Raw genomic sequence first — 56122 nt, forward strand, 5'->3', positions numbered from 1 at the left:
TCATTGTCAAAGAAAACCATCAACACCGAAGTGTCGACGGGGTATACAAAATTAATTCATCGACTATCAATGACACACTGTTGAGTTCTCAAGAATCACACGCACACCGTGCCAACCCTCCCGGGCCGACTGCGGGGCAACCTGCAATACGTTACCGTTCGCGCTGTTCCCGGTCAACTTGATGCTGACTTCGTCTCCGGCGATTCGGTGTGTCGCCTTGACTTGCCCGGCTTCCCGGGCCGCTCTCGGCGACAGGTGAAACAGTACATGGACGCCCCAACCCCCACAAATCGGGGACACTCCCCCGCTCCTGGAACGCTGAACGGGCCGATCCCCCGCAGGAGATCGGCCCGTTCAGGCGTGTGGATCGGAGCCTCAGCGCGCAGCGGCGACAGCGGCCCGCAGCTCGGTGAGCTGCTCAGCCACCCGCTCGGGAGCGGTGCCGCCCCGACCGTTGCGGGAGGCCACCGACCCTTCGGCGGTCAGCACCAGTCGCACCTCCGGGGTGAGCGCCGGAGAGATCGCGGCGAACTCCTCGTCGCTCAGACCGTCGAGCTCGGTGCCCTTGGCCTCGGCGGCGCGGACACAGGAGCCGGCCACCTCGTGCGCGATCCGGAACGGCGTACCTTCACGCACGAGCCACTCGGCGATGTCGGTCGCCAGCGAGAAGCCCTGCGGTGCGAGCTCGGCCATCCGCTCGGTGTTGTACACCAGCGTCGCCACCTGGCCGGTGAACGCGGGCAGCAGCACCTCCAAGGTGTCCACGGAGTCGAAGACCGGCTCCTTGTCCTCCTGCAGGTCGCGGTTGTAGGCCAGCGGCAGCGCCTTGAGGGTGGTCAGCAGGCCGGCCAGGTTACCGACCAGGCGACCCGCCTTGCCCCGTGCCAGCTCGGAGATGTCCGGGTTCTTCTTCTGCGGCATGATCGACGAGCCGGTGGACCAGGAGTCGTGCAGGGTGACGAAGTCGAACTCCTTCGTCGCCCACAGGATGATCTCCTCGGCCAGACGCGACACGTCGATACCGACCTGAGCCGTCACGTAGGCAAACTCGGCGACGAAGTCACGCGAGGCGGTGCCGTCGATCGAGTTGGCCGTCGAGCCGGTGAAGCCGAGCTCGGAGGCCACCAGCACCGGGTCCAGGCCGAGGCTCTGGCCGGCCAGCGCGCCGGAGCCGTAGGGCGAGTCCGAGACCACCCGGGCACGCCAGTCGTCGAGACGACCGACGTCGCGCAGCAGCGGCCAGGCGTGGGCCAGCAGGTGGTGCGAGAGCAGCACCGGCTGGGCGTGCTGGAGGTGCGTGCGCCCCGGCATGATCGCGCCGAGGTGCGTCTCGGCCTGGCCGGCCAGCGCCTCGATGAGGTCGAGCACGAGGCCCTTGATCACCGCAGCGTGGTCGAGCAGGTAGGACCGGAACAGGGTCGCGATCTGGTCGTTGCGCGAACGCCCCGCACGCAGCTTGCCGCCGACCTCGGGACCGACCTCCTCGATCAGGAGACGCTCCAGGGCACCGTGCACGTCCTCGTCGGAGGCAGCAGGCTGCAGCTCCCCCGTCGTCCACTTCTGCGCCAGGACGTCGAGCCCACGGTGCAGCTCGTTCTCCTCCTCGGCGCTCAGCAGACCCGCCGCACCCAGCGCCTTGGCGTGGGCGTGCGACCCGGCGAGGTCGTAGAGCCCCAGCCGCCAGTCGAAGTGCGTCGAGCGCGACAGACGCTCCAGCTCGGGCGAGGGGCCGCCTGCGAACCGGCCGCCCCACAGCTTGCCCTCGTTGGTGCCGTGCGCCTCGACAGCGCCGCCGGCGGTGGTCGGGTCAGTCAACGCCGAACTCCATCGCGGCCTCGTCGAGCGCCTTCTCCACGTCGGAGTTGCTCTCGGCTGCCGGGTTGAGGGCGATCTGGTCCGCGCCGCCCTCGGTCAGGCTGGTGAGCTCGGTGGCGTCGAAGAGGGTCGAACGGCCCAGCATGACGTCGCTGTGAGCGGCGTACAGCTCCAGCTTGGTCCGCGAGTCGGCAATGTCCAGGTTGCGCATGGTGAGCTGTCCGATGCGGTCGGTCGGACCGAACGCGGCGTTCTCGGTGCGCTCCATCGAGAGCTTCTCCGGGTGGTAGGAGAAGGCCTCACCGACGGTGTTGAGGATCGTGTAGTCGTCGCCACGACGCAGGCGGATGGTGACCTCGCCGGTGACCAGGGAGGCGACCCAGCGCTGGATGGACTCACGCAGCATGAACGCCTGCGGGTCGAACCAGCGGCCCTCGTAGAGCAGACGGCCGAGCTTGCGGCCCTCGTTGTAGTAGTTCGCCAGCGTGTCCTCGTTGTGGATCGCGGCGAGCAGACGCTCGTACGCCGTCCACAGCAGCGCCATGCCGGGCGCCTCGTAGATGCCCCGGGACTTGGCCTCGATGATCCGGTTCTCGATCTGGTCGGACATGCCCAGGCCGTGACGCCCACCGATGGCGTTGGCCTCCAGGACCAGAGCGACGGCGTCGTCGAAGCGGGTGCCGTTGATCGCGACCGGACGACCGGCCTCGAAGGAGACGGTGACGTCCTCGGTCTCGATCTCGACGCTCGGGTCCCAGAACTTCACACCCATGATCGGCTCGACGACCTCGAGGGAGACGTTGAGGTGCTCCAGGGTCTTGGCCTCGTGGGTGGCGCCCCAGATGTTGGCGTCGGTGGAGTACGCCTTCTCCTTGGAGTCGCGGTAGGGCAGGTTGTGTTCGGTGAGCCACTGGCTCATCTCGGCACGACCACCCAGCTCGGTGACGAAGTCGGCGTCCAGCCACGGCTTGTAGATCCGCAGGGCCGGGTTGGCCATCAGGCCGTAGCGGTAGAACCGCTCGATGTCGTTGCCCTTGTAGGTCGAGCCGTCGCCCCAGATGTTGACGCCGTCCTCGGCCATCGCGCGGACCAGCATGGTGCCGGTGACGGCACGGCCCAGCGGCGTGGTGTTGAAGTAGGCACGACCGGCCGAGCGGATGTGGAAGGCGCCGCAGGCCAGCGCCGCGAGACCCTCCTCGACCAACTCGCGACGGCAGTCGACGGCGCGGGCGATCTCGGCGCCGTACTCCACGGCACGGGCCGGGACGCCGGAGATGTCGGGCTCGTCGTACTGGCCGATGTCAGCGGTGTAGGTGCACGGCACCGCACCCTTGTCGCGCATCCACGCGACGGCGACGGAGGTGTCGAGACCGCCGGAGAACGCGATACCGACGCGCTCGCCCTGCGGGAGGGAGGTGAGGACCTTGCTCACAGTTGCTTCTTCTCCTGTGCTTTCACGGGTGGGTGGTGCTGTGGTGGTCGGCGAGGGCGAGGAACCGGCGGACCAGGTCCTCTCCCCCGACGGGGTCTCGGCCGATGACGAGCACGGTGTCGTCTCCGGCGATAGTGCCAAGGATCGCTGACAACTCTGCCTTGTCAACGGCGCTGGCGAGGAACTGGGCCGCACCGGGCGGGGTGCGCAGCACGACGAGGTTGGCGCTGGCCTCGGCCGACATCAGCAGCTCGCCGCACAGCCGGGCCAGCCGGGTCTGGGCCGCAGCCGACTCCCGGGGCGCCACCGCACGGCGGTCGCCGCCCTCGGCGGGCACGGCGTAGACCTGTGCTCCCGAGGCCGTCCTGACCTTGACCGCGTCCAGCTCGACGAGGTCGCGCGAGAGCGTCGCCTGGGTGACCTGCACGCCTTGGGCGGCGAGCAGGTCGGCCAGCTCGGTCTGCGAACGCACCTCATGGGCCGTCACCAGCTGGAGGATCAGCTGGTGACGGGCGCCTTTGGTCGCCGGCCGCAGTGCCGCTTCGCTCATCGCCCGTCTCCCGGCTCAGGCCTGCTGGGCCGCGACGAGGAAGGCGATCACTGCCTTCTGGGCGTGACGCCGGTTCTCGGCCTCGTCCCAGATCACGCTCTGCGGGCCGTCGAGGACCTCGGCGGCGATCTCCTTGCCGCGGTACGCCGGGAGGCAGTGCATCACGATGGCGTCGTCGTTGGCGCCAGCCACGAGCTCGGCGGTGACGGCGTACGGGCTGAAGGTGGCGATCCGCTCGGCGGCCTCGTCCTCCTTGCCCATCGACACCCAGGTGTCGGTGATCACGATGTCGGCACCGGACACGGCGACGCTCGAGTCACGCTCCCAGCGTGCGGAGCCGCCGGTCGCCTCCCCGATCGCGTTGGCGCGGGCGAACATCTCCTCGCTCGGGGCGAAGCCCTCGGGAGCGGCGATGGTGACGTGCATCCCGGCGGTGACGCCGGCGATGATCCACGAGTTGCCCATGTTGCAGGCACCGTCGCCGATGAAGGTGGCGCGCAGCCCGGCCAGGTCGCCCTTGTGCTCACGAATGGTGAGCAGATCGGCGAGCAGCTGGCAGGGGTGGAATTCGTCGGTCAGGGCGTTGACCACGGGGACGCCGGAGAACTCCGCCATCTCCTCCAGCGCGGTCTGGGCGTAGGTCCGCCACACGATCAGGCTGGCCTGGCGGCCGAGCACCCGGGCGACGTCGGCGACCGACTCACGCTTGCCGATCCCGGCCAGACCACCGTCGACCAGCATCGGGTGACCGCCGAGCTCGGCGATTCCGGCGGCGAAGGAGGCCTGCGTGCGCAGGGTCGGCTTGTCGTAGATCGTCGCGACGGTCCGCGGACCGGCCAGCGGCTTGGCGTCGTACGGCGCGGCCTTGAGCGCGGCGGCCAGGTCGAGGACCTGGGCCTGCTCGGCCGGGGTCAGGTCGTCGTCGGCCAGGAACGAACGGACGGTGGTGGCGCTCATGCGTCCTCCCCGAAGGCGACGTCGAGGATCCCCGGCCAGGCGGCCAGCAGTGCCTCGGCCTCGTCGGTGCTGAGGTTGAGCGGCGGAGCCAGGCGGATCCGCAGCGGGGTGGCGTTGTTGACGATGAAGCCCGCCTCCAGGGCGGCCGCGGCCACCTCGGCAGACTTCTCCGCGACCAGGCCGACGCCGATCAGCAGGCCCTCGCCGCTGACCGAGGCGACCCGCGGGTCGGCGCCCAGGCCGTCGCGGAGCTTCTGGCCCAGGATCGTGGCGTGGTCGAGCAGGTCCTCGGTCTCGATCGTCCGGATCACCGCCAGCGCTGCCGCGCAGGCCACCGGGTTGCCACCGAAGGTGGTGCCGTGGTTGCCCGGCTCCAGCAGCGACGCCGCGACGCCGAGGCCGAGGCAGGCACCGATCGGGAAGCCACCGCCCAGCCCCTTGGCCAGGGTGATGATGTCGGGCAGCACCCCGCTCCGGGTGGAGCCGAGCCAGTCGCCGGTGCGGCCGATGCCGGTCTGGACCTCGTCGAACCAGAGCAGCGCACCGTGCCGGTCGGCGATCGCGCGGGCCGCGGGCAGGAAGTCCTCGGGCGGCACGATCACGCCGGCCTCGCCCTGCATCGGCTCGATCACGATCGCGGCGGTCTCGTCGGTCACCGCGGCGGCGAGCGCCTCGGCGTCGCCGTACGGGACGAAGGTGACGTCGCCGGGCAGGGGCGCGAACGGTGCCCGGTAGGCCTCCTTGGACGTCAGCGCGAGCGCACCCATGCTGCGACCGTGGAACGAGCCCGCCATCGCGACGATGTGGGTCCGACCGGTGCGCCGGGTGATCTTGAACGCCGCCTCGTTGGCCTCGGTGCCGGAGTTGGCGAAGAAGACCCGGCCGTCGACGTTGTCGGGGACCATCAGCGCGATCAGCTTCTCGGCGAGCCGGATCTGGGGCGCCGAGGCGAAGAAGTTCGAGATGTGGCCCAGGGTGTTGAGCTGGCCCGTGACCGCCTCGACCAGCGCCGGGTGGGCGTGGCCGAGGGCGTTGACCGCGATGCCGCCGAGGAAGTCGACGTACTCACGACCGTCCTCGTCCCAGACGTGGCTGCCCTTGCCGTGCGTCAGCACGAGCTTGGGGACGCCGAACGTGTTCATCAGAGCGCCCTGGTAGCGCTCGGTGTACTCACTCACTGTGTGCCTTCCGAATCTTCGTCTCCACCCCGGGGAGGACCTGCGTCCCGATGCCCTCGTCGGTGAAGATCTCCAGCAGTACGGCGTGGGGCTCGCGCCCATCGACGACGGTCGCCCGGGGCACGCCGCCCTGGACGGCCTGGAGGCAGGCACCCATCTTGGGCACCATGCCACTGGCCAGCGTCGGCATCAGCTTCTCCAGCCCCTCGGGCGAGATCTCCTGGATGACGTCGTCGGAGTTGCCGTAGTCGCGGTAGAGGCCCTCGACGTCGGTGAGGACGAGGAGCTTCTCCGCCTTGAGCGCGATCGCCAGGGCGGCGGCCGCGGTGTCGGCATTGACGTTGTGCACCTGACCCGACAGGTCGGGTGCGACCGAGGAGATCACCGGGATCCGGCCCGCCTCGATCACGTCGAGCACCGCCTCGGGACGGACCTGGGTGACCTCGCCGACGAGGCCGAGGTCCACCTCCTCGCCGTCGATGATGGTGTTGGTCCGGCTGGCGGTGAAGAGCGCGGCGTCCTCACCGGAGAGGCCGACGGCCAGCGGACCGTGCTGGTTGAGCAGCCCGACCAGCTCGCGCTGGACCTGCCCGACCAGGACCATCCGGACGACGTCCATCGCCTCGGGCGTGGTGACCCGCAGGCCGCCGCGGAACTCCGACTTGATGTTGAGCCGGTCCAGCATCTTGGAGATCTGCGGACCGCCGCCGTGCACCACGACCGGCTTGAAGCCGGCCAGGCGCAGGAAGGCGATGTCCTCGGCGAACTTCACCTTGAGGTCGTCGTCGATCATGGCGTTGCCGCCGTACTTGATCACGATGACCTTGCCGTTGTACTTCTTCAGCCACGGCAGGGCATTGGAGAGAACCTCCGCGTTCGCCCTCATGACGAGTACGCGCTGTTCTCGTGGACGTAGGCGTGGGTCAGGTCGTTGGTCCAGACCGTGGCCTGCTCGTCGCCGGACTTGAGGTCGATGGTGACCGTGACCTCGCGCTCGTCGAGGTCGATCTGGGACGGGTCCTCGGCCGGGGTCGAGGCCTTGCAGACCCAGACGCCGTTGAGGGCGACGTCGAGGTCGGCCGGGTCGAAGGTGGCCTGGGTGGTGCCGACACTGGCCAGGATGCGGCCCCAGTTCGGGTCACGCCCGTAGATCGCGGTCTTGAACAGGTTGGACCGGGCGACGCTGCGCGAGACCTCGAGCGCGTCGGCGACCGAGGCCGCGTTGATCGTCTGGATCGCGATCGAGTGGTCGGCGCCCTCAGCGTCGGCGAGCAGCTGGAGCGCGAGGTCGGTGCACAGCTCGGTGAGCTTGGCAGTGAACTCGGCCAGCTCGGGCGCCACCCCCGAGGCACCCGAGGCCATCAGGGTGACGGTGTCGTTGGTCGACTGGCAGCCGTCGGAGTCGAGCCGGTCGAAGCTGGCAGCGGTGGCAGCCCGCAGCGCGGTGTCGAGGTCGGCCGCCGACACGTCGGCGTCGGTGGTGATCACGACCAGCATCGTGGCCAGCGCCGGGGCGAGCATGCCCGCACCCTTGGCCATCCCGCCGATGCTCCACTGCGCGTCGCCGGTGCCACCGGTGACGATCGCCTGCTTGGAGACGGTGTCGGTGGTCATGATCGCCTCGGCCGCGGCGGTGCCGCCCTCGGCGCTGAGCGCGCCGGCGAGCAGGTCGACGCCGCCCAGCAGCGTCTCCTTCATGTTGAGCAGGCCGATCAGGCCGGTCGAGCAGACCACGACGTCGCCGGCACCGATCGAGAGGTGCTCGGCGACCCGCTCCGCGGTGGCGTGGGTGACCTGGAAGCCAGCAGCGCCGGTGTAGCAGTTGGCGCCGCCGGAGTTGAGCACGACCGCCTTGACGATGCCGTCCTTGACGACCTCCTTGGACCACAGCACCGGGTTGGCCTGGCAGCGGTTGGAGGTGAAGACGCTCGCCGAGGCGAACGACGGTCCCTGGTTGACGACGAGGGCCATGTCGGCCTTGCCGGAGGCCTTCAGGCCGGCGGTGACGCCGGCAGCGAGGAACCCCTGCGGGGTGGTGACGCTCATGTCAGGGAGCCAATCCGATCGTGGTGAGGCCCGCGGCTTCGTCGAAGCCGAGGGCGAGGTTCATGCACTGGACCGCCGCACCGGCGGTCCCCTTGGCCAGGTTGTCCATCGCACCGACGGCGACCAGGCGGCCCGCGGTGGTGTCGACGGTGACCTGGAGGTGGACGGCGTTGGAGCCGGTCACCGACTGGGTCTGTGGCCAGATCCCCTCGGGGAGCAGGTGGACGAACTGCTCGTCGGCGTAGGCCTGCTGGTAGGCGGCGCGGACCTGCTCGGCGGTGACGCCGGGCTTGAGCCGGGCGGTGCAGGTGGCCAGGATGCCGCGTGACATCGGCACCAGCAGCGGGGTGAAGCTGACCGTGACGGTCTCGTCCCCGGGCAGCAGCTGGGAGAGGTTCTGGGTGATCTCGGGGGTGTGCCGGTGCACCCCGCCGACGCCGTACGCCGACGTGTTGCCCATGATCTCCGAGCCGAGCAGGTGCGTCTTCGCGCTCTTGCCTGCCCCGCTGGTGCCGCTGGCCGCGACCACGACGACGTCGGGCTCGACCAGGCCGGCGGCGATCGCCGGGGCCAGGCTCAGGGACGAGACGGTCGGGTAGCAGCCGGGGACGGCGACGGTGGTGGCGCCGGTGAGCCTCTCCCGGTTGCCCGGGATCTCGGGCAGGCCGTAGGGCCAGGTGCCGGCGTGCGGGGAGCCGTAGAACTTCTCCCAGTCAGCGGCGTCCCGGAGCCGGAAGTCGGCGCCGCAGTCGATCACCACGACGGCCGGGTTCTGCGCCTGGAGTGCCTTCGCGATCGCACCGGACTGGCCGTGCGGGAGGGCGAGGAAGACGACGTCGTGGCCGCTGAGTGTGTCGAGGTTCGTCTCGACCAGGGTGCGGTCGGCCAGCGGCAGCAGGTGCGGCTGGAGGGCTCCGAGCTTCTGCCCTGCGTTGGAGGCGCCGGTGAGGGCACCGATCTCGACCTCGGGGTGCGCCAGCAGCAGGCGCAGCAGCTCGCCTCCGGCGTACCCGCTCGCGCCGGCGACGGCGACTGTCTTCGTCATGTGCATGACTATACACGACTATGCATGAGAATGTGCCAGGGGGTTTTCGCGGAGGCTGAAAGCGTCGTGAAACCCCGGTGAAGGCGTCCGGGTCCAGGCTAGTCCCATGACCAACGCAGACCTGGCGGTCCACGCTACCGGGCTGGTGAAGCGCTTCGGCGACTTCACCGCCGTCGGCGGCGTCGACCTGGCCATCGCCCCCGGAGAGGTCTTCGGCGTCCTCGGCCCCAACGGCGCGGGAAAGACCACGACGCTCTCCATGCTCGCCACCCTGCTCCCGATCGACGCCGGCTCGGCCTCCATCTTCGGCGTCGACGTCGCCTCCTCGCCGCACCAGATCCGCCAGCTGGTCGGCGTCACCGGGCAGTACGCCTCGGTCGACGAGAACCTCACCGGCGCGGAGAACCTGTGGCTCTTCGCCCGGCTGCACGGTCGCTCCCGGGCCCAGGCGAAGACGCTCGCCTCGGACCTGCTGGAGCGCTTCGGACTCACCGAGTCCGCCGACAAGCAGATCAAGGAGTACTCCGGCGGGATGCGGCGCCGGCTCGACCTGGCCGCCTCACTGATCTCGGCTCCCCCGTTGATCTTCCTCGACGAGCCCACCACCGGCCTCGACCCACGCACCCGCGGCCAGATGTGGGACACCATCCGCGAGCTCGTCGCCGGCGGGTCGACGATCCTGCTCACCACGCAGTACCTCGACGAGGCCGATCAGCTCGCCGACCGGATCGCCGTGATCGACCGCGGCCTCAAGGTCGCCGAGGGCACCCCGTCGGAGCTCAAGTCCAGCGTCGGCGAGTCCACCCTCCAGCTCCGACTGAGCGACAAGGGCCGCCTCGACGCCGCCACCGCCCTGGTCGATCGGGTCAGCGGCGCCCGGTCCGTCGCCTCCCCCGAGGCGGCCGCCCTCAACGTGCCGCTCCCCGACGCCGACAAGGCCGCCGACGTGCTGATCGCGCTGCGCGAGGCCGGCATCTCCATCACCGGCGCGACCGTGCAGCAGCCCACCCTGGACGAGGTCTTCCTCGCCCTCACCGGGCACGGCACCGATCAGTCCAGCCAGTCCGGCCAGTCCAGCCACTCCGAGAACGAGGAGGTCACACGATGAGCACCCTGGCCGCCGACCGCACCATCGCCGCCGCCAAGGCGCGGCTCACCCCGCGCCCGACCCTGGCCGAGACCTGGTCCCAGACCCTGACGATGGCGTGGCGGGCGCTGAAGAAGATGCGGCGCAACCCCGAGCAGTTCTTCGACGTGATCATCCAGCCGCTGCTGTTCACCGCGATGTTCACCTACATCTTCGGCGGCGCCGTCTCCGGCTCGGTCACGCAGTACCTCCCCGTGGTGATCCCCGGGATCCTCGCCCAGACCGCCCTGACGGCCTGCATGGCGACCGGCACGCAGATGCGCGAGGACATGGAGAAGGGCGTCTTCGACCGCTTCCGCTCGCTGCCGATGGCGCGGATCGCTCCGCTGGCGGGGCCGATGCTGGCCGACGTACTGCGCTATGGGATCGCTGCGACCCTGACCCTGCTCACCGGGCTGGCGATGGGCTACCGGCCCGGCGGCGGCGTCCTCGGCGTGATCGCCGGGTGGATCCTGGTGGTCCTGGCCGGCTGGTCGCTGTCGTGGATCTTCGCCTGGCTCGGCACCGTGGCGCGCTCGGCCCAGGCCGTGCAGGGCATCGGGATGATGATCATGTTCCCGCTGACCTTCCTCTCCGACGCGTTCACTCCCAAGGACACGATGCCGAACTGGCTCCAGCACTTCGTCGCGATCAACCCGGTGACCCTGGTGATCCATGCGCTGCGGGACCTGATCAACGAGGGCCAGCTCACCGCCAACGTCGGCTGGGCCGTGCTCGGCTGCGGGGTGATCGTGGCGGTCTTCGGGCCGCTGGCGGTGCGCAGCTACAGCCGCAAGGTCTGAGCGCCGCTCAGGCCAGGGAGTCGAGCAGCGCGATCGCATGGTCGCGCAGCTCGATCGGCCGGGGGCTGCCGATCCTGTCGCGGTACGTCGTCACCAGGACGGGATCGACCAGGGGCTCACCCCACGACGGATCCAGGCTGGGCAGCATCCGGTTGAGGGAGAAGACCTCGCTCACCGCGATCAGCTCGGCGGCCTTCTCGGGGTCACCGTGCGCGCCCTCCCAGGCCGCGAGCCCGACCAGCAGGCAGCCGACCACCGGGAAGTCGAGCCAGACCTGGGTCTCCCCGATCAGGCGGCGGGCCTGGGCCAGCAGCGTGTCCCGGTCGGCCCGGGCCCCGGCCGCCCGGCCCGCACGGACCCGCGCCGCCAGCGCCGCCGCGAGCGGCAGGCTGACCCACGGCTCGTCGCCGTCGAACTCGCCGATCCCGGTCAGGGTGGCGTCGGTCCGGGAGCGCTCCCGGATCTCCTCCAGGCCGGCGGCGTAGCCCGCCAGGCCCTCGTCAACCAGGCCCCGGGCGAGCAGCACCTCGGCACGTCCGCAGACCAGGGCGACCCCGGCCCCGAAGACGGACTGGGTCGGGTCCTCGGCCACCACCTGGTCCAGGATCCGGTCGGCCTCATCCAGGTCGCCCTCGCGCAGCGCGACCAGGGCGTGCACGGCGCGGACCTGCGCGGCGTCCTCGTGGGCGCCGACGGCGACCAGGGTCGGCAGCGCGAGGCCGGCGTGGTGGCGGGCCTCGGCCCACTCCCCTGCCTGGAGACCCAGTCCCGCGAGCTGACTGTGCACCGAGGCCACGCCCCACGGCCCCTCGGACGGATCGGCCAGGGCGAGCGCCCGCTCGGCGGCCTCCCGGGCGCGGGCGACCTCACCGCCGTTCTCCAGGGCATGGCTCGACCAGTAGTGCGCGAGCCGGGCCACGGCAGGATCGGGATCCTCACCGAGGCGGGCCATCAGGTCACTCAGGTCCTCGCCGTCGTGGTCGGCCATCGTCAGCACCACCCGAGCGTGGGCGTTGCCGTCGGTGTGCTCGGCACCGATGCCGAGCCGGCGCAGCGTCGCCAGCGCCCCCTCGTGGAAGCCACCGGCGAAGATCATCCGGTTGGACAGCACCGCCACCAACGCCACCCGGGCGGCGTCGGCGATCTCGTCGGGGATCGTCCGGTCCGCGAGCACGTCCCCGATCTGCTCGGCGAAGCGCAGCACCTTCAGGTGGGAACCCTCGATCGTCCAGAAGGTCGACAGCGTGGCGAACAGCTCGACCACCGTGACGACATCCTCGTCGGCCACCGCGGCCCGGAGCACGTCGACCAGGTTGCCCTCCTCGGCCCGCAGCTCCGTGACCTGGGCGATCTGCTCGAGCGAGGACAGCCGCGCGCGTGCGGTGCGCGCCCGTCCGACCGCCCAGGCGCGCAGGGCCTGCTCGGCCGTGGCGTCGTCGCCGGCCTCGACCAGGTGCATCAGGCCGAACTCACGGACCGTCTCCAGCAGCCGGTAGCGCACTCCCCCGTGGATCGGCTCGGCCTCCTCGACGACGACCAGCGACTGATCGACCAGCTCCGCGATCCGCTCCAGGGCCTCGTCCCCGACGATCGCCTCGGCCCCGTCCAGACCGAACCCCGCCCGGAACACCGCCAGTCGGCGCAACGCCTCGCGCTGCGGCTCGGAGAGCAGGTTCCAGCTCCAGTCGATCACCGCGATCAGGGTCTGATGCCGCTCGGGCGCATCGCGACTGCCGCCGCGCAGCAGGGCGAACCGATGGTCGAGACGGCGGGCCACCTCGGCCACGCTCATCACCCGGACCTTGGCCGCTGCCAGCTCGACCGCCAACGGCAGCCCGTCGAGCCGCTGCACCAGTGGCGTCACCACGTCGTCGTCCACGGCCGCCCCGGGCCGAGCGGCCTGCGCGCGACGACGGAACAGTGCCACCGCGTCGGCCGTGCCCAGCTCGGGCAGCAGGTAGACCTGCTCGGCCGCCAGTCCGAGCGGGGCGCGCGTCGTGGTCAGGACGTTCAGTGCCGGCGTACGACGGACCAGGAGGGCGACCAGGTCCGCGACCGCTGCCACGACCTGCTCGCAGTTGTCCAGGATCAGCAGGCTCGGCACGGTGCCGATCGCCTCGACCAGGCGGTCGACCAGGTCGAGGGTGCGGGCCTCGCCGGTGAGGTTGGAGCGCAGCGAGCCCTGCACGCCCAGGGCATCGGCGATCGCCACCCCGACACCGGCACCGGCCGTGACCGCCGCCAATGGCACGAAGTGGACCAGCGGCTGCTCGGAGGTCAGACCCACCCGGTGGGCCAGCCGGGTCTTGCCCAGGCCGCCGGGGCCGACGATCGAGACGACCCGGTGGCGGCGGAGCAGAGCTGTGACCGCGGTGACGTCGCGGTCGCGCCCGATCAGCTCGTCGGTGTCGTAGGCCAGACCGGAGCGCACCGGACGGTCGCGGTGGAGCAGCTCCTCGTGCAGCCGTTGCAGGGCCGGTCCGGGGTCGACACCGAGGCTCGCCCCGAGATGGGCACGGTGCTCGGCGTACGCCTCCAGCGCGGCAGGGACACCGCGGACGGCGGCGACCGCCCGGAGCCGGGCGAGGACGACCTCCTCATCGTCACCGGCGAGGTCGAGGAACCCGAGGGCGTCGGCGTACCGGCCCTCGGCGGCGAGCGCCAGGCCGTGAGGACGTGCCGCCCACAGGTCGACCTCGTCGGGGTCGATCCCGATCCGGTAGCCGGTGGCGGTGCGCTCGACCACGGTGGCGTCGGTCAGCGCCCGGACCCGCGAGATGACGACCTGCAGGGCCTTGGTGCCGGTGGCGGGCGGGTCCTCGCCCCACACGGCGTCGAGGAGCGCGCCCTCGGACAGCCCCCGTGCCCCGGCCTCGACGAGGGCACGGAGCACGGCACGCGGGCGGTCACCCGGGACGGGGGTGCCGTCCCAGGTGACCTCTCCCGCTACCTGGAGCCTCAGCGCCGCACTGCTCCGGTGAGCTCACCGGCACGGGCCACGGCCGCGTCGCGGGCCGCGCTGGCCTCGCCCTCGGCCAGGGTGCGGTCGGCGGCGCGGAAGCGGAGCGCGAAGGCGAGGGACTTCTTGCCCTCACCGAGCTGCTCGCCGGTGTAGACGTCGAAGAGACGGACCGACTCCAGCAGGTCGCCGGCCCCCTCGCGCAGTGCCGACTCGACGGCGCCCACGGCGACATCGGCGGCGACCACGAGGGCGACGTCCTCCTTGGCGACCGGGAAGGTCGAGAAGGACGGTGCGAGCGACCGGTCCGGCGTGGCAGCGATCAGCGCGTCGAGGTCGAGCTCGACGGCTGCGGCACGCGCGGGCAGGCCCAGGCTGGTGCACACGGCCGGGTGCAGCTCGCCGGCGTGACCGATCACGGTGCCCTCGACGCTGACCTCGGCGCAGCGGCCGGGGTGCCAGGGGGCGAGCTGGGCGTTGGCGAGGGTGACCTCGACGCCGAGCTCGTCGGCGAGGCGATGCACCACGGCCAGCGCGTCGACCCACCCGGCCTGGGTGCCCTCACCCCACCAGCCGGAGCGCTCCCGCTCCCCGGCCAGGACGACGCCGAGGTGGAGCGGCTGGCGCGGGATCGCGGCCAGGAGCGCCTCGAGCTGCTCGTCGCTGGGGCGGGACGCTGCGCTGTAGATCGGCGCCGCGCCGTCGACCGGGAAGGCCACGGTCATGGTCTCGAACAGGGCGACGCCGGGCGCACCGCGCCCGATGTTGCGCACGGCGGACTTGAGCAGGCCCGGGAGGATCGTCGTGGTGTACGCCGGCTCCTCGCTCGACAGCGGGTTGGCCAGCACGACGGTGCGGCGCCGCTCGTCGTCGGCCGCCAGGCCGAGCTGGTCGAAGGTGGCCTCGCCGACGAACGGGAAGCTGATCACCTCGGCCAGGCCGCCCCCGGCGAGGGTGCGCCCGATCCGGCGGCGGAGCTTCTGGGACCGGGTCAGACCGCGGCCGTTGGTGGCCCGCGGCAGCACCGAGGGGACCTGGTCGTAGCCGACGATGCGGACGACCTCCTCGACCAGGTCGTACGGGTCGTTGAGGTCCGGGCGCCAGCTCGGGCCGACGGCGGTCAGGGTGTCGCCGTCGGTGGTGACGGTGGCGCCCACAGCGGTCAGGTAGCCGACGGTGGCCTCCGGGCTGACAGCGATGCCGCTGAGCCGGGCCGGCAGGTCGGCGTCGATGGTGATCGCCGGGCGGGCCGGGGCCTCGCCGATCAGGGTGAAGCCGGGCTCCGCGGTCGCGCCGCCGAGCTCGACGAGCAGCTCGACCAGGCGGTCGGCGGCGGCGGTGGGCAGCAGCGGGTCGACACCGCGCTCGAAGCGCTTGGAGGCCTCCGAGCCGAGCTTGTGCCGCTTCTGGGTGCGGAAGACCGAGGTCGGGTCGAAGTACGCCGCCTCGATCACGATCTCGGTGGTGGTCTCGCTGATCTCGGTGGAGGCACCACCCATCACGCCGGCGATGCCGATCGGGCCGGAGCCGTCGGCGATGACCAGGTCGGCCGGGTCCAGGGTGCGGGTGACGTCGTCGAGGGTGACGACCTTCTCCCCCGCGACCGCGCGGCGGACCACGATCGGGCCGTTGAGCTTGGCCTTGTCGTAGCAGTGCGTAGGCTGACCCAGCTCGAGCATCACGTAGTTGGAGATGTCGACGGCCAGCGAGATGGAGCGCATCCCGCACTGCTCCAGACGTGCCTGCATCCAGGCCGGGGTGGTCGCGGCCGGGTTGAAGCCGCTCACCACGCGCGTGCTGAAGACCGGGCAGCCGGCCGGGTCCTCGACCTGGACCGGGTAGGCGTCGATCGCCGCGAGGGTGATCGGACGGTTCGCCGGATCGACGAAGGGCAGGTCGAAGCCGAGGGCGGCCTCGCGGGCGACACCGCGCAGCGACAGTGCGTAGGCACGGTCGGGGTTGATCTCGAACTCGATCACCTCCTCGCCGAAGCCGAGGAACTCACGGGCGTCGGTGCCCGGCTCAGGCCCGTCGGCGGGGACGACGAGGATGCCGTGTCCGCCGTCGTCGGGCAGGCCGAGCTCGGCACCGGAGCAGATCATGCCCGCGGAGAGGTGGCCGTAGGTCTTGCGCTCGGAGATCGCGAAGCCACCAGGCAGCACGGCACCGGGGAGGCTGACGACGACCTTGTCGCCGACGCCGAAGTTGTGGGCGCCGCAGATGATCCCCTGGGGTGCACCGGTGCCGTTGGCGTCGCCGACGTCGACGGTGCACCAGTTGATCACCTTGCCGTTCTTCTGCGGCTCCTTGTCCTGCGTCAGCACCCGGCCGATGACGAGCGGACCGGTGACGTCGGCACCGGCGGCGTGGATCGCCTCCAGCTTGAGGCCGAGCGCGGTGAGGCGAGCGGTGAGGATCTCGGTGGAGACGCTGTCGGGCAGCGCGGTTCCTGCTGCCAGGATCTCCTTGATCCAGGAGACGGGGGCCTTCATGACAGCTCACTTCCGAATGCAGTGGTGAAGCGCACGTCGCCTTCGAAGAGGGTGCGCAGGTCGGACAGACCGGTGCGGAACATCAGGGTCCGGTCGATGCCCATGCCGAACGCGAAACCGGAGTAGCGCGTCGAGTCGACGCCGCAGGCGGCCAGCACCCGGGGGTTGACCATGCCGCAGCCGCCCCACTCGATCCAGCCCTCGCCACGACAGGTGCGGCACGCTCCGGCCGAGGCGTCCTCGGCGTCCTTGAGACCGCTGCCCCGGCACACGAAGCAGGTCAGGTCCACCTCGGCCGACGGCTCGGTGAACGGGAAGAACGAAGGCCGGAAGCGGGTCTCGATGCCCTCGCCGAACATCTGCCCGGCGAAGTGGTCCAGGGTGCCCTTGAGGTGCGCCATCGAGATGCCCTCGTCGATCGCCAGGCCCTCGACCTGGTGGAACATCGGCGAGTGGGTGGCGTCGTACTCATCGGTGCGGAAGACACGACCGGGGCAGACCACGTAGATGGGCGGCTCCTGGGTCAGCATCGTGCGCGCCTGCACGGCCGAGGTGTGGGTGCGCAGTACGACGTGGTTCTCGGCCGGCTCGGTCCAGAACGTGTCCTGCATCGTGCGGGCAGGGTGGTCAGGACCCAGGTTGAGGGCGTCGAAGTTGAGCCACTCGGCCTCGATCACGGGCCCCTCGGCGACGTTCCAGCCCATCGCGACGAAGATGTCGGCGATCAGGTCGGCTCCGCTGGTGAGCGGGTGCCGGGCGCCGGCCGGGAACCGGTCGACGGGGACCGTGACGTCGACGGTCTCCTCGATCAGGATGCGGGCCTCGTGCTCGGCCTCGAGGACCGCGGTCCGCTCGGCCAGCGCCTTGTTGACCTGGCCGCGGGCCTGGCCGACGCGGGCGCCGGCCTCCTTGCGCGCAGCGGGTGGCAGGGCACCGATCTCGCGGTTGGCCAGCGCCAGCGGCGAGCGGTCGCCGACGTGGTCCAGGCGGACCTGCTTCAGCGCCTCCAGATCGACGGCGGCAGCGATGGCCGCGAGGGCCGCGTCACGCGACGCCTCGACCTCTTCTGCCTTGAGCGGGGTGACCTCGACGGGGTCGTAGTCAGTATTGGGGCCAGACACTCGCCTGAGTCTAGTGCCGCGAATCGACAACCGCCGCCTCACCCGGATCTCGCACGTGGTGAACCCGGATCTCGCACGTGGTGAACCCGGATCTCGCGCGTGGTGAACCCGGATCTCAGTCGTGCCAGGCGGGCCAGGCCACCCGCAGCCGTGCTCCCCCACCCGGACGGTCGTCGATCGCGATGGTGCCGCCGTGAGCGGCGACCAGTCCCCCGACCAGGTAGAGCCCCAGACCGGTGCCCGGGCTGCCCCCGCCCTTCCAGTACTTGGTGAAGACCCGTTCGCGCAGCTCGGGGTGGATGCCGTCGCCCTCGTCGTCGACGGTGAGCAGCAGCTGGTCCTCACCGGCGGCGAGCGTGATCGTCACCGTCCCCTGCCCGTGCCGTACGGCGTTGTCGGCCAGGTTCGTCACGACCTGGGCGAACTTGTCGGGATCGGCGTCGATCGAAGGCAGCGCGTCGGCGGCGACCAGGACGATCTCGCGCGAGGTGGAGATCGCGATGTTGTCCACCACCCGGCGCACGATCGGCTCGGGCTCGGTCGGGCGCCGGTGCATCTGGAGCCGGCCGGTGTCGATCCGGGCGACGTCGAGCATCTCGGTGATCAGCCGCGAGAGCCGGTCGGCATCGACCAGGGCGGTGGTGAGCATGAACTTCTTCTGCTCGTCGGTGAGCTTGTCCCACCGGTTGAGCACCGCCTGGACGAACCCCTTCATCCCGGTGAGCGGACTGCGCAGCTCGTGCGCCAAGGTGGCGACGAGGTCGCTGCGCTCCAGCTCCCACTCGGCCTCGCCGGAACGTTCGGGTGCACCCGGCCCACAAGCCTCGTCGGACATGGCCCACACCCTAGTCTGGGTGACGACTCAGCGCTGGGCGCGAGCGCTGGCGTAGAGGCACAGCGCGGCCGCGGTGGAGAGGTTGAGGCTCTCGGCGGCACCGAAGATCGGGATGGAGACGACATGGTCGGCAGCGGCCGCTAGCTCGGCCGGCAGCCCCCAGGCCTCGTTGCCGAACAGCCAGGCCGTGGGCCGGGACAACAGCTCGTCGGCGTCGAAGAGGTCGGCGTCGCCGTGCATGTCGGCGGCCAGCACGGTGAGACCGGCCTCCTGGGCCGCGGCGACGGCGGCCAGCGGGTCACGCTCGATCGCGACCGGCAGGTGGAAGGCACTGCCGACACTGGCCCTGATCGTCTTGGGGTTGTACAGGTCCACCGAGTCACCGGCCAGGACCACCGCGTCGGCACCGGCGGCGTCGGCGCACCGGATCACGGTGCCCGCGTTGCCCGGGTCGCGTACGTCGGCACAGATCGCCGTCAGACGCTGCGCGCCGAGGGTGCGCTGCGGGACGTCCAGGAAGGCACACAGCGCAACCACGCCGGCCGGGCTGACCGAGTCCGACAGGCCCGCGATCGCGCGGTCGTCGACCAGGGTGACGTCGAGGGAGGCGAGCAGGTCGGCGTACTCGTGGACGGCGTCAGGGGTCGCGAAGACCTCCTGCACGCAGTCAGGGACGCCGAGGGCTCCTTCGACGGCCTTGGGGCCGTCGGCAAGGAAAAGCCGCCGCTCCGATCGAACGGAGCGGCGGCTGAGTTTCCTCAGCTCCTTCAGGCGCGCGTTGCTTGCGGCGAGAGGAGCAGATGACATACGTCAGGCTGCGTCAGCTGGCGGCCGGAGCGTTGACGTCGGCCGGGAGGGCAGCCTTGGCAGCCTCGACCAGCGCGTTGAACGCAGCGACGTCGTTGACGGCCAGGTCGGCCAGGATCTTACGGTCGACCTCGATGCCCGCCAGGCCGAGGCCCTGGATGAAGCGGTTGTAGGTCAGGCCCTGCGCACGCGCGGCGGCGTTGATGCGCTGGATCCACAGGCGACGGAAGTTGCCCTTGTTCTTGCGGCGGTCGTTGTACGCGTAGACCAGGGAGTGGGTGACCTGCTCCTTGGCCTTGCGGTAGAGGCGCGAGCGCTGGCCGCGGTAGCCCTCGGCACGCTCGAGGGTGGTACGACGCTTCTTGGCAGCGTTTACTGCGCGCTTGACGCGAGCCATGGTGTTACTCCTTCAGAATGGGAAAGTCGAAAAGCCGGCCACAGGGGCCAAGCGGAAGTCAGCGACCGAGAAGCTTCTTGGCGCGGGGCACGTCGTTGGCGGATACCTCGACGGTGCCGGTCAGGCGACGGGTGACCTTGGAGGCCTTCTTCTCGAGGTTGTGGCGCTTGCCGGCCTTCTCGCGAAGGATCTTGCCGGAGCCGGTCACCTTGAACCGCTTGCCGGCGCCGGAGTGGCTCTTGTTCTTCGGCATCTCAATCTCTCTCTCGTGCGGGGAAAAAACGTGGGCGTCGGGGAATGACGCTCACTGGTGGATCACAGGTCGATGTCGAGGTCCAGGGCCTCGTTGCGACGCTTGGCCTTCTTCTGCGCGACCGGCTTGTCGCCGGCCTGCGCGGTGCGGAACTCCTGCTCCTCGGCGGCGTCGGCGGCGCGCTCGGCGGCCTTCTCCTCCTTGGCGGCAGCGATCTCGACCTTGGCGTCAGCCTTCTTCTTGGTCGGACCCAGCACCATGATCATGTTGCGGCCGTCCTGCTTGGGCGCCGACTCGACGAAGCCCAGCTCGATGACGTCCTCGGCCAGCTTCTGCAGCAGGCGGAAGCCGAGCTCGGGACGGTGCTGCTCGCGACCACGGAACATGATCGTGATCTTGACCTTGTCCCCGGCCTTCAGGAACCGCTCGACGTGACCCTTCTTGGTGTCGTAGTCGTGCTGGTCGATCTTGGGACGAAGCTTCATCTCCTTGATGATCACGTTCGTCTGGTTGCGGCGCGCGTCACGGGCCTTCTGGGCGTTCTCGTACTTGAACTTCCCGTAGTCCATGAGCTTGCAGACCGGGGGCTTGCCCTGCGGGGCGATCTCGACGAGGTCGAGGTCAGCCTCCTGCGCAAGGCGCAGCGCATCTCCCGTCGGCACGATGCCGACAGTTTCACCGTTGGGACCAACGAGGCGGACCTCGGGAACCCGGATCCGGTCGTTGATACGAAGCTCAGTACTGATGTGTCCTCCAAGTGGACGAAGTGGATGGGGCAAACAAAAAAGGGCTCCTGCACGCAAGCAGAAGCCCTACAGGCATGCACTGGCCTCAACGACCAACGCACTGCCACGCATTCCCTGTGTTGCCCTGGAATGCAGGTCCTGACCCGACGATCTGATGACGCTTCGACCGATGCGGGTGGGAAGACCGACAGATCCTCCACTTGTGTACTCGAAAGACAGTACCGGATCACTCAGCGCCGGGACGAATCCACGCCGACCCCTCGCCCACCCGGACCAGCTCCCAGTCCGAGGCGAGGGCGACCAGGTCGTCGCCCTCGATGGGGAAGAGCACCGGTCCGGTCAGGTCGAGCACGATCGCGGTAGCCCCGTCCTGCAGTGCGGCCCGGGCCGCGTCACGGGCGGTGACGGCCACCGGCCGGGCGTCGGCTTGCCACTGTTGCATCGTGGTCAGGCTGGTGAAGGCGAGCAGCGCCTGACGGCCATCGGCCCCGGTGATCAGCACCGTAGCCATGTCGGCGGTCTTGTCGTGGGCGCGACCGTGCTCGTCGATCTCCATCTCGCCCAGCACCGCGACCACCGGGACCAGCACCCGCGCCGTGCGGAGCGCGGCGAGGACGTCGTACGCGTTGGCGGTGCCGGCTGCCAGGCCCGCCAGCGCTCCGGTCAGCGCCTGGTCGGCGTCGCCGTGGTCGTCGGGGAAGGCCGGGGCCAGGATGTCGCGGTCACGCACGCGGCGATTCTCCCATCCCACATGGAAGACTGCTGATTCGTGGGCACGCTTCCGGCAGACGCGATCGAGCGCAACAGGCTCTGGCACCGACTCTCCGCGGCGGTCAACGCCCAGGCGACTCCCCCGCCGACCCCCGTGATGGTGGTCGATCTGGATGCCTTCGACGCCAACGCCGCCGACCTGGCCCGCCGCGCCGCCGGTACGCCGATCCGGGTGGCGTCGAAGTCGCTGCGGGTCCCGGCCCTGATCTCCCGCGCCCTGGCCACGCCCGGCTTCGCCGGCATCCTCGGCTTCACCCTGGCCGAGGCGCTGTGGCTGGAGGAGCAGGGGCTCAGCGAGGACATCGTGGTCGCCTACCCGAGCGTGGACCGCGGCGCCCTGGCCCGCCTGGTCGCCTCCCCCTCGGCGGCCGCGCACATCACCCTGATGATCGACTCGGTCGACCACCTCGACGTGATCGACTCCGTGCGCGCCTCGCGTGCCGTGCCAATCCGGGTCGCGATCGACCTCGACGCCGGCCTCGACCTGCACCTGACCCGGGTGGGGCCGCGCCGCTCGCCGCTGCGCGAGCCGCAGGACGCGATCGCCCTGGCCCGCACCGTCACCGGCCGGCCGGGGTTCCGCCTGGTCGGGGTGATGACCTACGAGGGACAGGTCGCCGGGGTGCCCGACGACGTCCCGGGCCAGCGGCTCAAGTCGGCGATCGTGCGCCGGCTCAAGGACCGCTCCATCGTCCAGCTGCTCGACCGGCGCCGCGAGGTGGTCGACGCCCTGGGCGGCCTCACCGACCTGGAGTTCTGGAACGCCGGCGGCTCGGGCTCGATCGAGAGCTCGGCCTCCGACCCGGTGGTCACCGAGGTCACCGCCGGCTCGGGCCTGCTGGTGCCCGCGCTCTTCGACCACTTCCGCAGCTTCGCTCCCCGCCCCGCCGCGTTCTTCGGGCTGCCGGTCACCCGTCGACCCGACGCCGCCACGGCGACCGTGCACGGTGGCGGCCTGATCGCCTCGGGCCCGGTCGGCCCCGACCGGGTGCCGGTCCCGTGGGCGCCGTACGGCCTCGAGCTGACCGGCCTGGAGGGCGCGGGCGAGGTGCAGACCCCGCTCACAGGCGAGCCGGCCCGGCACCTGCGGATCGGTGACCTGGTCTGGTTCCGGCACGGCAAGTCCGGCGAGCTCTTCGAGCACACCACCACCGCGCACCTCCTCAGCGGCGACCGGATCGTCGACTCGGTGCCGACCTACCGCGGGCACGGCCTTGCCTTCTGAGTCCTCCGCACCGCCCACCCAGGTGCTCGTCATCGACGGACCCGCCGGTGCCGGCAAGACCACCCTGGCCGCGGCACTCGCGCTGCTCCAGGACTGCGTGATCGTGCCGATGGACCTGCTCTACGACGGCTGGGAGGGTCTGGAGGCCGGGGTCGCGCAGGTCGAACGGCTGCTCGCCGACCTCGACGCCGGCCGTACGCCGACCTACCGGCGCTACGACTGGATCGCGGGCGCCTACACCGAGACCGTCACCGTCCCGGCGACTCCGCTGCTCGTCATCGAGGGGGTGGGCTCGGGCGGCACCGAGCGGCGTGCCGACTGCCTGGTCTGGATCGATGCGCCGGCCGACGTACGCCGGCAGCGGGCCGAGGCTCGCGGGGACTTCGCCGACCAGTGGGAACGCTGGGCCGAGCACGAGCGAGCCCACTTCAAGCGACGTCGCACCCGCGATCGCGCCGACCTGATCCTGGACTCGACCCGGGAGGACCTGGCCGCCGAGCTCAGCCGAACGGGGTGGTTCGTGCGACCTGGAGCGAGCGGCTGAGCGAGAACGGCGAGGCCTGCCGGATCAGCCACGGACGGCCGAACCAGAGGTAGGCATCGACGTTGGCGGCGGCGAACTGGCTCTGGGCCTGGCTCAGCCCCAGCCGGGTGTCGGTGACGTTCGCGGTCGGCGGCAGGCCGAGGGTGTCGCACAGGGTCTCACTCGCACTGGTGCAGGTCGCGGCGTTGTCGAAGTCGGCCTTCGGGTGCTTGGCGCGGTGCTGCAGCCAGGTAAACGCCTTGCCGTTGTCGGCGGTGTCGATCACGGCGTGCTTGTCGGTGATCCCCTGGGACGCCAGCGCCGTGATGATCTGCTGGGCGTAGTCGAGGTTGTCGGCCACCGAGCTGTAGTGGGTGGCGCCCAGGGCGAAGCCGCGGGTGTACTGGATGCCGGCGGCGGTCAGCACCGGGATGATCTTGCTCATCGAGAGCCAGTCGGAGTCCGAGGCGTCGAGGTAGACGCTGGTGCGCGGCAGCGCCGACAGCCTCTGGGCGGCGTAGCGGACCAGCGCCAGCCGGGTCGCCGGGTCCTTGGTGCGCTTCTCCCAGGAGTTGTTCGGGATCGCGGCCAGGCCGAGGTCCGGTTCGAGCACGATCGCGGTCCGGGCGTTGCCGATCGCCGTCGCCGCGGCGTCGATCCAGGCCTTGTAGTCGGACTGCTGGCGCGCGCTCAGCGCCGTGCCGCGGGCGTTCTCGCCTCCGACCCAGATCCGGAACAGGGCCAGCTGGACGAGGGTGTCGGGGCCGTTCTCCTTCTGCTGCGCGGCGATGGTCTGGGCGATCGCCGGGCCGATCTTCGAGGTCGAGAAGTTCCCCGCGAACCACAGCATCCGCGGACGCAGGGCAATCTTGGCCAGCAGCGTCTTCGAGGCCCCCCGGGCGCGCTGATAGGCCGGGTAGATCCCGTTCCACGGCCCGCGGTAGACCCCCCACGGCGCGGCGGCCAGCGGGTTGGTCGCCACCGGGTCACGCTGCACCGGCTTCTTGGTGAAGCGGTGGCCGCGGACCACCACGAACGGCTCGGCCGGGCCGAGCGTCGCCGAGCGGACCGAGGTCTCGGCCGAGCTGAGCGTGGCGCTCTGCCCCGCACTCTGCCCGGCGCTGGGGACGGCCTGCGGATCGGCCGAGGAGCCGACCCTGATGCCGAGCACGACCAGGCCGACCAGGAGGGTCAGGACAACGGCGACGATGCCGACACCGCCCACGGCATGACGCTGGCGGTGAGAAGGCATGGGCGGAATGCTAACCCGAGACGGCCGCAGCCTCAGGCGGTGGCTTCCTCGGCGACCCGCCGCAGCAGCCGTACGGCGTCACGGGAGCGTCGACCGTCGGAGGCCTGGATCCCCATCGCGGAGATCTCCTCCCCGTCGGAGAGGTCCAGCCGGGCCCACGGTGCCCCGGCGGGCAGCCGGATGGCGACGATCTGGGCCCAGTCCAGCTCACGGCGCTTGTAGCCGTTGACCACGATCAGGCACTCGGCGGTGGCCGTCACCTTGGAACGGGTCAGGGCATGGACGCAGGCCAGGATCAGTGCCGCGATGAACGCCAGCGTCCACAGCTCGAAGGTGGTGAACTTGGCCTGCTCCTCGGGGCCGAGCGCAACCCAGGAGACGCCGCAGACGACCGCGAGGCCGACCACCAGGACGAGAGCGACGATCCGCGGACCCATCGGACGCCAGGTCCGGGGCAGCTCGGCCAGGGCCGAGCCGCCCACGCCGGGGCCCTCAGAGGCGGCAGGCATTGATCTCGGTGAGGAGGATGCCGCGCGCACCCAGGGCGTAGAGGTCGTCCATCAGGCGCTGCGAGCCGTGGGTCGGGACCATCGCGCGGACGGCGACCCAGCCCTCCCGGTGCAGCGGGGAGACGGTCGGGCTCTCGATGCCCGGCGTCAGCGCCACCGCAGCGGTGACCTGGGCGGCCGGGATGTCGTAGTCCATCATCAGGTAGCTGCGGGCCACCTGGACGCCCTCGATCCGGCGACGGAAGACCTCGAAGCCCTCCGGCGTCGAGTCCGTGCGGGTGATCATCACTGCCTCGGACTCCAGGATCGTCTCGCCGAAGACCTCCAGGCCGGCCTGGCGCAGCGTCGACCCGGTCTCGACCACGTCGGCGATCGCGTCGGCGACACCGAGCTGGATGGAGGTCTCGACCGCACCGTCGAGGCGGATCACCTCAGCCGAGATGCCCTGACGCTCCAGGAAGGCCAGCACGACACCGGTGTAGGAGGTGGCGATCCGCTTGCCCTCCAGCTCCGAGGTCGAGGTGAAGGCACCGGCCGGGCCGGCGAAGCGGAAGCGGCTGCGACCGAAGCCGAGCTGCATCGCCTCCTCGGCCTTCGCCCCGGAGTCCTGGAGCAGGTCGCGGCCGGTGACACCGACGTCGAGCGTGCCCGAGCCGACGTACAGGGCGATGTCACGGGGTCGGAGGTAGAAGAACTCGACGCCGTTCTCCTCGTCGATGAGGGTGAGCTTCTTGGCGTCGTCGCGCTGGCGGTAGCCCGCCTCGCGCAGCAGCTCGGAGGCGGCCACGGAGAGCGCGCCCTTGTTCGGCACCGCGACCCGGAGAAGGCCGGCGGGCGAGGGGGTGAGAGTCATGATGTGCCCTTAGAGGTGGGAGTAGACGTCGTCGAGGGAAACGCCGGAGGCGATCAGGAGCACCTGGGCGTGGTACAGCAGCTGGCTGACCTCCAGGGCGGTGGCTTCCTTGCCCTCATGCTCGGCGGCCATCCAGGATTCGGCGGCCTCCTCGACCAGCTTCTTTCCGATCGCATGGACGCCGGCGTCGAGCTCAGCGACAGTGCCGGATCCTGCGGGGCGGGTGCGGGCCTTCTCGTTGAGTTCAGCCCACAGCTCGTCGAACGTCTTCACAGGCGCCAACCCTACCGGTCCCCGATCAGCCGAAGAGCCCGCCCTTCAACTTGCGTGTGATCCGGGCGAGGGTCTGGGCGGTCTCCAGCGCCGCGGCGGCCGCCTCGTAGCCCTTGTCCTCCCGGGATCCGTCCAGGCCGGCCCGGTCCAGGGCCTGCTCGACGGTGTCGCAGGTCAGCACTCCGAAGCCGATCGCGGTGTGGTGGTCCAGGGCGATCCGCGACAGACCGTCGGTGGCCGCGGAGCAGACGTACTCGAAGTGCGGCGTGCCGCCGCGTACGACGACACCGAGCGCCACCACCGCGTCGAAGCCCTGCTGGGCGAAGGCCTGGGCGACCACCGGCAGCTCGAAGGTGCCCGGCACCCGCGATATCACCGGCGCGGCGACGTTGTGGTCGACGAAGGCGCGCTGGGCCCCGGCGATCAGGCCGTCCATGATCTGCTCGTGCCACTTGGCGGCGACCACCGCGACCCGCAGCTCGCTGCAGTCGACGGCCTCCACGACCGGGCTCGGGCGTCCAACTCCACTCATGGTGCTACTCCTGTGATCTCCAGATCGGGCAGGTCGTGTCCCATCCGATCGCGCTTGGTCCGAAGGTACGTGAGGTTGTGCTGGTTGGGGGCCGGGCGCACCGGCTCGCGCCCCTCGACCGTGACCCCGAGGTCGGCCAGCTCGGCCACCTTGGCGGGGTTGTTGGTCAGCAGCCGGACCCGGTCCAGGCCGAGACCACGCAGGATCTGCGCGGCGACGGTGTAGTGCCGGGCGTCGGCGGGCAGGCCGAGGTCGAGGTTGGCATCGACGGTGTCGCGACCGGTGTCCTGCAGCGCGTAGGCCTGGAGCTTCGCGCCCAGGCCGATCCCTCGGCCCTCATGACCCCTGACGTAGACGACGACGCCGCGGCCCTCGGCCTGGATCCGGCGCATCGACTCGGCCAGCTGGGGCCCGCAGTCGCAGCGCAGGCTGGCGAAGACGTCGCCGGTCAGGCACTCCGAATGCACCCGCACCAGCGGGGCGCCGAGGCCCGGCGTGGTGACGTCGCCGACCACCAGAGCGACGTGCTCTCCCCCGTCGAGCGTGTCGCGCCAGGCGTGCGCGACGAAGTCGCCGTACGCCGTGGGCAGGGCTGTGACAGCGACCTCGGTGACCCCGAGCTCGTGCCGGCGGCGCCAGCGGGCTAGGTCGTCGATCGAGATCATCCGCAGGCCGTGCTCGTCGGCGAAGGCGCGCAGCTCGGGTCCGCGCTTCATGGTGCCGTCGTCGTTGACGATCTCGACCAGCACGCCGGCCTCGCCGCGTCCGGCCAGCCGGGCCAGGTCGACGGCGGCCTCGGTGTGGCCGCGTCGGGCCAGCACGCCGCCGGGGGTGTAGCGCAGCGGGAAGATGTGGCCGGGTCGGGTCAGGTCGGCCGCGACGGTGCCGGGGTCGGCCAGCAGCCGGGCGGTGCGGGCCCGGTCGGCGGCGGAGATCCCGGTGGTGACGTCGGCGGCGGCGTCGACGCTGATCGCGAAGGCGGTCCGCAGCGGGTCACGGTTCTCCGTCACCATCAGGGGCAGGGCGAGCTCATCGAGCCGCTCGCCGGTCAACGGCACGCAGAGCACGCCGCTGGAGTGCCGGATGGTGAACGCCATCAGCTCCGGGGTGGCGGCGTCGGCGGCGAAGATCAGGTCGCCCTCGTTCTCTCGGTCGGCGTCGTCGACCACCACCACGGCCTGGCCGGCAGCGATCGCGGCGAGGGCGTCCTCGATGCTGTCGAGGTGCACGCTCGGCTGCGTCCCGGGGGCGGGAACACTCGCGGCGCTCATCGGGCCAGCAGCTTCTCGACGTGGCGGGCGATGATGTCGGTCTCGACGTTCACCAGCTCACCGGGCTGCTTGCGTCCCAGGGTCGTCCGGGCCAGGGTCTCGGGGATCAGGCTGACCGTCACCTCGCGGCCGGTGATCGACACCACCGTGAGGCTGACGCCGTCCAGGGCGATCGAGCCCTTGTCGACGATGTAGCGCTCCAGGCCCTCGGGCACCTCGACGGTGACCAGCTCCCAGTGCTCGCTCGGCTGACGGCGTACGACGGTCCCGGTGCCGTCGATGTGGCCCTGGACGAGGTGACCGCCGAGGCGGCCGCCGGCGGACATCGCCCGCTCCAGGTTGACCACGTCGCCCGGGGCGACCCCGGCCAGCGAGGTCTTGGCCAGCGTCTCGGCCATCACGTCGGCGGTCCAGGTGCCGGTCGGCTCCAGGGCCGCGGCGGTCAGGCAGCAGCCGTTGACGGCGATCGAGTCGCCGAGCCTGACGCCGTCGAGGACGTCGGTCGCGGCGATCGTGAGGCGGATCGCGTCGCCCTGGTCGGTGATCTCGGCGACGGTGCCGAGCTCTTCGACGATTCCGGTGAACATCAGGGTGCTACCTCCTGCGGTTCCAGGGTGAACCGCACTGTGGGTGAGTCCTCGCCGGCGCCGGGCAGGATCGTCACGTCGGTGACGGTCGGCCGGAGAGCGTCGGCAAGGGTGGAGACTCCGAGATCGCCGACCATCGCGGGTCCGGCGCCGAGGAGCAGGGGTGCCACGTAGACGACGATCTCGTCGACGAGGCGGGCCCGGAGGAACGCAGCGGCCAGCGTCGGCCCGCCCTCCAGGAAGACATGGCGGCGCTCGGCGTCCCAGAGGGCCGCGAGTGCCGCGTGCGGGTCGCGGGTGGCGAGCACTCGGGTGGCGGCCTGGTCGTCGAGGACCCGGGCGGCGGCCGGGATCGGCCGGGTGCCCATCACGGCCCGCAGCGGCTGCGCGGCCAGCGCCACATCAGCGGCGTCGCGCACGGTCAGCGACGGGTCGTCGGCGAGCACGGTGCCGGTGCCGACCAGGATGGTGTCGGCCCGGGCCCGGAGCCAGTGCACGTCGCGTCGGGCCGCGACCGGGGTGATCCACCGGCTGGTGCCGTCGGCGGCGGCGCTACGACCGTCGAGGGTGGCGGCCGCCTTCCAGATCACCCAGGGACGCCGGCGGGCCACGGCGACCCGCCACTCCCGGTTGAGGGCCGTCGCAGCGGACGTCAGCTCGGCGCCGATCGCGTCGGCCCCCTCGACCACCTCGAGGCCGGCCGCGCGCAGGGCGTCCAGGCCACCGGCGGCGATCGGGTTGGGGTCGCGTTGGGCGATCACGACACGACGTACGCCGGCACGGATCAGCGCCGCGGAGCACGGACCCGTCCGGCCGGTGTGGTGGCAGGGCTCCAGGGTCACGACGGCGGTCGCGCCGCGGGCCCGCTCCCCCGCCGCGGCGATCGCGTCGACCTCGGCATGGGCGGTGCCCGGCCCCCGGTGGGCGCCGACGGCGATCTCGGTGCCGTTCTCGTCGAGCAGCACACAGCCCACCCGCGGGTTGGGCGAGAACGGGCCGGGCGGCACGGCAGCGGCCTGCAGCGCCCGGCTCAGCGCAGCGCGCTCGTCGGGCGTGGCCACGCTCGCCTGCTCGGTCATCCGGCCTCCTCCTGGTCGCGATACGCGAACCAGGGGGCCGAAGCGTCGCCTGCGTCGCCACGGACTCCGGGTGAGGGAGCGTCGGCGACGAGGTGATGCTGCGTGCGCTTTCCATCCGGACTCTGACCGTCGGTCCAGGACTCTCACCTGGTCAACCGCACGCTGGCTGCGCGCGGGTCGCGGACTTCTGAGTGGCCGGATGGCCCTCAGTCACCGCCGGTGCGGAATTTCACCGCCCCCAGTGCACGCGAGTTTTCACTCGTCTGTCTCGACTGTAGCGCGGCTCACAACGCCACCGGCCCCAGATGTCCCATCATGTGGAACGTCCGGGGCCGGAGTGGCTGCGACGGTGGGGCGATCAGAGCGTGGAGGCCGCTGCCGCCTTGGCGCGCAGCTCGGTGACCATCTGGTCCGGGTCGGCGGCGGAGTAGACCGCGGAGCCCGCCACGAAGACGTCGGCGCCGGCCTCGGCGCACCGCTCGATCGTCTCCAGGCTGACCCCGCCGTCGACCTGGAGCCAGCACTCGCCGCCGTGCTTGGCGATGAACTCCCGGGTGCGACGGATCTTGGGCAGGCACAGGTCGAGGAACTTCTGGCCGCCGAAGCCCGGCTCGACGGTCATGATCAGGACCATGTCGAGCTCGCCGATGATCTCCTCGTAGGGCTCGATCGGCGTGGCCGGCTTGAGCGCCATCGACGCCCGTCCCCCGGCCTTGCGGATCTCACGGGCGGTGCGGATCGGGGCCGCGGACGCCTCGGCGTGGAACGTCACCGAGGTCGCGCCCGCCTCGACGTAGCCCGGCGCCCAGCGGTCGGCGTCGGCGATCATGAGGTGCGCGTCGAGCGGGATGTCGGTCGCCTTCGAGAGCGCCTCGACCATCGCCGGGCCGAAGGTCAGGTTCGGGACGAAGTGGTTGTCCATCACATCGACGTGGATCCAGTCACTGCTCCCGATGCGCGCGATCTCCCCCTTCAGGTCGGCGAAGTCGGCGTTCAGGATGGACGGGGTGATCTGCATGTGCGACACGCAGCGAATTCTAGAAGGCCCCGCGGGGTGGGTGCCGCCTCAGGGCACCCGGCGCAGCCAGACCCGGGTCCAGTGCTCCGCGGGCTCCTCGCGTTCGAGGTGCCAGGCCTGGTCGTCGTACGCCGGGTAGCGGACGTCGCCGTCGGGGGCGAGGTGGACGCGGGTGAGCACCTGCTCGGTGGCGTACGGCATCGCGGCGGCGTAGACCTGCGCTCCGCCGGCCACCATGGTGTCGCCGGGCAGGGTGGCAGCCACAGCCAGCGCCTCGGTGATGGTGTGCGCGACGTGCACGCCCTCGGCCTGCCAGGACGGGTCGCGGGTCAGCACGACGGTGGTCCGGCCCGGCAGCGGGCGGCCGATCGACTCGAACGTGGTGCGGCCCATCACCAGGGTGTGGCCCCAGGTCAGCGCCTTGAACTCGGCCTGCTCGCCGGGCAGCCGCCACGGGATGTCGGGGCCGTTGCCGATCACGCCGTTGTCGGCGACGGCAGCGACCAGAACGACCCGGCCCAGATCGGGGGTCGCGGGGGCGTCGGGCTCAGACACTGATCGGGGCCTTGATCACCGGCCACGGGTCGTAGGCCTCGACGGCGATGTCGTCGAGCTCGAACGCGTCGATCTCGGTGATGTCGGGGTTGAGCACCAGGCGCGGCAGCGGCCGCGGGGTCCGGGAGAGCTGCTCACGGGCCTGGTCGAGGTGGTTGAGGTAGAGGTGCGCGTCCCCGAAGGTGTGCACGAAGTCGCCGACCTCCAGGCCGGTCACCTGGGCGACCATGTGGGTCAGCAGCGCGTAGGAGGCGATGTTGAACGGCACGCCGAGGAAGACGTCGGCCGAGCGCTGGTAGAGCTGGCACGACAGCTTGCCGTCAGCGACGTAGAACTGGAACAGGGCGTGGCACGGCGGCAGCGCCATCTCGTCGACCTGCGCCGGGTTCCACGCCGAGACGATGTGGCGCCGCGAGTCGGGGTTGCGCCGGATCTGCTCGATCACGTTCTTGAGCTGGTCGATGTGCTCCCCGTGCGGTGCGGGCCACGAGCGCCACTGGGCGCCGTAGACCGGACCGAGTTCGCCGTTCTCGTCGGCCCACTCGTCCCAGATCGAGATGCCGCGCTCCTGGAGCCAGCGCACGTTGGTGTCGCCGCGCAGGAACCACAGCAGCTCGCCGAAGACCGAGCGCGTGTGCACCTTCTTGGTGGTCAGCAGCGGGAACCCCTCGGCGAGGTCGACCCGGAGCTGGTGACCGAAGATCGACTTCGTCCCGGTGCCGGTGCGGTCGCTCTTCTCGACACCGTCATGGAGAACTCGTTGGAGAAGGTCCAGATACGCCTGCACGCCCCCAGCCTAGGCGGTGCGCCCCGGGTCGGGGTGCAGCCACGTCGGCGGAGGGCGCACAGGTCGTACGTCGCCGGCCTTGCTCAGGCCCGGTTCAGGCTCGGATCAAGCCTCGATCAGGCCGAGACCGTCGGCTTCACCATGTAGATGTCGGCGCGACGGTTCTTCGCCGCCTTCGCGCTGACCGGGTTCTGCATCGCCGCGGCGACCTTGACCGACTTCGCCTTCACGCCCTGAGTGGCGAGGTAGTCGACGACGGCCTGGGCACGGGCAGCGGACAGCTTGCGACTGTGCTTGCTGTTCTTGCCCGGGCCGTAGGTGTTGCCGTAGACGACCACGAGGCTTGCCTCCTTCAGGGTCGGCACCACGGAGCGCAGCGTCTTCTTGGCGCGCTTGGTCAGCCGGGAGGAGTCGAAGGCGAAGTACGCCGTCCCGGCGTGCTCCAGCTGGGCCGCGGGCGTGCTCGCCTTCGGGAAGGAGATGGCGATCGTGCCGGTGCGGACCACGCGCGGGCCACGGCTGACCGTGACCTTGCAGGAGCCGGCTGCCAGCAGCAGGACGGTGCCGCCGTTGACCTGGCAGGTGGCACGCGGCGTGGCGCTCACGGTCAGGTCGCTCTCGCCGGCACCGAGGACCGGGATCACGGCGGTGGCCTTGCCACGGCGCGGGAGCACCGGGGTCGGCCAGACCGGGAACGAGGTCGTCACTGCCGCAGCCCCGGTCTGGGTGGCGCGCAGCCGGCAGGTGCCGGCGGTGAGCAGGCGGGTCAGCGAACCCTGGACGGCGCAGACCGCCGGGGTCAGGCTGGTCACCGCGACGGTGCCGCCGACCGACGAGGTCGCCGTGGCCGCGACGGTGCCGGCCGAGAGAGGGGCGCCCGAGGGGGCGTGGAAGGTCAGCTCCGGGGTGGTGCCGTCGGTGATCGCGAAGGTCCGGGTGACCGGCGTCGCGGCCGCCCACTGGCTCGATGCGGCACGGGTGGCGGTCAGCGAGCAGGTGCCGACCGCGAGCAGGGTCACCGTCGAGGGGTCGTAGGCGACCGTCTTCTGGAAGAGGCGCGCGGCGCGCGGCAGGTTCTCGGTCACCGAGCAGACCTGCGGCGTGTTCGAGGTGACGGTGACGAAGCGCGCCGAGTCGGCCGAGACATCCAGCGTCAGCGGACCGGTGCCGAGGACCTGGGTCGTGATCGGGGCGAAGGTGATCGTCTGCGGGACCTGGAGGTAGAAGTCGAGGTACGCCGACGGGGCGGCGTCGTAGTCGTCGTTCCCGGCCTGGTCGGCCTTGATCTGGCACCACCCGGCACTGACCGGGGTGACGGTGCCGGTCGAGGTCACGGTGCACACCGAGGTCGTGGTGGAGGTGAAGGCGACCGCCAGTCCGGAGGTCGCGGTCGCGGTCAGCCCGAACGGGCCGGCGCTGACCAGGCGGTCGGCCTGGGGCGCGAGGGTGACGGTCTGGTTCGCCGCGGCGGGAAGGAGGGTGACCTCACCCGAGCAGACCGACGGGGTGGACTCGGTGACCGTCCGGTTGTCGGTGTACTGGTCGTAGATCCGGTAGCCGACGCTGGTCGGGGTCGGGCTCAGGTCTCCGAAGGAGGACCACCACGAGTAGTCCTGCGTCTGCGAGTGGCCGTTCAACGAGACAGTGTGACCGGACAGGATCTGTCCGTTCGCGGTGAGGATGGCAGGCAGGTAGCCGTTCTCCGCGGTGGTGGTCGTGGTGATCGTGACGGTGGTCGACTCACCGGGGTGGATCGCCGTGGGGCTGAAGGAGACCGAACACAAGTCCGGCACGACGGCCGAGGCCGGGGAGGCAACGAGGGCGCCACCGGTCAGGACGGCTCCGACAGCGAGGCCGACGCTGAGGATCGCGCCGAGCAGGCGGCGCGCAGGACGCACGGGAGTGCGGGATGGGGTCACGGAAGAGACTCTCTGGGAAGCAGGAGCGCCGACGGACCCGAGACGTGCGGCGCGAGGGGAACGAGAGAGCCATTCGGCACCAGATGCCGGAACTTCAGGGATTCCTCTGGGCCGGTCCCAGCGGTCTAGCGCGGACCGTCCCGGGACAGCTCAGAGGTCGACGCTGCCCAGGATCGTGGTCCGGGTGTCCCCACCGACCCAGATCGTGCCGTCGGCGTCGGTGTCGACGTGCACCCGGCCGGAGCGGCCCAGCACGGTGCCCTGCGCGGCGACGTACGACGGCGGCAGCACGCCCGAGCCGGTGAGCCAGGTCGCCAGCCCAGCGTTGAAGGACCCGGTGATCGGGTCCTCGGTGATGCCGGCGCCCCTGAAGAAGACCCGGACCTCGACCCGCGGCTCCCCCGGCGCCACCGGCTCGGGGTGGAGGCCGACGACACCGATCTCGAGGTCGCCGAAGTGGGCCAGATCGGGCTCGACGGCGAGCACGGCGGCGGCGTCGCGGAGCTGGACCGCGACGAACTCGGGGCCGTTGGCGACCCAGTTGCTGGCGACGATCTCGCTCACGTCGATCCCCAGCGAGCGGGCCGCCAGCGAGAGCTCGGCGTCGCTGAGCGGACCCGAGCGGCGCAGGGCCGGCGCAGCGAACGCCAGCCGGCCGGATCGCTGGACCCGGACCAGACCGACGCCGCACTCCTGCACCAGGGTCTCCCCGCGCGGCACACCACCGGCCTCCAGCCAGGCGTGCGCGGTGCCGAGGGTGGGATGCCCGGCGAACGGCAGCTCGCCCGATCCGGTGAAGATCCGCACCCGGTAGTCGGCCTCCGCCGTGGTCGGCGGCAGCAGGAACGTCGTCTCGGACAGGTTCGTCCAGGTGGCGAACCGAGCCATCTCGACGTCGCTGAGGCCGTCGGCGTCATGCACCACCGCGAGCGGGTTGCCACCCAAGGCGTGGGCGGAGAAGACGTCGACCTGGCGGAACGGGCGGATGCTCACCCCGCCAGTCTGGCAGGCGCCGGTGACACGCCGGTCGGGTCAGGCCGAGAGCGACATCGGGCCGTAGACCTCGCGGTCGGCCTCCAGCAGCACCACGGCCGCGACACCCTGCTCGGAGAGCTCACGCCAGAACTCCCCCACCCAGGTCTCGGCATCGGACTGCGTGGCGAACCGCTGGTCGGCGTACTCGGCGCTGACCTTCACCTCGGTGCCCGCGGCGTCCTCCAGACGCCACCACCACGGCTCCATCACGCCTCCCTGACCGAGGACGGCACGAACGGCGGCTTGGCCAGGTGGAAGACCTCCCGGCGACCACGGATGTCGACGCTCACGTCGGCCTCCGGGTTGACCACGGTCGAGATGAGCGCCATGCCGATCCCCTTCTTCAATGTCGGGCTGAACGTGCCCGAGGTGACCTCGCCGACCGGGACGTGGGCGGAGAGGAAGACCTGCTGGTGCTGGCGCGGGATGCCCCGACCGTCGGCGACGATGCCGCGCAGGATCCGCCGCGGTCCGGCTGCCTTCTCCGCCGTGACCGCGTCACGGCCCCAGAAGGCGTCCTTCTTCCACCCCACCGCCCAGCCCAGGCCGGCCTCGTTGGGGGTGGTGTCCAGGCCGATGTCCTGGCCGTGCAGCGGGTAGCCCATCTCGGTGCGCAGCGTGTCACGCGCCCCGAGCCCGGCCGGGGTGATGCCGAACTCGGCACCCGCAGCCAGCAGGTGGTCCCACAGCGCTCCGGCCTGCTCGTTGCGCACGATCAGCTCATAGCCGCGCTCACCGGTGTAGCCGGTGCGGCACACCACCACCGAGGCGCCGTCGGGCAGCGTGGCCTCGACGAAGTGCATGTAGTCATGACCCGACGGCAGGCCTGCGGCGGCCAGCGTCTCGTCGGACTTCGGCCCCTGCACCGCGATCACGGCGTCGTCGCGGTGGTGGTCGGTCAGCGTGATCCCCGCCGGCGCCTCGGCCCGCAGCCGGGCCACCACCTCGGCGGTGTTGGCGGCGTTGGGCACCAGCAGCAGGTGCTCGTCGTCGTGCAGGTAGACGATCAGGTCGTCGACGATCCCGCCGGTCGCGGCATCCAGGCAGAGCGTGTACTGCGCCTGCCCCGCGCCGATCCGACCCAGGTCGTTGGAGAGCCGCGCATCGACGAACTCCCGCGCCCCGGGCCCGGTCACGGTGGCCTTGCCGAGGTGGCTGACGTCGAAGATCCCGACCGCGTCGCGGACCGCCGCATGCTCCTTGAGCACCCCGGTCGGATAGCTGACCGGCATCGCCCAGCCACCGAACTCGGCGAACGTCGCACCGAGGGCGACATGACGCTCGTGAAGTGGCGAACGCAACATGGACGACGGCACGGACCCGGCATGCTCGGACATGCCACGAACCTAGCGCAGTACGCTGAGATTGTGACCTACGCGCTCCGCCACGCCAGCCCTGCCAAGACTCGAGCTGAAGCAGTGGTGGTGGGAGTCCTCCAGGGGGCCAAGGGCCCCGAGCTGGCTCCCGGCGGCGAGGACGTCGAGGCCGCCTTCGGGCGCCGCCTGCGTCCGCTGATGGCGACGCTGGGCGTCACCGGCAAGCCCGGTGAGGTCACCCGCATCCCGGTCGGCGAGGAGCTGGCCACCTCGCTGCTGGTGCTGATCGGTCTGGGCAAGACCGCCGATGCCGACGCCGTACGCCGAGCAGCGGGCGCAGCCGCCCGCGCCGTGCCCAACGCGACCTCGGTCGCACTCGCCCTGCCCGCCGGCTCCACCGAGCTGGTCCGCGCCGTGGTCGAGGGCTACCAGCTGGGCGGCTACCGCTACACGACGTACAAGGCCGACACCTCCAACACCGACGAGACCCCGCAGGCTCCGGCCACCGTCACCGTGCTGTCGGAGGAGTCCCGCACCCAGAAGGCCAAGGACGCCTTCGAGACCGCTCAGCTGGAGGCCGCCGCGGTCGCCACCATCCGCGACTGGGTCAATACTCCCCCGGCCGACCTGACCCCGCCGGTCTTCGCCGACCTGGTCGCCGCTGCGGCTGACGGCGTCGACCACGTCACCGTCACGATCCACGACGAGGTCGCCCTGGCCGAGCTCGGCTGCGGCGGCATCCTCGGCGTCGGTGCCGGTTCGGCTGCCGCACCGCGCCTGGTCGAGCTGACCTACACGCCGGCCGACCCGGTCGCCCACATCGCCCTGGTCGGCAAGGGCATCACCTTCGACTCCGGCGGCTACACCCTCAAGCCCGGCAGCTCGATGTCGTCGATGAAGTCCGACATGGCCGGTGCCGCCACCGTCGTGCAGGCGACCCTGGTCGCCGCGGCGCTGGGACTCCCGGTCGCGATCAGCACCTTCGCCCCGATGGCGGAGAACATGATCTCCGGCTCGGCGATGCGCCCGGGCGACGTGCTGCGGATCTACGGCGGCACCACCGTCGAGGTCTCCAACACCGACGCCGAGGGACGCCTCGTCCTGGCCGACGCCCTGGTCCGCGCCACCGAGGTCGAGCCCGACACGATCATCGACGTCGCCACGCTCACGGGTGCCATGATCGTGGCCCTGGGTGACAAGATCACCGGTGTGATGGGCTCGGACGCCACCGTCGCCGACGTGCTCGCCGCCGCTGAGCGGGCCGGCGAGCCGATGTGGCCGATGCCGATCCCCGAGCCGATCGTCGAGCGGGTCCACAGCAGCAAGGTCGCCGACCTGGCTCAGCACGACTGGATCCGCTGGGGCGGCGGGCTGTACGCCGCGGCCTTCCTCCAGGAGTTCACCGCCGGGCTTCCCTGGGCCCACCTCGATATCGCTGGACCGTCGTGGCACGGCGGCTCAGCCTCTGGACATCTGACCACCGGCGGCACTGGTGCCGCCCTGACCACCCTCGTCGAATACATCCGCACCCTGAGTGCAAAGATGTGATTCGGACGCTCACCACCCGCGAAGAAGGAAATCCATGGCCACCGAAGTAAAGCTCCCGGCGCTCGGCGAGTCCGTCACCGAAGGCACCGTCACCCGCTGGCTCAAGGCCGTTGGCGACACCGTTGCGGTCGATGAGGCGCTCCTCGAAGTCTCCACTGACAAGGTCGACACCGAGATCCCCTCGCCGGTGGCCGGCGTGGTCCTCGAGATCCGTGCCGCCGAGGACGACACCGTCGAGGTCGGCGCTGTGCTCGCCGTCATCGGTGCTGCCGACGAGGCCGGCGCTGCGCCCGCCGCTGAGGCGCCTGCCGCCCCGGCCGCCGAGACGCCCGCCGCCCCGGCTGCGCCCGCTCCCGTCGCCGAGGCTGCTCCCGCCGCCGAGGCCGCTCCCGCTGCTCCCGCCGCCGAGGCCGCTCCCGCTGCTCCTGCCGGCGAGGTCTCCGGCACCGAGGTGACGCTCCCCGCCCTGGGCGAGTCCGTCACCGAGGGCACCGTCACCCGCTGGCTCAAGGCCGTCGGTGACTCCGTCGCCGTCGACGAGGCGCTGCTCGAGGTCTCGACCGACAAGGTCGACACCGAGATCCCCTCCCCGGTCGCGGGCACTCTGCTGGCCATCCGTGCCGCCGAGGACGAGACCGTCGAGGTCGGCGCTGTGCTGGCCGTCGTCGGTGACGCCTCCGCTGCCGCAGCTGCCCCGGCCCCCGCCGCGCCTGCCGCTCCGGCTGCACCCGCCGCTCCGGCTGCCCCGGCCCCCGCCGCGCCTGCCGCTCCGGCTGCACCCGCCGCTCCGGCTGCTCCGGCTCCGGTCGCCGCTGCTCCTGCCGCCCCGGCCCCGGTCGCCGCTGCTCCCGCCGCCCCGGCTCCGGCTGCTGCCGCTCCGGCCGCGTCGTCCGACAGCGCCGGCTACGTCACCCCGCTCGTGCGCAAGCTCGCCGCCGAGCACGGTGTCGACCTGAGCACCGTCACCGGCTCCGGTGTGGGTGGCCGCATCCGCAAGGAGGACATCCTCGCTGCTGCCGCTCCGGCTCCGGCCGCCCCGGCTGCCGCTCCCGCCGCTGCTGCTCCGGCCGCCGCGACGACGTCGGCTCCGGCGCTCACCCCGTCGCCGCTGCGTGGCACCACCGAGCCGCTGTCGCGTCTGCGCAAGGTGATCGCCGAGCGCATGGTCGGCTCGCTGCAGGCCTCGGCCCAGCTCACCCAGGTGATGGAGGTCGATGTCACCAACATCGCCCGCCTGCGCGACGCCAAGAAGGCTGCCTTCCAGGCCGCCGAGGGCGTCAAGCTCACCTACCTGCCGTTCTTCACCAAGGCTGCGATCGACGCCCTCAAGGCGCACCCGAAGCTGAACGCGAACATCGACACCGAGGCCGGCACGGTCACGTACTTCGACCGCGAGAACATCGCGTTCGCCGTCGACACCGAGCGTGGCCTGCTGACCCCCGTGGTCAAGGACGCCGGCGACCTGTCGATCAGCGGCCTGGCGAAGAAGATCGCCGACGTCGCCGACCGCACCCGCCACAACAAGATCACCCCCGACGAGCTCTCCGGTGGCACCTTCACCATCACGAACCTCGGTTCGTTCGGTGCGCTCTTCGACACCCCGATCATCAACCAGCCCCAGGTCGCCATCCTCGGCCCGGGTGCCGTGGTCAAGCGCGCGGTCGTCATCGACGACCCGGACCTCGGCGAGACGATCGCGATCCGGTACATGGTCAACCTCGCGCTGACCTACGACCACCGCCTGGTGGACGGCGCCGACGCCGGCCGCTTCCTCCAGGACGTCAAGAAGCGTCTGGAGTCGGGCGTCTTCGACGTCTGATCCCTAGGCGTCCTTCACCGACACCATCTGCCAGGTGCCCCTGGTCTCGCGTAGCTCCAAGACGCGGGTCCGGGCGGCACCTGGCGGCTTTTCCGGGTCGATCAGCTCCGTCTCCCGCCCCGGGGCCACCAGATCGGCCGAGGCCACCCGGTCGGTCACCCGCAGCCGCCACCAGCCGTCGGCATGGTCGAGCACCCGCAGGCTGAGCACCTGCATCGCCAGGCCCTGCACCCGCACCCCGCGCGCTACCCATCGGCGCAGCATCCGCACGTCCACCTCGCGGGCCGGTGCGGTGGCGACGTACAGCCGCGCGAGGGCGACGGTGTCACCCTCGGCCCACGCCCGGGCCCGCTGGTCGTCCCACGCACGCAGCACCGTCGCGGCCTGCTGCTCGGGTCGCGCCCTGACCGGCTCGGCCGGGGCCCGTGTCGGGGGCGAGGGCCACAGCAGCACCACCGCCAGCCCCACCAACGCCCCGAAGGCCAGCATCGGCCACAGCCTCATCGCACCCTCGTCCCGGACACGCTCCCGGACCCGTCGACCACTCATGCGCCAGTTGTACGCCGACACGGCCTGCCTCTGCAGAAGTTATCCACAGGCGATCGCGCGCACCCGGCCCCGATCCTGCCCGGAGCCCGCGGCGTGCTCGGGCGTAGGCTGGCGGGGTGAGTGACGCGCACAACGTCCAGTTCCACGAGGTCGGCCTGATCGACTACGTCGAGGCATGGGAGCTGCAGAAGCAGGTCCACGCCCGCGTCGTCGACGGCGCCCAGCCCGACACCGTCCTGCTGCTCGAGCACCCGCCGGTGTACACCGCCGGCAAGCGTACCGACGACCACGAGCGGCCCACCGACACCAACGGCGCCCCGGTGATCGACGTGGACCGCGGCGGCAAGATCACCTTCCACGGCCCCGGCCAGCTGGTGGCGTACCCGATCCTGCACCTGCCCGACCACGTCAAGATCGTCGACTTCGTCCGGCGTCTGGAGGAGGCGATGATCCAGGTCTGCGCCCACTTCGGTGTGACCACCGCCCGGGTGCCCGGCCGTTCCGGGGTCTGGCTGGCCGCCGACGAGAAGGGCCCGGAGCGGAAGATCGGAGCGATCGGTCTGCGGGTCTCCAAGGGCGTCACCATGCACGGGATCGCCCTGAACTGCGACGTCGACCTGGACTGGTACGACCGCTTCGTGCCGTGCGGCATCACCGACGCCGGGGTCACGACGCTGAGCGTCGAGCTCGGCCGGGACGTGACGGTGGCCGAGGTGCAGCCGGTGCTGGTGGAGCGGTTCGCCGAGTACCTGGCCTGGGAGCCCTACGAGGCCACCGCCGACTACGAGGCCAAGCCGGAGCCCGCTCACGGTCCCCGAATCACGCTCCTGACCCCGGCGACCGTAGGCTGATCCCGTGACGATCGCCCCGGAAGGGCGGAAGCTGCTCCGCCTCGAAGTCCGTAACGCCGAGACCCCGATCGAGCGCAAGCCCGAGTGGATCAAGACCCGCGCCAAGATGGGCCCGGAGTACACCGAGCTCCAGCGGCTGGTGAAGTCCGAGGGTCTGCACACGGTCTGCCAGGAAGCCGGCTGCCCCAACATCTTCGAGTGCTGGGAGGACCGCGAGGCGACCTTCCTCATCGGTGGTGACCAGTGCACCCGGCGCTGTGACTTCTGCCAGATCGACACCGGCAAGCCCGAGCCCCTCGACCGCGACGAGCCCCGCCGCGTGGCCGAGTCGGTCCAGACGATGGGCCTCAAGTACGCCACCATCACCGGCGTCGCCCGCGACGACCTCCCCGACGAGGGCGCCTGGCTGTACGCCGAGACGGTGCGCGCCATCCACGAGCTCAACCCGGGCACCGGCGTGGAGAACCTGATCCCCGACTTCCACGCCAACCCCGACCTGCTGGCCGAGGTGTTCGAGGCCCGTCCCGAGGTACTGGCCCACAACCTGGAGACCGTGCCGCGGATCTTCAAGCGGATCCGTCCGGCGTTCCGCTACGAGCGCTCCCTCGACGTGATCACCCAGGCCCGGGCCTTCGGCCTGGTCACCAAGTCGAACCTGATCCTCGGCATGGGCGAGACCCGTGAGGAGATCTCGCAGGCCCTGCAGGACCTGTACGACGCCGGCTGCGAGCTCGTCACCATCACGCAGTACCTGCGCCCGAGCCTGCGCCACCACCCGATCGAGCGCTGGGTGAAGCCCGAGGAGTTCGTCGAGCTCCAGGCCGAGGCCACCGAGATCGGCTTCCCCGGAGTGCTGTCGGGTCCGCTCGTCCGCTCCTCCTACCGTGCCGGCCGGCTGTACCGGCAGGCCATCGAAGCACGCGAAGGCGCTAGCCTGAGCGCTCCCACGTCCGCCAGCTGAACCAGAAGAGTGTGAGCATGTCCCAGCTCGACCCGAGCGCGATGACCCGGCGCCAGCAGATCGCCGAGTCCTACCGCATCACCAAGCAGGCCCAGCCGAACATCCCGTTCGTGCTCGCCGGCACGTTCGTCCTCGGTGCCCTGATCGGCGGTGGCCTGTTCTGGCTGCTGCCCGGCTCGGGCATCCTGGGCTGGGCCTTCACCATCATCGGTGCTCTGCTCGGCGCGTTCCTGTTCACCGTGATCATCTTCGGTCGACAGGCCCAGAAGGCGGCGTACGCCCGGATCGAGGGCCAGCCCGGTGCTGCGATGGGCGCCCTCAACATGCTCAAGCGGGGCTGGAACAGCGAGCCCGCGGTGGCGTTCAACAAGCACCAGGACCTGGTCCACCGCGTCGTCGGTCCTCCCGGCATCGTGCTGATCGGCGAGGGCAACCCGAACCGGGTCAAGACCCTGCTGGCCGACCAGCGCCGCAAGCACGAGCGCGTCGTCGTCGACGTGCCGATCCACGAGATCATCGTCGGCAACGACGAGGGTCAGGTGCCGCTGGCGAAGCTCTCGCGCGCCGTGATGAAGCTCGGCCGCCACGTCCGGGGCGCCGACATCACCGACATCCTCAACCGGCTCAAGGCGCTCGACGCCGTGCAGGGCAAGGTGCCGATGCCGAAGGGCCCGGTGCCGACCTCGATGAAGGGCATGCGGGGCAACCTGCGCGGCCGCTGAGTCGACTGACGCATGCCGAATCCCACCTTCCCGACGGCCTCCTGGCCGCACCGGGTGCTCGCCCTGTTCATCGACTGGATCGCCTCCAGTCTGGTCGTGGCCGCCCTCGTCGGCTGGCACGACTACACCAGCCAGGGCGGCCCGGAACAGTTCTACGTCCTCATCGTCTTCCTCCTGGAGACGTCGATCCTCACGTCGCTGACGGGTGGGAGCTTCGGCAAGCTCGTCACCCGACTGCGTACGGTCCGGCTCAACGGCGACCCGCGACCGATCAACCTGCTGGGCTCCCTGGCACGCCAGATCCTGGTGTGCCTGGTGGTGCCGCCCCTCATCTTCAAGCCGGACGGCCGGGGTCTGCACGACCTCGCCACCGGCACGGCCACGGTGACCCTCGCCACCTGGCGAGGCCTGGCCGGTCGGGCCTAGCAGCAGGGCTGTTACATGTCTGAAACAATTCAGACACGGGTCCGCAACCGCTCGCTCCTAGGTTGCATTCCATCCCATCGGTTCACAGACTGCGGATGCTCGCAGTCAAGGAGGACGCATGTTCAGCACTGGCGATGAGCTCCTCAAGTTCATCAAGGACGAGGGTGTCGAGTTCGTCGACGTCCGCTTCGTCGACCTTCCCGGCATCCAGCAGCACCTCACCGTGCCCGTCTCGTCGTTCAACCTCGACCCGATGGCTTTCGACGGTTCGTCGATCCGTGGCTTCCAGTCGATCCACGAGTCCGACATGACGCTCTACCCGGACGTCACCACGGCGTACGTCGACCCGTTCCGCAAGAACAAGACGCTGGCGATGCTGTACTTCGTCCACGACCCGATCACGGGTGAGGCGTACTCCCGCGACCCGCGCAATATCGCCCGCAAGGCGCTGGCCTACCTGGCCACGACCGGCATCGGCGACACCGCCTTCTTCGCCCCCGAGGCGGAGTTCTTCATCTTCGACTCGGTGAAGTTCGCGACCGGGATGAACAAGTCGTTCTACGAGATCGAGTCCGTCGAGGGCTCGTGGAACTCCGGCGCCGACACCAACCCGGACGGCACCCCCAACCGTGGCTACAAGGTCCGCACCAAGGGTGGCTACTTCCCGGTGACGCCGACCGACGGCACGCAGGACCTGCGTGACGACATGGTCAAGTACCTCGAGCAGGTCGGCCTCCTGGTCGAGCGTGCCCACCACGAGGTCGGCACCGCGGCGCAGGCCGAGATCAACTACAAGTTCGACACCCTGCTCAAGGCTGCCGACGACGTGATGAAGTTCAAGTACATCATCCGCAACGCTGCCTGGGAGGCCGGCAAGACGGTCACCTTCATGCCGAAGCCGATCTTCGGCGACAACGGCTCGGGCATGCACGTCCACCAGTCGATCTGGGAGAACGGCGAGCCGCTCTTCTACGACGAGGCCGGCTACGGCGGCCTGTCGGACATGGCCCGCTGGTACATCGGCGGCATCCTCAAGCACGCCCCGGCGGTGCTGGCCTTCACCAACCCGACGGTCAACTCCTTCCATCGTCTGGTGCCCGGCTTCGAGGCCCCGATCTCCCTGGTCTACTCCTCGCGCAACCGTTCGGCTGCGGTCCGTATCCCGATCACGGGCACGAACCCGAAGGCCAAGCGGATCGAGACCCGCTTCCCCGACCCGTCGGCCAACCCGTACCTGGCCTTCTCGGCCCTGCTGCTGGCCGGCATCGACGGCATCAAGAACAAGATCGAGCCGCCCGCACCGGTCGACAAGGACATCTACGAGCTCCCGCCGGACGAGATGGCCGAGATCGCCCAGGTCCCCACCACCCTGGGTGACGTCCTTCAGGCTCTGAAGGACGACCACGACTTCCTCACCGTCGGTGACGTCTTCACCGAGGACCTGATCGAGATGTGGATCGACTGGAAGACGAACAACGAGATCCTGCCCGTGCAGCTGCGTCCGCACCCGCACGAGTTCGAGCTCTACTACGACATCTGAGTCGCCCCGTACGACGGCCCGCTCTGCTTCGGCAGGGCGGGCCGTGGTCGTTCCCGCAGCCCGACGTTCCTCGGGAGCACCGCCTACTACCGCTTGTCGATACTATCGCATAGCGTTAGGATTGCGTGGTGATCCGGTCCTTCAAGAACTCCGACACCGAGAAGGTCTGGAACCGTGACCACGTCCGAGCCCTCGGCCCCGACCTCCAGCGGGCTGCGCAGAAGAAGCTCCGGCTCCTCAATGCGGCCTCGGAGCTGAACAGCCTGCGGGTGCCGCCGGGCAACCGCCTGGAGAAGCTGATCGGCGACCGTGCCGGACAGCACTCCATCCGGATCAACGACCAGTACCGGATCTGCTTCGTCTGGACCGACTCCGGCCCGACCGATGTCGAGATCACCGACTACCACTGACCCACGAGGAGGGACACGATCATGACCACCACGAAGGCGCACGACCCGATCACCCCGGGCGAGATCCTGCTGACCGAGTTCCTGGAGCCGCTGGGCATCACGCAGTACCGCCTCGCCCAGGCCACCGGTCTCCCCCAGACCCGGATCAGCGAGATCGTGCGCGGCAAGCGCTCCATCACCATCGACACGGCCCTGCGCCTGTCCAGGGCCCTGGGCGTCGACGACCGCTTCTGGATCAACATCCAGACCGACTACGACCTCGAGGTCGAGCGCGACCTCCACGCCGACGCGCTCGCCAAGGTCACCACCCTGGTCGCGAGCTGATCACCGGCGTCGACGGGCGCTAGGCGAGCGTTCCACGGGGCGTGATCGCGGGCGGCGTACGGGGGCCGGAGGCAAAACCGAGACGAGAAAGCCCCAGGTCGGCCGAGTATTTGACAGGCTGTGCCCATGTCAGTGGGGGGGCAGACACTCGGGGACCCGTCGACCAGCCGGTCGGGAGGGGTTCGTGGCGCGCCCGCGCTACGGGCCGCAGGCAGCGTTCGGGATCGCCTTCGCGATCCTCCTGATCGCCTGCTACGTCGGGATCCTGGCGCGGATGAGCAATCACCTGTCGGCGTTCTGGCCGGCCAATGCGGTGCTGGCCGGAATCATGCTGCGCTACCCGGGGCTGAACCGGCTGAGCGGGTGGTGCGGGGCGTTCATCGCCTACATGACCGCCGACCTGAGCACCGGCGGTGCGTTCTGGGTGACGTTCGGGCTCTCGGTGACGAACATGACCGGGGCGTTCGCCGTGGTCGCGACCGCCCGTGGCTGGAACCGGCGCCGCCAGTGCCTGGATGAGCCGCGCGACGTCCTGACCCTGGGCGGCGCCTGCGTCGCCGGGGCCACAGCGGCGATGGTCGCCGGTGTCCCGTGCAGCATGATCGCCTTCGACACCACCGTCGCCGACGCGGCCCGGTCCTGGTTCGCCGGCGAGCTCGCCGAGTACCTCGCGGTGCTGCCGGTCATCCTGACCGCCCCGACCCTGGCCGAGCTGCGGACCGCCCCGGCGCAGAGCCGACGCGCACGGCTCCACCGGCTCGCACCCCTGATCGCGCTCCCGCTGGCGATCGCCCTCGGCGTGTGGATCGGTGGCCCGATGGCGCTGATGATCGTGCTGCCGCTGCTGCTGTGGAGCGCGCTGCGCGGCGACGTCTTCCAGACCGCGGTGCTCTCACTGCTGGCGACGGGATGGAACCTGGTCGCGCTCGGCTCCAACGTGACCGAGGTCGAGTCCTTCGGCACCGCCAGCGAACTCTCGGTCAAGGTCGGCCTCGCCCTGCTGGCGGCCGGTCCCCTGGCCGTCGCCGTCGCCGTCTCCTCGCGTGAGGAGGCACTCGACCAGGTCCGCCACCTGGCCCGGCACGACTCCCTCACCGGGCTGCTGAACCGCCGGGCCTTCCTCGACGCCGCCGAGGAGATCGTGCGCCAGGCCCGCGCCGCCAGCACCACCGCCAGCGTCTTCATGGTCGACCTCGACCACTTCAAGACGGTCAACGACCGGTTCGGCCACCCCACCGGCGACGCGCTGCTGGCTGCCGTCGGGGCTGCCCTGCGCGACGGCGTGCACCCCGACGCCGCGGTCGGGCGCCTGGGCGGTGAGGAGTTCGCCGTCGCGATCAGCGGCCTGACCCCGCACGAGGCCGAGACCCTGGGCCGCCGGATCCGGGCCGTGATCGCCAGCTCGGCGCGCGGCCCCGGCATCGACCTCGGCGACGCCCTGCCCGACGCCCGCGCTCTGCACGAGCTGCTGCCGGTGCTGCGGGACTGGCCGGTCTCGGCCAGCATCGGCGTCGCCACGATGCGTCCCACCTCGACGATCACGGTGACACGGCTGGTCACGCTCGCCGACCATCAGCTCTACGAGGCCAAGCACTCCGGCCGGGACCAGCTGCGCGCCGCGCCCGCCCTCGACCCGTCCTGAACGGCCCTGCGGGCGCTTAGCCGCCGAACTCGTCGCCGTCCAGATCGACCGAGGTCGCCAGGCTGAGGTCGGTCGCGCTGTGGCCGACGGCGACGTCGTAGCGACCGGCCTCGATCCGCCACCGCCCCGAGAACCCGTCAGCGCCGTCGTAACGGGCCAGGACCCGCCGCTCGGCGACCAGGCTCACCTCGGCGGACTCCCCCGGCGCCAGCTCGACGCGCGAGAACGCCAGCAGCCGCTGCCGGACCTGACCGTTCACCGCCGTCAGATACAGCTGCGGTACGTCGGCACCGGACCGCTCCCCGACGTTGCGGACCCGCACCGTGGCGGCCACCGTCGGCCCCGCCTCGACGCGAAGGTCCTCGTAGACGAAGGTCGTGTAGCTCAGGCCGTGGCCGAATCCGAAGAGCGGCTCGGCGCCGGTGGCCGCACACCAGCGGTAGCCGACCTCGGCGCCCTCGTCGTACCGGATCGTGGTCGGCGTACCCCAGGCAGTGTCGAGTCCGGGCAGCACCGGGCGTGGGTGGTCGGCGAGGCTGCGCGGGAACGTCATCGGCAGCCGCCCCGAGGGAACCACGGCACCGGTGAGCACCTCCGCGATCGCACGCCCGCCGCCCTGCCCCGGATACCAGGCCTGGAGCACCGCTCGGACCTTGTCCAGCCACGGCATCTCCACCGGGTTGCCCGTCTCCAGGACGACCACGGTGTTCGGGTTGGCCTCGGCGACCGCCTCGATCACGGCGTCCTGGCCCCAGGGCAGGGTCAGGTCGGCATTGTCGAAGCCCTCGCCCTCGACCCGGACCCCGAACGCGATCACCAGGTCGCAGCGCCGTGCCGTCATCGCAGCCTCGGCAGGGGACATCCCCGGGTCCCACTCGAACTGCGCGTGCGGCATCAGCCGCTGGAGCTCGGCCAACGGGGAGGACGGCAGCAGGTACAGGTTGCGTCCCGCACTCATCTGCGCGTGCGCACCGCCGATCCGCACCACCTCGGCGAAGCCGCCCGGCGGCACCACCGCCGAGGAGCCGCACCCGGTCAGGACCCCGACCTGGGCATGGCCCCCGATCACCGCAATGTGCACGGCCGCGTCGGGATCGAGCGGCAGGACGCCGTCGTTGGCGAGCAGCACGATGCCCTGCCGAGCCGTCTCCAAGGCGATCTCGTGGTGCGCCTCCAGGTCGACGCTCGGCGCCGGACCCCACTGGTCGATCCCGATCTCGAACATCGAGGTCAGGATGCGGCGGACCATCTCCGAGAGCCGCTCGGCGGGGAGGTCGCCGCGAGCGTGTGCCTCGCGCAGCGGCTCGGTGAACGGCTCGTCGTGCCACAGGATCCGGTCGACCTGCGCCCCGGACTCCTGGTCCAGGCCCGCCAGCGCGAGCGTCCAGCTCGGGGTCGCACCCCAGTCGGACATCACCCAGCCGTCGTACCCCCATCGGCCCTTGAGGATCTCCTCCAGCAGGACCCGGCTGCCGCCGGCGTACTCGCCGTTGACCTTGTTGTACCCCGTCATCACCGCACCCGGCCGCGACCACGCGATCGCGAGCTCGAAGGCGAGCAGGTCCGACTCGCGGTGCGCCGCCGGGTCGATCACCGCGTCCAGCCAGTGCCGGTTGGTCTCGTTGCAGTTCAGCGAGAGGTGCTTGATCGTCGAGATGACGCCCTCAGCCTGGATGCCCTCGATCGACGCGGCCGCCAGGACCGCGGTGTGCAGCGGGTCCTCGGAGAGGTACTCGAAGTTCCGGCCGTTGCGCGGGTCCCGCACCAGGTTCGCCCCACCGGCCAGCTGGACGTTGAAGCCCCGCGAGCGTGCCTCACGTCCGAGCAGGTGCCCGGCGGCGCGGGCCAGGTCGGGGTTGAACGACGACGCCAGTGCCAGTCCGGCCGGGAGGGCGGTCGCCGTGTCCCCCTCGCGGTAGCCGGGGTTGGTCACCCCCAGGCTCGCATCCGACATCAGCAGCGCCGGGACGCCCAGACGCTCGACGCCCGGGACGTAGCCCGCGCTCATCGGTACCCCGTCGGGGATGCGCGGGTCCTTGGTCGGCGAGACCGAGTTGGTCCCCATCACACTGACCAGGAGCGAGAACCGCTCCGCGTCGCTCATCTGCGACTCCACGGCCCGCGCCCGGAGCGCAGCCTCGGTCTCCAGGCGGTCAGCCAAGCCCATCGCGAACCTTCCTCGTCGGCGTGATCGGGATCGGCCACGAGTATGCCGCAGCGGGTCGTCCGCCTGACGTCCGCGTGCTGCCCGCGGGCTACCCTGACAGCCGAAGACCGGCGGGGCGTCCTCAGGACGCGCGCCGCCGGTCTCCGCCGGGCTCTGCCGGGATCAGCTGAGGTCAGTGGGTCGACGGCGCCGTGGTCGTCGTCGAGGTGGTGGTGTGCTTCTTCACCTGCACCTTCTCGCCGTCACTGTCGGACTTCTTCTTCCACTGGGCGTCCTCCTTCTTCTCCTGCGCAGCGGTCTCGGTCTTGGTGTGCTTCGTGGCGTGCTTGGTGCGCTTCGTCGCGTGCTTGACCGCATGCTTCACATGGGCCGTGGTGGTCGACGAGGTCGGCGTGCTGGCGTTGGCGGCCGACATCGCGCCGGTGCCGAGGAGACCAAGGACAGCGGCAGCGGCGATGCCCGCGGCGTAACGACGGCTAGGGTTCTTGGAGACGATCTTCATGGTGGTTCCTTCCGGTCGTGCAGATGCTGTTGCGCTGGACAGGGACCACTGTGCGGAGCCGAACCTGTGCGCCCGCTGAGCGTTGCTGAGAGCTTTCACAGGGTTCATGCGGGGCTGTCGGGCATGCTGGAGGAGCAAAGGGGGGTGCCTGGTGAAGGTGCTGGTGGTCGACGACGAACAGACGCTGGCTCGGGCGATCAAGCGAGGACTGGAGGCCGAGGGCTTCCTGACCGAGATCGTGCACGACGGTCTCGCCGGACGGGAGCGGGCGCTGGCAGGTGAGTTCGACGTGATCGTGCTCGACCTGATGGTGCCGGGCCGCAACGGCTACGACGTATGTCGCGACCTGCGCCGCGCCGAGGTCTGGACGCCCGTCCTCATCCTGACGGCGAAGGACGGCGAGTACGACGAGGTGGACGCGTTCGACCTCGGTGCCGACGACTACCTCACCAAGCCGTTCTCGTTCCCCGTCCTGGTCGCCCGGCTGCGGGCGCTGGTCCGACGTGGTGGCCCCGAGCGGCCCCCGGTGCTCACCGCAGGCGACCTCACCCTCGACCCAGCCTCGCGCAGCGTGCACCGCGGCGGCACGGAGATCGCATTGACCGCCCGGGAGTACGGCGTGCTGCACCACCTGATCCGGCACAAGGGGACGGTGGTCTCCAAGCTCGACCTGCTCCAGGACGTCTGGGACCTGCACCACGACGGTGCGGAGAACAGCGAGAACATCGTCGAGGTCTACATCGCCTACCTGCGCCGCAAGATCGACGCCCCGTTCGGGCGGGCCGCGATCGAGACGGTCCGCGGTGCCGGCTACCGGCTCGAGGGTCACGGCGGATGACGCAGCGGATGACGCAGCGCCCGGCCCGGCGCACCTGGTCGGTGCGGGTGCGGACCACGGCGGTCACCCTGGCCTTCCTGCTCCCGATCGTGGTCGTCGGCGGTGGCATCGTGGCCTGGCTCCAACGTGTCGGCCTCACCCACGCCGAGGCGGTCCTGGCCCGCACCCAGGCACGCAACCTCGCCACCGAGGTGGCCCAGGAGGGGATCCCGAAGACCCCCACGCCGCAGGACCTCTCGGTCTCCCTGGCCGCGGAGTCGCCGCTGTTCCAGATCGTCGACGACGGTGTCGTGGTGCGTCACTCCCGGGCGCTGCGGACCAGCACGCCGGCACTCACCCTGCGGGCCACCCGTTCCACGCCGCAGCCCCGTGCCGGGGTCGTCAGTGTCAGCCTCGGCGGTGAGGCCGACCGGTACAGCGCGGCCGCCGTGCCGGTGCCGGGCTCGCCGAGGACGACGTACGTCGTCGTGCTGCGGACCCTGGAGACGGTGAACGCGACCACGGTCTCGGACCTGCGGCTGCTGGGCGCGACCGTCCCGATGCTGCTCGGGATCGTCGGCGTGGCCGCCTGGATGCTGGCCGGGCGGGCGCTGGCGCCGGTGGAGCGGATGCGTCGGGCCGCCGACGCGATCGGCGCGGGTCCGACCGACGCGCGGCTGCCGGTGCACGGCACCGACGAGGTCGGCCGGCTGGCGCAGACGATGAACTCGCTGTTGGACCGGATCGACGCCGGCCAGCGTTCCAAGCGCCGCTTCGTCGCCGACGCCTCGCACGAGCTCCGCAGCCCGGTCGCGACGATCCGCACCCTGATGGAGGTCTCGGCGCTGACCCCGACCGACCCGGCCGAGCTCCGAACCGAGGTGCTCAACGAGGTCGACCGGCTCCAGCGGCTGGTGGACGGACTGCTGCTGGTGGCCCGGCGCGACGCCAGTGCTCCGGCGCAGGTCAGCTACCGGCCGGTGGACCTGGTCGAGGTGGTCGGTCGGGAGCTGGCCCGGCGCCGTCCCCATCCGGTCACCACCGACCTGCCGGAGGGTCCGCTCCTGGTGGCGGGGCCGGTCGAGGCCCTGGAGACGCTCCTGGACAACCTGCTCACCAACGCACAACGCCATGCCCGTAGCGCGGTGCGGGTCACGATCACCACCGCCGGGGCCGCTGAGGCCGGCGACATCCCGGCCGAGCCGATCCGGTCACCGGAGCCGACCGGGCAGGCCGCGGGGTGCGTGCTGCTCCGCGTCGCCGACGACGGCCCCGGCGTCCCCGACGGCGAGCACGACCGGATCTTCGACAGGTTCGTCAGGCTGGACGACGCCCGCTCCCGCGACGCCGGCGGTGCCGGGATCGGGCTCTCGGTGACGCGCGAGCTGGCGGCCGAGCGCGGTGGCTGGGTGCGGTCGGTGCCGGTCGCCGACGGTGCCGTCTTCGAGCTGGTCCTGCCGTTGCTGAGGCCGACCGAGGACGCGGCAGACCAGGGCGTAGAGTGAGAGCGTGACGATGCGCGCCCAGCAGTGGTGGTGGCCGACCTTCTAGGCGGCCGCCGATCGTCCCATCCCCTTCGAGCCGCCCTCGGGCGTCTCGACACGTGCTGGCATCCGCCGCGGCGCCCGTGGGCTTCACCCACAGGAGCACCCATGAGCACCACCCTCGACGCCGCCCAGGTCCGCAGTGACGACCTGGCCGCCGCCATCGACGTCGCGCCGACGGCGTACCGTATGCTGACCGGCGACCGCCCGACCGGCGACCTGCACATCGGCCACTACCTGAGCAGCCTGCGCGCTCGGGTCGCCCTCCAGGACCGGGGCGTCGACTCCCTGGTCCTGATCGCCGACTACCAGGTGATCACCGACCGTGACTCGGTCGGACGGATCCGGGACAACGTGCTCTCCCTGATGGCCGACTACCTGGCGCTCGGGATCGACCCGAGCCGCTCGATCGTCTTCGCGCACTCGGCGGTGCCGGCCCTCAACCAGCTGATGCTGCCGTTCCTCAGCCTGGTCACCAACGCCGAGCTGGAGCGCAACCCCACGGTCAAGGACGAGCTGCTGGCCAGCAACCGGCCGCTGTCGGGGCTGCTGCTCACCTACCCGGTCCACCAGGCCGCCGACCTGCTCTTCTGCAAGGCCACCGTGGTCCCGGTCGGGCGCGACCAGCTCCCCCACCTGGAGCAGGCCCGGGTGATCGCCCGCCGCTTCAACACCCGGTTCGCCGACGGGCGCACGGTCTTCCCCGAGCCGGTCGCCCTGCTCAACGACCAGCAGCTCATCCTCGGCCTCGACGGGGCGAAGATGTCCAAGAGCCGCGGCAACACGATCGCCCTCGGGGCCAGCGCCGAGGAGACTGCCCGGCTGATCCGCGGGGCACGCACCGACGCCGAGGCCCTGATCACCTTCGAGCCCGAGCGGCGCCCCGAGGTGGCGAACCTGCTGACCATCGCGGCCGGCTTCACCGGCACCGACCCGCAGACCCTGGCCGACCAGGTCGGCGACACCGGCGGCCGCGGACTGAAGGCGCTCGTCACCGAGGCGGTCAACGAGGGCCTGCGCGAGCACCGTGCGCGGCGCGCGACCTTCGCCGCCGACCCCGCCCAGCTCCTCGCGGTGCTCCGCGACGGCAACGACCGGGCCTCGGCGATCGCCGAGACGACACTGGCCGAGGTCCGGGAGGCGATGGGGATGGACTACTGAGACCCGAGGCTCAGCGGGTGAAGGTGACGTGGATCGTCCCGGACTCCGCGACCTCGCTGCGCATCCGGTGGGTCGACTCCAGGCCGCGCAGGTCCTCCCAGACCCGGTGGCCCCGGCCCAGCACGATCGGGGCGATGCTGACGTGCAGCTCGTCGACCAGTCCGGCGCGCAGGAAGGCGCGGGCGGTGCTGATCCCGCCGCCGACCCTGACGTCACGCTCGCCGGCGGCGGTGACCGCCTCGGCCAGGACGTCCTCGATCGCGCCGTCGCGGAAGTGGAAGGTGGTGCCGCCCTCCATCGGGATCGGGTCCCGCGGCGCAGTGTGGGTCAGCACGTAGACCGGCGTACCGAAGGGAGGGCGTTCGCCCCACCACCCCTTCCAGTCGGGGTCGTCGGGGAAGGAGTGCAGACCGAACATCGCCGCGCCCATGATCTCGGCGCCGACACCGGTGAAGAACGCCTCGGCGTAGGCATCGTCGAGTCCGGTGGTGCCGGCCCCGGAGGTGTCGCCGAAGACCCGCTCCTGCATCGTGCGGGTGGCGATGTAGGCCTGGGTGAGTGGGCCCCAGTCCTCCCCCATCGGGTCCTCGGCGGTGCCGCCGGCCGAGGTGTAGCCGTCGAGGGAGGAGAACAGGTCGACGCGGACGCGGGTCATCTCAAGCTCCTGAGGTCGGGGGGTGGGCAGGACCGCCACTGAGACCCTGGCCCTCGCGCCGAGCCAGGTCAAGCGCTCGGCGCCGCCAGGCGCCCCTGCACGGCGGTCTCGACCAGGCGGCCGTCGACGATCGTGACCAGCTCGTCGAGGGCCTCGCGGTGCACCAGGTCGTGGGTGACCAGCAGCGTGGCGGTACGCCGCTGGTGCGTCAGGTCGGCGATCAGCGCCATGATCTCCGCGCCGCGCTCCTGGTCCAGGGCACTGGTCGGCTCGTCGATCAGCAGGACGCCGGGCTCGTGCACCAGCGCCCGGGCGATCGCCACCCGCTGGCGCTGGCCCCCGGAGAGCTGGGCCGGGCGCTTGTCGGCGTGGTCGGCCAGCCCGACGGCCTCCAGCAGGTCGTCGGCGCGGCTGTGGACCAGCCGACGGCGTTCGCGGGCACCGGGGCCACCGAGCTCGGCCATCACGTGCAGCTGCTCGCGGGCGGTCAGCGACGGCAGCAGGTTGGACTGCTGGAAGACGATCCCGATCTGCTCGCGGCGCAGGTCGGCTGCCTCGCGGCGGCTGAGCCGGGCGGCGTCGAGGTCGCCGATCCAGACGTGCCCGCTGTCCGGCGGCATCAAGGTCGCGGCCAGGGCCAGGACACTGGACTTGCCCGAGCCCGACGGGCCGGTGATCCCGGTGACGATGCCGGGGCGGCCGGTCAGGGACAGCTCGTCGACGGCGGTGATCCGACGGTTCCCGTCGGGGAAGGTGAGGGTGACGTGGTCGAGGCGGATCATCGGTTGCTCCCGAGTGCGGTGAGGGGGTCGGCATGGGTGACGCTGCGCAGTGCGACGGCAGCGCCGGCGAGGCCGAGCAGGGCCAGGGCTGCGCCGGGCAGCAGCGTGGTGAGCGGATCGAGCACGAACGGCAGTCCGCTCGGGGCGATCAGGGCCAGTCCGACCACGGCGGCCAGCCCGACGCCGATCCCGACGACGAGGACGACCGCGGCCTGGCCGAGGGCGTCACGCACCAGGGACGACGTGGTCGCGCCGAGTGCCTTGAGCACGGCGACGTCGCCGGTGCGCTGCATGCTCCAGACGGTGAAGAACGCACCCACCACCAGGGCCGAGACCACGAACAGCATCCCGATCATCAGACCGAGCGAGCCGATCTCGGAGGTGAAGGTCGGCAGGGCAGTCAGGCTGGCCAGGTGTCCCGACGCACTGGTCTGGGTCTGGGCCTCGACGGCACTCCAGTCGGGATGGCCGCTGACCGCGAGCACGGTCGCGTCACCGCTCCCGCCCAGGCTGAGGTCAACGCTCGACCACGCCTCGGGGCTGAGCACCACGACCGGCAGGTGGCTGTACCAGAGGTCGTGGCCGACGGTGCCGACCGTGAAGGAGCGTCCGGCGACCATCACCTGCGAGCCGGGTCGGGCGCCGAGCTGGTCGGCGGCCGCGCTGGACAGGCCGATGCCGTCCCCGCTCTTCGGGGCCAGCGAGCCGATCGAGGTGGCGCCGTCGGTGTGCGGCAGCCCGACCAGGGCCACGGCGACCGGACGCTCGCCGCTGGCGACCCGGCCCTGGACGATGCCGACCGGCACCACCGAGGTGACCCCGTCGGCATGACGCCACGCGGCCGTCGTACTGGCCGGGAGGGAGGACTCGCTGAAGCTCGGGCTGCCCGAGGCCGGCTGCTGCAGGACGAGCCGGTCCCCCGGTAGGGCCAGCACGGCCGAGACGTTCTGGGAGGCCAGGCCTCCGGCGAGGCCCGCCAGGAAGCCGACGAGCAGGGTGATCAGGGCGACCACGGCGGTCATGAGGACGAACCGTCCGCGGGCGAAGCGGAGGTCGCGCCAGGCGACGTACACGAGAGTGTTCCTTTCTGTCACCGACGGTTCCCCGGCGACAGTTCCAGACTGCTGCGCGCGGGGCTCGGGTTCATCGGCAGAGAGGTTGGTCCTCGGCTACGACTTTCGATGGATCCGATCCGCAGCTGCGCTCCGTAGGCTGGAGGGGCCATGCCACAGCACTCACTGACCCCGGTCTTCACCGCCCTGCGCACCTGCCTGCATCTGCTGGTCGCGGTGCTGCTCGGGCTGGTGCTCGCCCGGATCCTGGTCGGCGAGGCGACCTCGACCCCGACGGCGCTCGTGCTGAGCGCTGCGTTCGCCGCCGTCTACCTGGCCGGGGCCTGGCTGGCGCGGGCCCCGACGGGCCGCCGTCGGGGCCGCGACACGCTCTGGCTGCTGGCCCTGACGCTGCTGTGGGGCGGGCTGCTGATCCAGATCCCCGAGGCCGCCTACCTGGTCTTCCCGCTGTTCTTCCTCTATCTGCACCTGCTGCCCACCCCCGCGGGACCGCTGGCGGTCCTGGTCGCCACCGCGATCGCGATCGTCGCGATCGGGCTGCACTCCGAGTTCACCGTCGGCG

56 protein-coding genes and 1 riboswitch (1 of these 57 cut by a window edge) are annotated in these 56122 nt (G+C 71.1%); of the genes, 18 read left to right on the forward strand and 38 right to left on the reverse strand.

Going from position 1 to position 56122, the window contains the following annotated elements; genetic code table 11:
- Positions 1-375: 375 nt before the first annotated feature.
- The 8 genes from argH to argC are packed head-to-tail and all read right to left on the reverse strand — an operon-like array spanning position 376 to position 9023.
- On the reverse strand, positions 376-1815 hold the full coding sequence (argH, locus tag Q1V88_RS16650; protein WP_300682449.1) for an argininosuccinate lyase: 1440 nt from the start codon (positions 1813-1815) through the stop codon (positions 376-378).
- Positions 1808-3247 (reverse strand): argininosuccinate synthase, encoded by a 1440-nt coding sequence (argG, locus tag Q1V88_RS16655; protein WP_300682450.1) that lies wholly within the window; start codon positions 3245-3247, stop codon positions 1808-1810. The genes argH and argG overlap by 8 nt, the downstream gene beginning before the upstream one ends.
- A 22-nt stretch (positions 3248-3269) precedes the next feature.
- The gene (locus Q1V88_RS16660) at positions 3270-3797 is read right to left on the reverse strand and encodes an arginine repressor (RefSeq protein WP_300682451.1); all 528 of its coding nucleotides are present in this window, start codon (positions 3795-3797) and stop codon (positions 3270-3272) included.
- Between the two features lie 15 nt (positions 3798-3812).
- Positions 3813-4754 carry an ornithine carbamoyltransferase gene (gene argF / locus Q1V88_RS16665; protein ID WP_300682453.1) on the reverse strand — a complete coding sequence of 314 codons (942 nt, stop codon included), beginning with the start codon at positions 4752-4754 and terminating at the stop codon, positions 3813-3815.
- Complete coding sequence (locus Q1V88_RS16670) at positions 4751-5932, reverse strand: acetylornithine transaminase (RefSeq protein WP_300682455.1); 1182 nt, start codon at positions 5930-5932, stop codon at positions 4751-4753. Before Q1V88_RS16670 ends, argF begins: the two co-directional genes overlap by 4 nt.
- Positions 5925-6818: an acetylglutamate kinase gene (argB, locus tag Q1V88_RS16675; RefSeq protein ID WP_300682456.1), complete on the reverse strand. Its 894-nt coding sequence runs from the start codon at positions 6816-6818 to the stop codon at positions 5925-5927. Before argB ends, Q1V88_RS16670 begins: the two co-directional genes overlap by 8 nt.
- A complete protein-coding gene (gene argJ, locus Q1V88_RS16680; RefSeq protein ID WP_300682457.1) occupies positions 6815-7978 on the reverse strand; it encodes a bifunctional glutamate N-acetyltransferase/amino-acid acetyltransferase ArgJ in 1164 nt (387 codons plus the stop codon). The genes argB and argJ overlap by 4 nt, the downstream gene beginning before the upstream one ends.
- A gap of 1 nt (position 7979) precedes the next feature.
- Entirely contained in the window at positions 7980-9023 is a 1044-nt protein-coding gene (gene argC / locus Q1V88_RS16685; RefSeq protein ID WP_300682459.1) for an N-acetyl-gamma-glutamyl-phosphate reductase, read from the reverse strand.
- A 106-nt stretch (positions 9024-9129) separates the two neighbouring features.
- Between argC and Q1V88_RS16690 the strand changes: the two genes are divergently transcribed.
- Entirely contained in the window at positions 9130-10131 is a 1002-nt protein-coding gene (locus tag Q1V88_RS16690; protein ID WP_300682460.1) for an ATP-binding cassette domain-containing protein, read from the forward strand.
- Positions 10128-10952 carry an ABC transporter permease gene (locus Q1V88_RS16695; RefSeq protein ID WP_300682462.1) on the forward strand — a complete coding sequence of 275 codons (825 nt, stop codon included), beginning with the start codon at positions 10128-10130 and terminating at the stop codon, positions 10950-10952. Before Q1V88_RS16690 ends, Q1V88_RS16695 begins: the two co-directional genes overlap by 4 nt.
- Before the next feature lie 7 nt (positions 10953-10959).
- Here the strand turns inward: Q1V88_RS16695 and Q1V88_RS16700 are convergent, their stop codons facing one another.
- The 9 genes from Q1V88_RS16700 to Q1V88_RS16740 all read right to left on the reverse strand — a co-directional run bounded on the left by Q1V88_RS16700 (position 10960) and on the right by Q1V88_RS16740 (position 21292).
- On the reverse strand, positions 10960-13845 hold the full coding sequence (locus Q1V88_RS16700; RefSeq protein WP_300682464.1) for an NB-ARC domain-containing protein: 2886 nt from the start codon (positions 13843-13845) through the stop codon (positions 10960-10962).
- A gap of 65 nt (positions 13846-13910) precedes the next feature.
- A complete protein-coding gene (gene pheT / locus Q1V88_RS16705; RefSeq protein WP_300682465.1) occupies positions 13911-16403 on the reverse strand; it encodes a phenylalanine--tRNA ligase subunit beta in 2493 nt (830 codons plus the stop codon).
- Positions 16400-17524 (reverse strand): phenylalanine--tRNA ligase subunit alpha, encoded by a 1125-nt coding sequence (gene pheS / locus Q1V88_RS16710; RefSeq protein WP_300682466.1) that lies wholly within the window; start codon positions 17522-17524, stop codon positions 16400-16402. Before pheS ends, pheT begins: the two co-directional genes overlap by 4 nt.
- 115 nt (positions 17525-17639) lie before the next feature.
- Positions 17640-18359, reverse strand: coding sequence for a HAMP domain-containing sensor histidine kinase (locus tag Q1V88_RS16715; protein ID WP_300682468.1), 720 nt, complete (start codon positions 18357-18359; stop codon positions 17640-17642).
- Between the two features lie 27 nt (positions 18360-18386).
- Entirely contained in the window at positions 18387-19022 is a 636-nt protein-coding gene (locus tag Q1V88_RS16720) for an RNA methyltransferase (RefSeq protein ID WP_366914096.1), read from the reverse strand.
- Between the two features lie 157 nt (positions 19023-19179).
- A complete protein-coding gene (gene rplT, locus Q1V88_RS16725) occupies positions 19180-19563 on the reverse strand; it encodes a 50S ribosomal protein L20 (protein ID WP_300682470.1) in 384 nt (127 codons plus the stop codon).
- Between the two features lie 58 nt (positions 19564-19621).
- Entirely contained in the window at positions 19622-19816 is a 195-nt protein-coding gene (rpmI, locus tag Q1V88_RS16730) for a 50S ribosomal protein L35 (protein ID WP_300682471.1), read from the reverse strand.
- Positions 19817-19878: 62 nt separating this feature from the next.
- The gene (infC, locus tag Q1V88_RS16735) at positions 19879-20619 is read right to left on the reverse strand and encodes a translation initiation factor IF-3 (RefSeq protein ID WP_366914097.1); all 741 of its coding nucleotides are present in this window, start codon (positions 20617-20619) and stop codon (positions 19879-19881) included.
- Between the two features lie 169 nt (positions 20620-20788).
- Positions 20789-21292, reverse strand: a complete 504-nt coding sequence (locus Q1V88_RS16740) for an SseB family protein (RefSeq protein WP_300682473.1) — start codon at positions 21290-21292, stop codon at positions 20789-20791.
- Positions 21293-21331: 39 nt separating this feature from the next.
- On the opposite strand from Q1V88_RS16740, the gene Q1V88_RS16745 reads away from it, so the two are divergent.
- Together Q1V88_RS16745 and Q1V88_RS16750 are read left to right on the forward strand one after the other, a co-directional pair.
- Positions 21332-22558 carry an amino acid deaminase/aldolase gene (locus Q1V88_RS16745; protein WP_300682474.1) on the forward strand — a complete coding sequence of 409 codons (1227 nt, stop codon included), beginning with the start codon at positions 21332-21334 and terminating at the stop codon, positions 22556-22558.
- A complete protein-coding gene (locus Q1V88_RS16750) occupies positions 22548-23102 on the forward strand; it encodes a 4-amino-4-deoxy-L-arabinose transferase (protein WP_300682476.1) in 555 nt (184 codons plus the stop codon). Before Q1V88_RS16745 ends, Q1V88_RS16750 begins: the two co-directional genes overlap by 11 nt.
- Here Q1V88_RS16750 and Q1V88_RS16755 read toward each other — a convergent pair.
- From Q1V88_RS16755 to gcvT, 15 genes are all read right to left on the reverse strand, one after another.
- Positions 23059-24333: a glycoside hydrolase family 6 protein gene (locus Q1V88_RS16755; RefSeq protein ID WP_300682477.1), complete on the reverse strand. Its 1275-nt coding sequence runs from the start codon at positions 24331-24333 to the stop codon at positions 23059-23061. The genes Q1V88_RS16750 and Q1V88_RS16755 overlap by 44 nt on opposite strands.
- A 32-nt stretch (positions 24334-24365) precedes the next feature.
- Positions 24366-24842, reverse strand: coding sequence for a PH domain-containing protein (locus Q1V88_RS16760; protein WP_300682478.1), 477 nt, complete (start codon positions 24840-24842; stop codon positions 24366-24368).
- Positions 24826-25695: an ATP phosphoribosyltransferase gene (gene hisG / locus Q1V88_RS16765; protein WP_300682479.1), complete on the reverse strand. Its 870-nt coding sequence runs from the start codon at positions 25693-25695 to the stop codon at positions 24826-24828. The genes Q1V88_RS16760 and hisG overlap by 17 nt, the downstream gene beginning before the upstream one ends.
- 9 nt (positions 25696-25704) lie before the next feature.
- Positions 25705-25968 carry a phosphoribosyl-ATP diphosphatase gene (locus Q1V88_RS16770; protein ID WP_300682480.1) on the reverse strand — a complete coding sequence of 88 codons (264 nt, stop codon included), beginning with the start codon at positions 25966-25968 and terminating at the stop codon, positions 25705-25707.
- A 25-nt stretch (positions 25969-25993) separates the two neighbouring features.
- On the reverse strand, positions 25994-26500 hold the full coding sequence (gene ribH, locus Q1V88_RS16775; RefSeq protein WP_300682482.1) for a 6,7-dimethyl-8-ribityllumazine synthase: 507 nt from the start codon (positions 26498-26500) through the stop codon (positions 25994-25996).
- Positions 26497-27771, reverse strand: a complete 1275-nt coding sequence (locus Q1V88_RS16780) for a bifunctional 3,4-dihydroxy-2-butanone-4-phosphate synthase/GTP cyclohydrolase II (RefSeq protein WP_300682483.1) — start codon at positions 27769-27771, stop codon at positions 26497-26499. The genes ribH and Q1V88_RS16780 overlap by 4 nt, the downstream gene beginning before the upstream one ends.
- Positions 27768-28358: a riboflavin synthase gene (locus Q1V88_RS16785; RefSeq protein WP_300682484.1), complete on the reverse strand. Its 591-nt coding sequence runs from the start codon at positions 28356-28358 to the stop codon at positions 27768-27770. Before Q1V88_RS16785 ends, Q1V88_RS16780 begins: the two co-directional genes overlap by 4 nt.
- Positions 28358-29437: a bifunctional diaminohydroxyphosphoribosylaminopyrimidine deaminase/5-amino-6-(5-phosphoribosylamino)uracil reductase RibD gene (ribD, locus tag Q1V88_RS16790; RefSeq protein WP_300682486.1), complete on the reverse strand. Its 1080-nt coding sequence runs from the start codon at positions 29435-29437 to the stop codon at positions 28358-28360. The genes Q1V88_RS16785 and ribD overlap by 1 nt, the downstream gene beginning before the upstream one ends.
- A gap of 98 nt (positions 29438-29535) precedes the next feature.
- Positions 29536-29688: riboswitch (FMN riboswitch) on the reverse strand.
- A 107-nt stretch (positions 29689-29795) separates the two neighbouring features.
- Entirely contained in the window at positions 29796-30455 is a 660-nt protein-coding gene (rpe, locus tag Q1V88_RS16795) for a ribulose-phosphate 3-epimerase (RefSeq protein ID WP_300682546.1), read from the reverse strand.
- A gap of 48 nt (positions 30456-30503) precedes the next feature.
- On the reverse strand, positions 30504-31010 hold the full coding sequence (locus Q1V88_RS16800) for a dihydrofolate reductase (RefSeq protein WP_300682487.1): 507 nt from the start codon (positions 31008-31010) through the stop codon (positions 30504-30506).
- Positions 31003-31797 carry a thymidylate synthase gene (locus Q1V88_RS16805; RefSeq protein ID WP_300682488.1) on the reverse strand — a complete coding sequence of 265 codons (795 nt, stop codon included), beginning with the start codon at positions 31795-31797 and terminating at the stop codon, positions 31003-31005. Before Q1V88_RS16805 ends, Q1V88_RS16800 begins: the two co-directional genes overlap by 8 nt.
- A gap of 116 nt (positions 31798-31913) precedes the next feature.
- Positions 31914-33716, reverse strand: a complete 1803-nt coding sequence (locus tag Q1V88_RS16810; protein WP_300682490.1) for an OmpA family protein — start codon at positions 33714-33716, stop codon at positions 31914-31916.
- 150 nt (positions 33717-33866) lie between these two features.
- A complete protein-coding gene (locus tag Q1V88_RS16815; protein ID WP_366914098.1) occupies positions 33867-34709 on the reverse strand; it encodes a PhzF family phenazine biosynthesis protein in 843 nt (280 codons plus the stop codon).
- Between the two features lie 39 nt (positions 34710-34748).
- Entirely contained in the window at positions 34749-34958 is a 210-nt protein-coding gene (locus tag Q1V88_RS16820) for a hypothetical protein (protein ID WP_300682491.1), read from the reverse strand.
- A complete protein-coding gene (gene gcvT / locus Q1V88_RS16825; RefSeq protein ID WP_300682493.1) occupies positions 34958-36088 on the reverse strand; it encodes a glycine cleavage system aminomethyltransferase GcvT in 1131 nt (376 codons plus the stop codon). The genes Q1V88_RS16820 and gcvT overlap by 1 nt, the downstream gene beginning before the upstream one ends.
- 30 nt (positions 36089-36118) lie before the next feature.
- Between gcvT and Q1V88_RS16830 the strand changes: the two genes are divergently transcribed.
- Positions 36119-37615 (forward strand): leucyl aminopeptidase, encoded by a 1497-nt coding sequence (locus tag Q1V88_RS16830; protein ID WP_300682494.1) that lies wholly within the window; start codon positions 36119-36121, stop codon positions 37613-37615.
- Between the two features lie 34 nt (positions 37616-37649).
- Positions 37650-39434: a 2-oxoglutarate dehydrogenase, E2 component, dihydrolipoamide succinyltransferase gene (gene sucB, locus Q1V88_RS16835; RefSeq protein WP_300682496.1), complete on the forward strand. Its 1785-nt coding sequence runs from the start codon at positions 37650-37652 to the stop codon at positions 39432-39434.
- 3 nt (positions 39435-39437) lie between these two features.
- On the opposite strand, the gene Q1V88_RS16840 is transcribed toward sucB, so the two are convergent.
- Complete coding sequence (locus tag Q1V88_RS16840; protein ID WP_300682498.1) at positions 39438-39938, reverse strand: hypothetical protein; 501 nt, start codon at positions 39936-39938, stop codon at positions 39438-39440.
- Positions 39939-40099: 161 nt separating this feature from the next.
- Here Q1V88_RS16840 and lipB point away from each other — a divergent pair, with 161 nt between their 5' ends.
- From lipB to Q1V88_RS16880, 8 genes are all read left to right on the forward strand, one after another.
- Positions 40100-40834 carry a lipoyl(octanoyl) transferase LipB gene (gene lipB, locus Q1V88_RS16845; protein WP_300682499.1) on the forward strand — a complete coding sequence of 245 codons (735 nt, stop codon included), beginning with the start codon at positions 40100-40102 and terminating at the stop codon, positions 40832-40834.
- A gap of 4 nt (positions 40835-40838) precedes the next feature.
- Positions 40839-41795 carry a lipoyl synthase gene (gene lipA, locus Q1V88_RS16850; protein ID WP_300682500.1) on the forward strand — a complete coding sequence of 319 codons (957 nt, stop codon included), beginning with the start codon at positions 40839-40841 and terminating at the stop codon, positions 41793-41795.
- A 17-nt stretch (positions 41796-41812) separates the two neighbouring features.
- The gene (locus Q1V88_RS16855; RefSeq protein ID WP_300682501.1) at positions 41813-42517 is read left to right on the forward strand and encodes a DUF4191 domain-containing protein; all 705 of its coding nucleotides are present in this window, start codon (positions 41813-41815) and stop codon (positions 42515-42517) included.
- 12 nt (positions 42518-42529) lie between these two features.
- A complete protein-coding gene (locus Q1V88_RS16860; RefSeq protein WP_300682502.1) occupies positions 42530-42943 on the forward strand; it encodes an RDD family protein in 414 nt (137 codons plus the stop codon).
- Positions 42944-43061: 118 nt separating this feature from the next.
- On the forward strand, positions 43062-44483 hold the full coding sequence (gene glnA / locus Q1V88_RS16865; RefSeq protein WP_300682503.1) for a type I glutamate--ammonia ligase: 1422 nt from the start codon (positions 43062-43064) through the stop codon (positions 44481-44483).
- Positions 44484-44611: 128 nt separating this feature from the next.
- Entirely contained in the window at positions 44612-44893 is a 282-nt protein-coding gene (locus Q1V88_RS16870; RefSeq protein WP_300682505.1) for a type II toxin-antitoxin system RelE/ParE family toxin, read from the forward strand.
- Positions 44894-44914: 21 nt separating this feature from the next.
- Complete coding sequence (locus Q1V88_RS16875; protein ID WP_300682506.1) at positions 44915-45217, forward strand: HigA family addiction module antitoxin; 303 nt, start codon at positions 44915-44917, stop codon at positions 45215-45217.
- Between the two features lie 184 nt (positions 45218-45401).
- A complete protein-coding gene (locus Q1V88_RS16880; RefSeq protein ID WP_300682508.1) occupies positions 45402-46859 on the forward strand; it encodes a diguanylate cyclase in 1458 nt (485 codons plus the stop codon).
- Positions 46860-46875: 16 nt separating this feature from the next.
- Here the strand turns inward: Q1V88_RS16880 and Q1V88_RS16885 are convergent, their stop codons facing one another.
- Positions 46876-49026, reverse strand: coding sequence for a glycoside hydrolase family 3 protein (locus Q1V88_RS16885; protein WP_300682509.1), 2151 nt, complete (start codon positions 49024-49026; stop codon positions 46876-46878).
- A gap of 172 nt (positions 49027-49198) precedes the next feature.
- Entirely contained in the window at positions 49199-49528 is a 330-nt protein-coding gene (locus Q1V88_RS16890; RefSeq protein ID WP_300682510.1) for a hypothetical protein, read from the reverse strand.
- A gap of 151 nt (positions 49529-49679) precedes the next feature.
- On the opposite strand from Q1V88_RS16890, the gene Q1V88_RS16895 reads away from it, so the two are divergent.
- The 3 genes from Q1V88_RS16895 (at position 49680) to trpS (ending at position 53050) form a co-directional block, all read left to right on the forward strand.
- Entirely contained in the window at positions 49680-50366 is a 687-nt protein-coding gene (locus Q1V88_RS16895) for a response regulator transcription factor (RefSeq protein ID WP_300682512.1), read from the forward strand.
- Positions 50363-51850, forward strand: coding sequence for a HAMP domain-containing sensor histidine kinase (locus Q1V88_RS16900; RefSeq protein ID WP_300682513.1), 1488 nt, complete (start codon positions 50363-50365; stop codon positions 51848-51850). Before Q1V88_RS16895 ends, Q1V88_RS16900 begins: the two co-directional genes overlap by 4 nt.
- 147 nt (positions 51851-51997) lie before the next feature.
- Positions 51998-53050 (forward strand): tryptophan--tRNA ligase, encoded by a 1053-nt coding sequence (gene trpS / locus Q1V88_RS16905; protein ID WP_300682514.1) that lies wholly within the window; start codon positions 51998-52000, stop codon positions 53048-53050.
- A gap of 10 nt (positions 53051-53060) precedes the next feature.
- On the opposite strand, the gene Q1V88_RS16910 is transcribed toward trpS, so the two are convergent.
- From Q1V88_RS16910 to Q1V88_RS16920, 3 genes are all read right to left on the reverse strand, one after another.
- Positions 53061-53705, reverse strand: coding sequence for a dihydrofolate reductase family protein (locus tag Q1V88_RS16910; protein ID WP_300682516.1), 645 nt, complete (start codon positions 53703-53705; stop codon positions 53061-53063).
- Positions 53706-53773: 68 nt separating this feature from the next.
- Entirely contained in the window at positions 53774-54487 is a 714-nt protein-coding gene (locus tag Q1V88_RS16915) for an ABC transporter ATP-binding protein (protein WP_300682517.1), read from the reverse strand.
- Positions 54484-55560, reverse strand: coding sequence for an ABC transporter permease (locus Q1V88_RS16920; protein WP_300682518.1), 1077 nt, complete (start codon positions 55558-55560; stop codon positions 54484-54486). Before Q1V88_RS16920 ends, Q1V88_RS16915 begins: the two co-directional genes overlap by 4 nt.
- Positions 55561-55710: 150 nt before the next feature.
- Here Q1V88_RS16920 and Q1V88_RS16925 point away from each other — a divergent pair, with 150 nt between their 5' ends.
- Positions 55711-56122: the 5' end (the start) of a sensor histidine kinase gene (locus Q1V88_RS16925; RefSeq protein WP_300682519.1), read on the forward strand. It continues 764 nt past the right edge of the window; 412 of the gene's 1176 nt are visible here — the first part of the coding sequence; its start codon is at positions 55711-55713; its stop codon lies beyond the right edge, outside the window.

It is taken from the genome of Nocardioides sp. (assembly GCF_030150155.1).
GTDB lineage: Bacteria > Actinomycetota > Actinomycetes > Propionibacteriales > Nocardioidaceae > Nocardioides.

Bases quoted from the DNA above. Each gene is read 5' to 3' on its own strand.
- Q1V88_RS16820 (WP_300682491.1), bottom strand. From the start codon at position 34,958: ATGGAGCCGTGGTGGTGGCGTCTGGAGGACGCCGCGGGCACCGAGGTG.
- Q1V88_RS16860 (WP_300682502.1), top strand. From the start codon at position 42,530: ATGCCGAATCCCACCTTCCCGACGGCCTCCTGGCCGCACCGGGTGCTC.
- Q1V88_RS16900 (WP_300682513.1), top strand. From the start codon at position 50,363: ATGACGCAGCGGATGACGCAGCGCCCGGCCCGGCGCACCTGGTCGGTG.
- ribD (WP_300682486.1), bottom strand. From the start codon at position 29,437: ATGACCGAGCAGGCGAGCGTGGCCACGCCCGACGAGCGCGCTGCGCTG.
- Q1V88_RS16755 (WP_300682477.1), bottom strand. From the start codon at position 24,333: ATGCCTTCTCACCGCCAGCGTCATGCCGTGGGCGGTGTCGGCATCGTC.
- Q1V88_RS16915 (WP_300682517.1), bottom strand. From the start codon at position 54,487: ATGATCCGCCTCGACCACGTCACCCTCACCTTCCCCGACGGGAACCGT.
- glnA (WP_300682503.1), top strand. From the start codon at position 43,062: ATGTTCAGCACTGGCGATGAGCTCCTCAAGTTCATCAAGGACGAGGGT.
- Q1V88_RS16890 (WP_300682510.1), bottom strand. From the start codon at position 49,528: ATGAAGATCGTCTCCAAGAACCCTAGCCGTCGTTACGCCGCGGGCATC.
- trpS (WP_300682514.1), top strand. From the start codon at position 51,998: ATGAGCACCACCCTCGACGCCGCCCAGGTCCGCAGTGACGACCTGGCC.
- rplT (WP_300682470.1), bottom strand. From the start codon at position 19,563: ATGGCTCGCGTCAAGCGCGCAGTAAACGCTGCCAAGAAGCGTCGTACC.
- Q1V88_RS16875 (WP_300682506.1), top strand. From the start codon at position 44,915: ATGACCACCACGAAGGCGCACGACCCGATCACCCCGGGCGAGATCCTG.
- Q1V88_RS16695 (WP_300682462.1), top strand. From the start codon at position 10,128: ATGAGCACCCTGGCCGCCGACCGCACCATCGCCGCCGCCAAGGCGCGG.
- argF (WP_300682453.1), bottom strand. From the start codon at position 4,754: ATGAGCGCCACCACCGTCCGTTCGTTCCTGGCCGACGACGACCTGACC.
- argJ (WP_300682457.1), bottom strand. From the start codon at position 7,978: ATGAGCGTCACCACCCCGCAGGGGTTCCTCGCTGCCGGCGTCACCGCC.
- Q1V88_RS16910 (WP_300682516.1), bottom strand. From the start codon at position 53,705: ATGACCCGCGTCCGCGTCGACCTGTTCTCCTCCCTCGACGGCTACACC.
- Q1V88_RS16885 (WP_300682509.1), bottom strand. From the start codon at position 49,026: ATGGGCTTGGCTGACCGCCTGGAGACCGAGGCTGCGCTCCGGGCGCGG.
- gcvT (WP_300682493.1), bottom strand. From the start codon at position 36,088: ATGTCCGAGCATGCCGGGTCCGTGCCGTCGTCCATGTTGCGTTCGCCA.
- Q1V88_RS16760 (WP_300682478.1), bottom strand. From the start codon at position 24,842: ATGCCTGCCGCCTCTGAGGGCCCCGGCGTGGGCGGCTCGGCCCTGGCC.
- Q1V88_RS16715 (WP_300682468.1), bottom strand. From the start codon at position 18,359: ATGTCCGACGAGGCTTGTGGGCCGGGTGCACCCGAACGTTCCGGCGAG.
- rpmI (WP_300682471.1), bottom strand. From the start codon at position 19,816: ATGCCGAAGAACAAGAGCCACTCCGGCGCCGGCAAGCGGTTCAAGGTG.
- Q1V88_RS16785 (WP_300682484.1), bottom strand. From the start codon at position 28,358: ATGTTCACCGGAATCGTCGAAGAGCTCGGCACCGTCGCCGAGATCACC.
- Q1V88_RS16840 (WP_300682498.1), bottom strand. From the start codon at position 39,938: ATGAGGCTGTGGCCGATGCTGGCCTTCGGGGCGTTGGTGGGGCTGGCG.
- Q1V88_RS16780 (WP_300682483.1), bottom strand. From the start codon at position 27,771: ATGAGCGCCGCGAGTGTTCCCGCCCCCGGGACGCAGCCGAGCGTGCAC.
- argC (WP_300682459.1), bottom strand. From the start codon at position 9,023: ATGACGAAGACAGTCGCCGTCGCCGGCGCGAGCGGGTACGCCGGAGGC.
- rpe (WP_300682546.1), bottom strand. From the start codon at position 30,455: ATGCAGATCACCCCGTCCATCCTGAACGCCGACTTCGCCGACCTGAAG.
- pheT (WP_300682465.1), bottom strand. From the start codon at position 16,403: ATGAAGGCCCCCGTCTCCTGGATCAAGGAGATCCTGGCAGCAGGAACC.
- hisG (WP_300682479.1), bottom strand. From the start codon at position 25,695: ATGACTCTCACCCCCTCGCCCGCCGGCCTTCTCCGGGTCGCGGTGCCG.
- argB (WP_300682456.1), bottom strand. From the start codon at position 6,818: ATGAGGGCGAACGCGGAGGTTCTCTCCAATGCCCTGCCGTGGCTGAAG.
- Q1V88_RS16855 (WP_300682501.1), top strand. From the start codon at position 41,813: ATGTCCCAGCTCGACCCGAGCGCGATGACCCGGCGCCAGCAGATCGCC.
- Q1V88_RS16660 (WP_300682451.1), bottom strand. From the start codon at position 3,797: ATGAGCGAAGCGGCACTGCGGCCGGCGACCAAAGGCGCCCGTCACCAG.
- sucB (WP_300682496.1), top strand. From the start codon at position 37,650: ATGGCCACCGAAGTAAAGCTCCCGGCGCTCGGCGAGTCCGTCACCGAA.
- Q1V88_RS16690 (WP_300682460.1), top strand. From the start codon at position 9,130: ATGACCAACGCAGACCTGGCGGTCCACGCTACCGGGCTGGTGAAGCGC.
- ribH (WP_300682482.1), bottom strand. From the start codon at position 26,500: ATGAGTGGAGTTGGACGCCCGAGCCCGGTCGTGGAGGCCGTCGACTGC.